Source organism: Streptomyces sichuanensis (assembly GCF_020328095.1).
GTDB classification, from domain to species: Bacteria; Actinomycetota; Actinomycetes; order Streptomycetales; family Streptomycetaceae; genus Streptomyces; species Streptomyces cinnamoneus.
The window spans coordinates 1-46136 of the sequence record NZ_JAIXMK010000088.1; the positions used below are offsets into that span (position 1 = coordinate 1).

Sequence of the window (46136 nt, forward strand, 5' to 3'; positions counted from 1 at the left end):
GGGGGCTACGCCCTGGGCAGCCTGCGGGCGCGCCGGGGCGGCGGCCGCTTCGCGGTGCCGGCGCCGGAGCCGACCGGGGCGGCGCCCCCCTGGCGGGGGGCCGGGGCATGAGCGCGGGCCCGGTGCCGATCCTGATGTACCACGCGGTGGCGCACTCGCCCGCCCGGGCGGCGTACGGCCTGTCGGTCTCGCCGGAGGCGTTCGCCGAACAGATGCGGCTGCTGGCCGACTTCGGCCACACGCCGGTGACGGCCGGCCGGCTGGCCGCCGCCTGGCGCGGGGGCGGGCGGCTGCCCCCCAAGCCGGTGCTGATCACGTTCGACGACGGGTACGAGGGCGTGCACCGCTACGCCCTGCCCGTCCTGGCCGGGCACGGCTTCGCGGCGACGCTGTTCGCGTCCACGGGCTGGCTGCGCGGCGCGCACGAGACCGGGGGCGCGCTCGACCTGATGCTCAGCTGGGACCAGCTCCGGGAGCTGGCCGCGGCGGGGGTGGAGATCGGCGGGCACAGCCACACGCACCCGCAGCTCGATCAGCTGACCGATGAGCGGCTGTCGTTCGAGGTGCGGCACTGCCGTGACCTTCTGACGGCCGAACTGGGTCACCCACCCGTGTCGTTCGCCTATCCCTACGGCTACTCCAGCCGCCGGGTGCGCGGTACGGTGCGCGCGGCCGGGTTCGGTGTCTCGCTCGCCGTGGGCAACGCGCTGGCCACGCGTCGCCAGGGCCCCTACGCCCTGGAGCGGGTGACCGTGCGCCGCACCACGGGGATCGCCGAGTTCGAACGGCTGGTGGAGGGCCGGGGCCTCGGTCGGCTCTTCGCCGGGGACCGGGTCCTGACCAAGGGGTACGCCGTCGTCCGCCGCAGCCGCAGCGCCATCAGGAAAGCGACCGAAGCCTGTGCCTGACACGTCCGCGCCGATCGAGGAACGCACCGAGGGCAGAGCCGAGGAGCCGGCGTCCCGCCGGCTGCGGCTGCCCGGGCGCGGCGTCGGCAGTCCGTTGTTCCGCAATGCCTTCGCGCTGATGCTCAACACGGGCATCAGTGCCGTCCTGGGGGTGGGGTTCTGGCTGGTCGCCGCCCGGTACTACACCGAGGAGTCGGTCGGTCAGGGCTCGGCGGCCATCGCCGCGATGAAGCTGCTGGCGGGGCTGACGGCGGTGACGCTGACGGGGGCGCTGGCCCGTTTCATCCCGGTGGCGGGGCGGACGACGGGCGCCCTGGTGCTGCGGACGTACGCGGGCAGTTCGGTGCTGGTCGCCATCGCGGCCGGGGCGTTCCTGGCCACGCTGGACCTCTGGGGGCCCTCCTACCGCTTCCTGCACGGATGGCTGCCGGGGCTCGGGTTCGTGGCGGCGGTGGTGGCCTGGTCGCTGCTGACCCTGCAGGACGGGGTGCTGACGGGGCTGCGCAGTGCGTTCTGGGTGCCGGTGGGCAACACGGTCTTCTCGGCGGTGAAGCTGGCGCTGCTGGTGGGGCTGGCGGTGGCGCTGCCGGTGTCCGGGGTGTTCGTGTCCTGGGTGGTCTCCATCGCGGTGTCGGTGGTGCCGTTGGGCTGGCTGGTGTTCCGGCGGCTGGTGCCCGCGCACGTACGGGCGACCGAGGACAGCGCGTGCCCGGCGTCGCCCCGGGAGATGGGGCGTTTCCTGGCCGGGGACTACACCGGGTCGCTGTTCTCCCTGGCGGTGGTCTATCTCGTCCCGGTGATCATCGCCGCCCAGGTCAGCTCCGCCGACAACGCCTACTTCTACATCACCTCCACCATCGCCGGCACGGTCAACCTGCTGGCGATCAACATGGGTGCCTCGCTGACGGTGGAGGGCTCGCACGACCCGGCGCGGCTGGCGGAGAACTGCCGGGCCGCGCTGCGCCGGATGGCCAGGATCATGGTGCCGGTCTGTGTGCTGCTGTTCCTCCTGGCCCCCTACGTCCTGCGGGTCTTCGGCCGGGGATACGCGGAGGCGGCGACGCCGCTGCTGCGGTGGTTCGCGGTGGGTGCGGCGCTGCGGGTGGTCATGGAGGTCTACTTCGCGGTGCTGCGGGCGCAGAGCCGGACGGCCGGGCTGGCCTATCTGCAGGGGCTGCTGTGTCTGCTGGTGCTGGGGCTGACGCTGGTGCTGCTGCCCCGGATGGGGCTGACGGGCGCGGGGGTCGCGGAGATCTGCAGCCTGACGGTGATCACGGGCATCGCGGCGGTGAAGCTGCGGGGAGTGCTCAGGGCAGCGGCTCCGGCGCCCTCCTCCGGCGCCGACGAGACGCCGCCCGACGGCGACCTGGCGGACCTGGCGGTGCACGGCGACCGGCGGGACGACGGCGCGAAGGAGCGTGAGACCCGCTCGCTCGGCACCCGCTGGGCGCTGCGCTCGGCGCTCGATCCGGACACCGTCCCGCTGGGCGTGCGGCTGGACATCGACCATCCGGAGCGCCGCCCGGACGTCCGGCCCGGCCCCGAGGGGCCGGAGAGAGGGGCGGAGCAGGCGGAGAAGAAGGCCGCCGGGAAGAAGGCGGAGGAGCCGCCGGTGTCCGCGGCGCTGCCGGTGGCCACGCCCGTGCGCCGTGTGCGCCGGTGGCGCACGCCGGAGACGGCGGCCCGGCTGGTGCAGGTGCTGCTGGCCGGTGCGCTGGCGCTGTACTGGCTGCCGCTGACGGCCGTGGGCGAGGTGGACCTGGACGGCATGGGCGGGTTCGGGCTGGTGTCCGTCCTGCCGGTGGCGACGCTGCTGGGCGCCGGGCTGCTCGTGGTGTGCTTCGCGGGCGCGCTGTCGCTGCCCCGCCCGCGCCCCTGGCTGCTGCTGACGGTGCTGCTGGTGACGGTGGTGTCGCTGCATGCGGTGCCCGCGCTCCTGGAGGACCGCCCGCGCTTCGCCACGGCCTGGCAGCACCTGGGCTTCCTGGACTTCATCGACCGCACGGGGGTGGCCGCGCCCGACCTCGACGCGCGCTGGAGCTGGCCCGGCTTCTTCGCCCTGGCCGCGTTCGCCGCCCGCGCCTGCGGCGTGGAGGACCTCACCGAGGTGCTGCGCTGGTGGCCGCTGGCCGTCCAGCTGCTCTGCCTGGCACCGCTGTGGCTGCTGATGCGCGCGGTCCGGGCAAGCTGGCGGGCGACGTGGACGGCGCTCTGGCTGTTCGCGCTGTCCGGCTGGGTGGGGCAGGACTATTTCTCCCCCCAGTCCCTCAACTACTTCTTCTACCTGCTGTTCGTGGCCGTCCTGCTGGTGTGGTTCCGCTGGCCGGGGCAGCTGCGCGGCCGGCTGCTGCCCGGCGAGCAGGAGGTCGTGCCGGCCGGCCGCGGCACGCGCGTGGCCCTGCTGGCGCTGGCGATCGTGCTGTTCACCGCCTCGGTCGCCAGCCATCAGCTGACGCCCTTCGTCATGCTGGGCGTCGTCACCGCCCTGGTGCTGGTGCGGCGGCTGTCGCCGACCGGGCTGCCCCTGCTGTGCGGGGTGCTGCTCGCGGTGTGGGTGGGGTTCCTGGCGGAGCCGTACTGGTCGGGCCACTTCGACGACCTCTTCGGCGGGCTGGGATCGCTGGGCGGCAATCTCTCCTCGTCCGTGTCGGGCCGCATCGAGGGCGGCAGCGCCACGCACAAGATGGTGCTCTACGTCCGCGTCGCCCTCGCCGGCGGCGTGCTGGCGTGCGCCGCACTGGGCTGGTGGCGGCGCCGCCGCGCCGGGCTCGGCGACGTCTGCCTGCCGGTCCTGGCCTGCGTTCCGTTCCTCGCCTTCGGCATGCAGTCCTACGGCGGCGAAGTGGCCCTGCGCGTCTTCCTCTTCGCCCTGCCCGGTGCCTGCGCCCTCGCCGCGCTCGCCTTCTTCCCGCGCCCCGGCGCCCGGCAGGCCCGCGTCTGGCGCGGGCCGCTGGCGGCGCTGCTCGCCGGCCTGGTGCTCGTGCTGGGCTTCCTGGTGGCCCGCTGGGGCAACGAGCCGTTCGAACGCGTCCGCCCCGGCGAGGTCGCGGCCATGGACTACGTCTACCGCCACGACCGGCCGACCGTCCGTCTGCTGTGGCTGAGCAGCAACACCGCCACCGACGTCACCCCCGCCATCCCGTGGGGAGCGCGCGACATGGAGCGCGTGCTGTACGAACCGGCCCTCGCCCCGCGCGACCCCGCCCAGGTGCCCGGCCTGGTGAGCGCCCTGCAGCAGGCCGGCCCCCACGCCTATCTCATGGTGGGCCGCGGGCAGTCGGTCTATCTGGAGCTCAGCGCGGGCTACGCCCCCGACTGGGAGCAGCGGCTGCGGCGCTCCCTCGACGGGCGGCCGGAGCTGCGCCGGGTGCTCAGCAACGAGGACGCGGTCCTCTACGAGCTCAAGGAAAAACCCGCCGGCAGCGCCCCCGCTCCGCGGCCGGGCCCCGCCGGGCCGCGGGTGACGTGGACGCCGGTGACGGTGGTCGGTGCGCTGGCGGCGGGGATGCTGCTGGTGCTGCTGACGGCGCGGGAGCTGGTGCGCGTGGGGGCGCGGCCGGGGGTGCGGCAGCTGCGGTGGCTGCAGGGGACGTTCTGGTTCGCGCTGCCGCTGCTGGCCGTGGTGCTGGGGGTACTGGCGTGGCGGCTGGCGACGATGTCGTAGGAGGGGCGGAAGCGCCTCAGAACAGCGGCCGGTAGCACAGGGCGGCGACGGCGCGCAGGCCCGGCGTCCGGCTCCCGGGCCGGTGGTGCGGCAGGACGTGGCCGTTCAGGGCGGTGACTCCGGTGTCCGGGTAGGTCAGGCGCGTTCCGCCGTGGCGGTCCCAGGCGGGGTCGCTCTCCAGGGCGCCGAGCCGCTCCATGGTGCTGCCGGTCAGGCCGGGGTGGACGTGGAGCGGGCCGACGTCGCCGAAGGCGGTGGTCAGCAGCGTCAGGCCGCACTGCTCGGTGTCGATGTGGAGGAAGACCTCGTCGTCGTTCTCGTAGTAACCGTACGCGGCGAAGGTGGGGACGAGCAGCCGGCCGGTGAGCGCCCGCGCCGCACCGGTCAGCGCCAGGTGGATCCGGGCCAGCAGCGGTCCGCCGGCGGCGGGGGTGTTCCGGGCGGGCAGGCGGCGGGCGGAGACGGGGGTGCGCGGTCCGCGCCGCGGGATCACGGCCGCGGCGTGCCGGGCCCGGCCCTCCGCGGCGATACGGCCGGCGAGCGCCCGGTCCCACAGTCCGGGGAGGCGGACGTGGCCGTGGGCGGCGAAGGCGTGCTGTTCGGCGCGGGTGACGGTGGTCCGGTGCAGCAGCACGTCGGGGGCGGCGGTCACGGTCAGGAGGTGGTGGCGACGGGCCAGGAGGGCTCGGCGGTGTAGTGGGCCAGTTCGCTGGCGGCGGGCAGCTGCAGCAGGCCGGCGAAGCTGTAGCCGCCGGCGAGCGGGATCCGCACGCTCTCCCGCAGGTGTGCCTCGATGGCGTCTCTGGCCTCGGGCGCGGCCTTCGCCGTCTCGACGGTCTCCCGGGGCAGGACGTAGTAGTTCTCCTCCGCGTCGACGATGACGAGGGCCTGACTCGCGTTCTCGGGCACAGCGGCTTCCCTTTCGTTCCCGGCGCGGTGGGCGCAGGGGGAAGTCTTTCCGCGGGCCGCGGTGATGACAACAGCCCGGACCCGCCCCGGACGGGTGATTCCCCGGCCGTGTGCACGCCTTCAGAGCCAGCGGACCTCGTAGGCCGCGAGCTCGACCGCACGGCCGTCGACCCGCGTCGCGACCGCTCTGTCCTGGGTGTTGACGACCAGGACGGAGCTGCCGGCGGCCAGCACCTGCACCCGCGCGCGGTCCTCCTCCGGCACGTCGGCGGTGCGGAAGTCCGTGCCCGGCGGAAAGGCTCCGGCGAACCGCGCGAGCAGGTCCATCATGGGCAACGCCCCTCCCCCGTCGCGCAGTTCGGTACTGCGCCACAGGCAGCCGGGGCAGTCGGCGCCCCGTTCCTCGGGGTTCCAGTAGAACGCGCCGGCCGCGCCCGCCCCCGCCAGCTGCATCATGGCGCTGGCCTGCACGGCGACGCGGTGGGGCTCGGTCCACGTCTTGCGGCCGTCGTGCTCGTCGGCGGGCTCGACGTACCACTCGGCCCACCACACCGGCAGGCCCGTGGTCCGGCCGAGCCACGTGGTGACGTCGGCGAACTTCCGGGTGGCCGCGAACTCGTCGGGGACGGGCCGGTTGCCCGTGCGGGTGTAGCTGGCGCCGTCGACGACGACGAAGTCGGCCCCTTCCTTGTGCTCGTCCCAGTACTCCAGGGCGTCGACGGCACGCTGGTCCACGGCCCCCCACGGGCCGCTCACCCGGGAGGCGTTGGCGTCGTCGCCGGGGGCCTCGCTGTCCATGACGACGTACGGACCGCCGACGAGGGCGTGCCTGTTCCGCTTCTTCAGCTCCTTGTAGACGAGGTTGTAGAGCTCGGTGTACCCCTCGTAGTCCCAGCGCTTCCTCGATTCGTCGTAGAAGCCCTTGAACTCGTTCCAGACGATGAAGTGGCGCACGTCCGGATAGCGCTGGGCGATGACACCCGCGAGCCGGGCGAAGTCCTTGTAGTGGGCGCGGTCGGGGGCGGTCTCCAGCGACTTCTGCGACCAGTCGGTGTGCTCGTCGCCGCCCTTCATCCAGTCGGGGGCGCAGCACAGCGTGAGGACGGGCGCGGTGCCGGTGCTGCGCATGAGCGCGACACGCCGGTCCAGGTCGGTGAAGTTGTAACGGCCGCGGCGCGGCTCGGGGTTGTCGGCGCCCCAGCCCATGATGTGCTGGTTCTGCGGCAGGGGTGCGCCGGAGAGGGTCTTGGCGGCGGTGCGGCGGGCGGCGTCCTGGCCGAGGTCGGCGCTGTACTGGGTGTGGGTGAAGCCCCAGCCTATGCGGGCGGCGGCGTCCGGGCGGCCCCGGTCGCCGCCCTGCTGCCGGGCCAGCAGGGCGGCGGTGACCAGCGCGGCGAGGGCGAGGGCCGTGGCCGTGAGCAGCGCCACGAGCCGCCACCGCGGCGGCCGCGACCGCCGCCACCACGTCGCCCGCAGCAACGCTGGACCTCCCCCATGACGTCCCATCACGGAAAGGGTATCCGTGGCGGAAAGCGTGTGCGGTGGCTTCTCGGCCAACGGGGGCGGAAACGGGGAAAACCCGGGTGCGCCGGGGCGATCCGTGCCGGATCATGGGCGGCATGTGTGCCGACAGGAGTGACGACCGCCCGCCGTCCCCGCTCGTCCGGCTGAACGTGGACGCCGATGCCCCGGCCGATGTCATCGACGCCCTCTTCCTCGGACCCTTCTCGCGCGGCGAACAGCCCTACGCCCGGGGCCACTCGATGGAGCGCGTCCGTTCCGGTGCCTCGCTGCTGCCGCCCGAGGCCCGGGTGGTGCGCTCGGCCCGGGACGACGACCGCAGGGCGATCCTCGCCGAGGGCGAGGGCTGGTCGCTGCTGGCGGCCCGCTGGAACCGCAGTGCGGACGTGACGGTGACGGCCGTCAGCGACGAGCTGGCCAAGGCGGTGCTGGAGCAGGCGGTGGACGGCGCGGAGGACGACCCCGAGCCGCGGCCCGAGCACGTCACCATGGGCTTCTGGTACCTCTCGCCGCGGCGCGGCCCGCACCGCACGACGCGGCAGATCTCCGCCGGCACGTGGGAGGAGGTCCGGGCCCACTACACGGCGCCGGTGGCCGATGCGATGGACCGGCTGATGAAGGTGACCCCGGACGACATCGCCGGCCGATTGCTGCTCCTGCACGGCCCGCCGGGCACCGGCAAGACGTCCGCGCTGCGGACGCTGGCGCGGTCGTGGCGGGACTGGTGCCAGGTGGACTGCGTGCTGGATCCGGAGCGGCTGCTGAACGACGTCGGCTATCTGATGGACATCGCGATCGGCGAGGACGACGGCTCGGCGAAGGGCGGCCGTTGGCGGCTGCTGCTCCTGGAGGACTGCGACGAGCTGATCCGCGGCGAGGCCCGGCACGCGGCGGGCCAAGCCCTCTCGCGGCTGCTGAATCTGACGGACGGTCTGCTGGGCCAGGGCCGCAACGTCCTGGTGGGCGTCACCACCAACGAGGACCTGGAGCGCCTGCACCCGGCCGTGGTGCGGCCGGGCCGCTGCCTGGCCCGCATCGAGGTGGGCCCGCTGACCCGGCGCGAGGCGGTGGCGTGGCTGGGCCGCGAGGAGGGGGTGGGCCGGCACGGAGCGACGCTGGCGGAGCTCTTCGCCCTACGGCGGGGGGCCGGCCCGACGTCGGTGCCGGGCCAGCAGGACGGGGCGGACGCCGGGTTGTACCTGTAGAGGTGCAGGGGCCGGGCGGGACGGGGGCGCTTTCAGTCCCCGTACGCCACCCGCAGCGCGTCCTGGACGGCTGCCAGAGCCGCCTGCCGGTCCAGGCCCAGGCGGTGGGCCCGCTGGGCGTACGTCGCCGCCGCGGCGGCCGCCTCGCGGGCGGCCGTGTCGCCCGGGGCGGCGATGAACGTTCCGTTGCGGCCGCGGGTCTCGATGACCCCGTCCGCCTCCAGTGCACGGTACGCCTTGGCCACCGTGTTCGCCGCCACCCCCAGGTCCTCCGCGAAGCCGCGCACGGTCGGCAGCTTGTAGCCGACGGGGAGCTCGCCGGAGCGGGCCCGGTCGGCGATGCGGGCGCGGATCTGCTCGTAGGGGGGTTCGGTGGCGTCCGGGTCGACGGTCATCTGCAAGGCCATGCCGACCATTGTGCGCTCTTTTCTCGCTACTCCGAGCGCTGGTAGGTGGTGCACCCGAGCGTCTGAGGACACATCCGCACCGTGTCCTGGTCGACGACCTGAAGGGTCACGTTGTACGCCAGGTAGCGGCACGTGCCGGCCGTCGTTCCCGGAACCACCTGGATGAACGTGCCCGCGTAGGTGGATCCGTCGCCCCTGATGACGGCGTCCGCGGGATCCACCTTCGGCTCGTTCCCCAACTCCTGCTCGCACGTCGCAGGGTCGGTGCCGTGGCTTCCGTCCTGCGTCCCGGTCGCCCGGTAGGCATCGGAACCGGCGGGCTCCAGGAGCAGGCGCACTTGCGTGCGACCCTCGCCTCGGGCGTAGGTACCGGCGACCGACGCAGGAGAAGGAGAGGACGTGTCCGTGTCTCCGGACGTACCACCGGACGAGCCGTCTCCGCCCGAGACGAGGGCACTGATGGCGATGCCGCCGACGAGGGCGACAGCGGCGCATGCCGCGGCAACGGCCCACCAGAGCTTACGGCGCGGTGGCCCGTGCCGTTGCCGAGGCGGGGACGGGGGCGAAGACGAGGGCGGGAAAGGGGACGGTGAAGAGGACGTGGACGCGGACGCGGGTTGGCCGACCACGGGACGGAGTTGTGCGAGGTTGTGCAGGGCGACTGCCGATCCGGCTCCGTCGCCCAGCCGTTCCCACAGGTCACGGGCCTTTTCGAAGCAGTCCCGCGCGGCGTCGAGTCGGTCCCCGCAGAAGTCGAGCAGTCCTTGCTGGTTGGTGAAGAGCGCTTCGGACGCCTGGTCGCCGGCCGCCCTGGCCGCCTCGATCCCCTCGGTGAGCACGTGATTCCAGGCTTCCCAGCGGCCCTTCAGCGCCAGAATCGGCTGGATTTCCCGCACCAGGCGGATCACGGCCTGCCACTCGCGGCGCTCGGCCACGAAGGCGATCACGGACACGGCCGCCGTGATCGCGTCCTCGGTCTCCTCGCCGTCCGGATCGCGGGCGCCCAGCCAGCTGCCGAGTTCGTGGACGGCATGGGACAGGTTGAGGTACGCGAACAGGGTGGGCCGGTAGCCGTCGGCCCGGCACACCGGCAATCCGAACCGGTCGTCGCGCTGCTCCGCCATACCGCGTCGGCGCAGCTTCCGCAGGGCCTCGACGGCACCGTCGACATCGCTCATGACCGTCAGGAGCTCACCGGGGAGCAGCGAGCCTGCCGCCAGGGCCAGAACGGCCAGCACGCGGCGTTCGCTTTCGGCGAGCGCGTCGAGGGCGAGCCGGTCGAGGGTCTGCGGGTCACGCCGGACGTACTCGGTGAGATCGTCGAACGTGCACTCGCCCTCGCGCACCAGGGCAACGCCCTGTCTGAGGCGCAGGGGCCGGCCTTCCGCTGCCTCCACGAACCGCGTCACGGCCCACTGTTCGGGCCCGGACAGCTCCGTCAAGGGCCTGTCCAGTTCGCGCGCCACCAGTTCCAGGGCCGCGGCGTCGGAGAGGCCGGGCAGGTTCCGCGACACCCCGTGGCGTCCGAGGACCGGAAGGGGCGTACCGAGCACGAAAACGCAGCCGGGAAGATCGTCGATCAGCGGCCCCACCTGTTCGAAGCCGCCTCTCACGTCGTCGAGCACCACCACGGCGTTCATCCCGGCGAGCGCTTCGGCACGCTGCTCGGGGGTGGGCACCATGGGCGGGTCGCAGGCGTAGAACGCGGCGAAAACGCGCTGCAGCAGTTCCCTCGCGTCGTCATCACCGGCCTGCAGGAACACAGCCGGCACACCGTGCCGGCCGGGATCGGCGGCTACGGCCTGCAGGAGGGTCGTGGTACCGAGTCCGCACGGCGCGTGGAACTCGATGGGGCGCCGGGACGCCATCGCACTGCGCACGTCCTGCAGCTGTTCCTCACGCCCCAGGAACAGGGACGGCGGAGGAGCCGTGAGGACCCTCCGCAGAACGATCTCCGGGGCAGGCGTTGCGGGCGGCACTCTCCTGATCCGGCCGCCGGTGTCGCCGGGCAGCTCGATCTCAAGATTCCCGTAGCGCACGGATTGCGCACTTCGCATGGGGACCCCCTGCCAGTGCCGGCCGGGTGAATCGCTGCGACCACGTCGCTCCCTTCCGACACTGGGTCCCCCGGGGTCCGGTGTCAAACGGGAGCTGAACGGGAGCCACCGGGCGGTGGTCTCTCCGCCCTCCGCCCCTATGCGGGGAAGCCGCCCGCAACGCCGAGGCGCCGGTAGCGTGCGCGTCGATCGGCGCGCCGTTCGTTCTGGTCACGCGCCCTGAGAGCCGCCATGTCCGCTCCGATCACACGGCCGAGGGCCGCGAGGAAGTCGCCCTGCGCGGCGTCCTCCTCCACGATGCGGTCCACGATCCCGTTCGCCAGGAGGTCGGCGGAGCGCACTCCCTGGCGCGCGGCCACCTCGTAGGCGCGGTCGGTCGTCCGGTGCAGGATCGCCGACGCCCCCTCGGGCGGCAGCGGCGACAGCCACGCGTGCCGTGCCGCCACGACGCGGTCCGCCGGGAGCAGTGCGAGGGCGGCGCCGCCGGCTCCCTGCCCCAGCAGCAGGCAGAGGGTCGGTGCGGGGAGGTTCACCAGGTCGGCCAGGCAGCGGGCGATCTCCCCCGCGAGCCCGCCCTCCTCGGCCTCGCGCGAGAGCGCGGCTCCGGCGGTGTCCACCACGGTGAGCAGCGGAAGGCCGAGCTCGGCCGCGATGCGCATGCCGCGGCGGGCCGCCCGCAGCCCGGCGGGGCCGAGGGCCTGGCCGGCGGCCGGGTCCGGGTGGCTGCCGCGGTCGTGGCCGAGGACCACACAGGGAGTGCCGCCGACCCGTGCGAGCGCGAGCAGGAGCCCCGGGTCGCGCTCCCCCGCTCCCGTGCCGCTGAGCAGCGTGATGTGGGTGGCGGCGGCGCGCAGGAATTCCCGTACGCCGGGCCGGTCGGGCCGGCGCGAGCGGCGAATCGATTCCTCGGCGGAGGGCACGTCGGGGCGGGCGCCGGGCGGATCGAGGGGAGCGGCAGCCACCCGGCCCGCCCCGTCCGCGGTCAGGACGGACAGTGCCCGGGCCGCCACCTCCGCCAGCCGCCCGGCCGGCAGCACGGCGTCCACCAGCCCGTTGGCCAGCAGGTTCTCGGCGACCTGGACGCCCGGCGGGAACTCCTCGCCGTAGAGCGCCTCGTGGACGCGCGGGCCCAGGAAGCCGATGAGGGCGGCCGGTTCGGCGGCGGTGAGGTGGCCCAGCGACCCCCATGAGGCGAGCACTCCGCCGGTCGTGGGGTGCCGGAGGTAGACGAGGTAGGGCAGCCCGGCCGCCTTGTGGTCGGTGATCGCACCGGTGACCTTCACCATCTGCAGGAAGGCGATGGTGCCCTCCTGCATCCGGGTGCCGCCCGACGCGGGAGCCGCCAGCAGCGGCAGCCGCTCGGCGGTGGCCCGCTCCACGGCCCGCACCAGCCGCTCCCCCGCGTCGACGCCGATGGACCCGGCGAGGAAACGGAACTCGCAGGCCACCAGGGCGACCCGGCGGCCGCGCACCCGCCCCTCACCGGTGATCACCGATTCGTCCAGGCCGGTCAGCTCCCGGGCGGCGAGCAGATCGGCGCGGTACTCGGGATCGTCCGTGGTCAGCGCGACGGGCTCGTCCCAGCACCGCCAGCTGCCGGGGTCCACGACGGCCAGGAGGAGATCGAGGGCGGAGGTGCGCTTGCCGGTGTCGGTCATACCGTCAGCCTGTCATGCCACGGCGAGCAGGGCCTCGAAGCCGCCCGACCGGGCCAGCCCCTCCAGCTCGTCCAGCGCCCGCCACGCCGCGTCCGCCGTCTCCGGCTCGCGCTCGGCCAGCCCGCTCTCGGCGAACTCGTCCTCGTCCAGGCGCAGTACGGTGCGTCCGTCGCCGGAGAGCCACAGGTCCAGGTCGAGGTCCTCGGCCTCGACGCCGTCCGCCGTGACGCGGGCGGGCCGCGCGACGTCGCAGTACCAGCCCTTGCGCGTCCCGTCGGCGGCCCACACCTCCTTGACGGAGTACCAGCGGTCGCGCCAGTAGTGCTCGGTGAAGACGTCCCCCGCCTCGAACCGCACGAACCCGAAGTCCTTGTCGCCCTCCCCGGCCCAGGGGGCCCTGACGACGACGTGCGCGCCGTCGTCGGCCAGGACCTCGGCCGGATAGCGGATCTTGGTGCGGCCCGCCTTGAGGAGGGAGACGGTCGTGGTGGTGCCGGACGTGAGGGTGAGTGCGTCGCTCATGATCGCAGGGTCTCCCGGGCCGGGCCGGGACACCAGCGATTTACCGCAGGGCGGCGGCGAAGGCCACCCGTGCGGCGGCGCCCCTAGCTGACCATCGACGCGCAGTTCGCCGGCGTGGCGTTCGCGGGGTCGAGGGCGTTGGCGGCCTCGTGGAAGGCGACGCGGTCGATCGTGCCGACGGTCAGGTGCATCGAGATGTCGACCGGGCAGAGGTCCTGGACCGTGACGTTGCGGACGTTCGGACCGGAGAGGAACTGCGTGCGCCAGGGCGTGACGACCTCGTCGTAGCGGGTCGCGATGACGGTGTAGCGGACGCCGGGGACGGTGTCGCCGCCCTCGTTGAGGCGGTTCATGAACTCGGAGCCGACGACTTGGTCGGTCAGGCCGGGGGCGGTGCCGTCGATCACCTCGCGTGCGCCGGGGACGACGTCCAGCAGCCTGGCGATACCGGAGAGGGTGGTGCCGTGGCTGTTGGGGGCGATGCCCACCAGGGCGCCCACCTTCTTCGCACCGCCGTTGAACTTCATGTACTGACGGGGGATCATCCCGCCCTGCGAGTGACCGACGATGTCGACCTTGTCGGCTCCGGTGGCTGCCAGCACCTTGTCGACGTCGCCGGCGAGTTGCTCGGCCGACTTCGCGACCGGTCCGAGGCCGTGGAACGCGGGGATGCCGGGCAGCTTGCCGTAGTCGAAGGAGAAGACGCAGTAGCCCCGGTTGACCAAGTAGGGGGCGAAGGCCCACCAGTTGCTGGTCGCGTTCTCCAGCGTGCCGTGCACGAGGACGACGGGCCGCGGGTGGGCGGCGGAGGGCTTGCAGGAGAAGTCGTTCCAGCCACTGCGGACGACGTCCGCACCGGCGGGGGCCGCCGCCGCGGTCCCCGGAATCGCCGACAGTGCAAAGGTCAGGGCAAGAGCGGCCCCGAGGGACGTGATCGGTCTCCGGAACACGCGGCGCAGCACCACAGGTGACTCCTCGCAGGTGGGGGGTGGGCACGCCTCGTCACGCCGGGAACACATGTTTCAGGCTTGGTAAAGGCGTGCTAAAAGGGCGTTAACTGACGTGCGAGTAGATTGATGGGTAACTTTTGCTTTCGTCAAGCAAGTTGCCAGAAATCGTAAAGGAGTGGTTTCAGGCCACGTGCAGCGTCGATGCCGGCCCCACGGCCGCCATGCCGAAGCGCGCCCGCGCCCGGTCGACGGCGGCCTCCACGCGCCGCGCCTTCTCGTCGGCGGAGTCGAAGGTGAGCTGGTGCGCGGCCCGTTGGGCGTCGCACAGCCCCTCCGCGCGCAGCGCCACGGCCCGGACCCTGGCCCGCTGCAGCGCGAGGGCGGCGTGCAGCGCATAGGCCGCGGCGGTCAGGTCGGGGGTGTGCGCGGTCGGTTCGGCGAAGGTCCGGCTGCGGGTGGTGCTGGAGCCGTCGGCGTAGCGGACGGTGAGCTTCAGGCCGCGGGCGGCCTGTCCGCCGCCCCGCAGCCGGGCACCCAGCCCGTCGGCGAGCGCGAGCAGCGCGCGGCGCCGGTGGTCCGGGTCCAGCTCGTCGCCGTCGAAGCGGTGTTCGGCGCCCAGGGAGCGGGCCCGGGTGTCCGGGGTGACGGGCGTGGGGTCGAGGCCGCGCGCCCGCTCGTGGACCCGCAGCCCGGCGGCCGGGCCGAGGATGCGCTGCAGCGCGGGGAGCGGCGCGGCGGCGATCCGGCCGATGCTGTCGAGGCCGTACGAGCACAGGGTGCGGGCCGTGGCGGGCCCCACGCCGTAGAGCGCCGCGGCGGGCTTGCGGGCCAGGAACGCGGCGACGTCGTCCGGGCCCGCGCCGAGGGTGCGGACCGCCCCGGGGGCGCCGTCCTGTGCGGCCATCCTGGCGAGCATGGGGTTGGCGGCGATGCCGACGGTGCAGTCGACGCCGTAGCGGGCGAGGGTGCGGACGCGGAGCAACTCCGCGAGTTCGGCCGGGTCGTGCCCGAAGTAGCGCACGGCGCCGCGGACGTCCATGAGCGCGGCGTCGGGGGGCAGCGCCTGCACGGCGGGGGTGATTTCGGCGAGCAGCGCGAGGAGACCGTCGTAGGTCTCCTCGTCGAGGTGGCCCGCGCCGGCGCCGGGGTGGAAGTGCACGTACAGGACGGTTGTTCCGAATGCCGCGTGCAGCGCGGTCCGGGGGGCCGGGGGCCTGTCCCCGGTCTCCGGAAGGGGCGGGACCGGGGAAAGCCTTCGCGCGTTCATCCCGCACTCCCCTGGCTCGCGTGCCACAGCTTGCGCCCCGTGGCCGTGCCCTCGCCCGCGGGCTGCAGGTCGGCCCACGGGTGCATGGCGTAGCCGGTGGGCAGCTGGATGCTCCGGCCCGGGGCGGTGCCGGCAGGAGCCGCGCCTGCCGCCAGGACCTCGGCCACCGCCGCCAGCCCGCCCTCCTCGCGGAGCCCGGCGAGCCGTGCCAGGTCCCAGGCCGCCGCGCCCACCACGCTCAGGCTGCGCGGGCCGCGGCGCTGGACCACGCCGCGGACGAGCAGCAGCCACGAGTGGAAGACCGTGTGCGCGCACGCGGGGTGGCTGTCGTCGAAGAAGGCGCAGTCGACCAGGCCCGTGCCGTCGTCGAGGGTGGTGAAGATGACCCGGCGGCCCGAGCGGACCGGCGGGGTCTGGGTGGCGGCCTTGGCGCCGGCGACGAGGACGGTCTCGCCGTGCCGGGCGTCGCGCAGCCGCCGGGCCGGGATCGCGCCCAGCTCGGTCAGGAACGCCCGGTGGTCGGACATCAGGTGGCGGGAGGTGTCCATGCCGAGGACCTCCAGCTCGGCGCCGAGCCGCTCCCGCGCGTCCAGGTCGGGCAGGCCGATCGGCCCGGCCGCGGCGCTGTCGATCAGCGTGGGCTGGACGACGCCGTCGGGGTCCCGGCGGCCGTGCAGTTCGGCGATGTGCAGCAGGAGGTCCCGGCGGTTGGCGCCGAAGGCGTCCAGCGCACCGACCCGCGCCAGCCGTTCGGCCACCGGCCTGCCGGGCCGGGCGCGCCGCCACAGGTCCTGGAGCGAGGTGTACGGGCCCTGGAGGCGGCCGGTCACGATGCGCTGCGCCTCGGCCCGGGAGATGCCGTGCACCTCGGAGAGGGCGAGGCGGAGGCCCCACACGTCATCGGACATCAGTTCGATCGAATAGGCCGTGCCCGACCGGTTCACGTCCAGCGGCAGGATCGGCACTCCCCGCCGCCGGGCGTCGGCGAGCAGCAGCCGCTTGGGGTACATCCCGGGGTCGTGGGTGAGCAGCCCGGCGTAGAAGGCCGCCGGGTGGTGGGCCTTGAGCCAGGCCGACTGGTACGTCGGGACGGCGAAGGCCACGGCGTGCGCCTTGCAGAAGCCGTAGCTGCCGAACGCCTCGACGATCTCCCAGGTGCGGCGGACGACCTCCGGTGCGTAGCCGTGCTCCTCGGCCTTCTCCGCGAACCAGGCCCGGACCCGGCCCACCTTGGCCGGGTCGGACAGGGCGCGGCGGGTCTCGTCCGCGAAGCCCCGGCCGCAGCCGGTCATGATCCGCAGGATCTCGATGATCTGCTCGTGGAAGACGACCACGCCGTAGGTCTCCGCCAGCGCCCCGGCGAGGTCGGGGTGCGGGTACCGCACGGGGGCGCGTCCGTGCCGGGCCTCGATGAAGGGCCGGACCATGTCGGCCGCGACCGGGCCCGGCCGGAACAGCGAGATGTCGACGACGAGGTCGTGGAAGGTGGCGGGCTGCAGCCTGCCGATCAGGTCCCGCTGACCGGGCGACTCGATCTGGAAGCAGCCCAGCGTCTCGGTGGAACGGATCAGCTCGTACGTCGCCCGGTCGCCCGGCGGCACCTGTGCGGGGTCGTCGAGGTCGATGCGGCGCCCGGTGGCCCGTTGGATCTCCCCCACCGCGTGCGCCATGGCGGACTGCATCCGCACGCCCAGCACGTCGAGCTTGAGCAGCCCGAGCTCCTCCACGTCGTCCTTGTCGAACTGCGACATGGCGAAGCCCTCGCCGCTGGTGGGCACGACGGGGGTGCGGGCGCGCAGCGAGGCGTCCGAGAGCAGCACCCCGCACGGATGCATGGCGATGCCGCGCGGCAGTGCGTCCAGCGCCTCGACCAGCCCCCACAGCCGGGTGTCGGCGAGGCCGTGGGGCCCGGCGGCGACGTCGCGCAGCTCGGGCAGTTCGACCAGGGCCGCACGGGCGTCGCGGGCGCGGATGTGCGGGAACGCCTTGGCGATCCGGTCCACTGCGGCGGGTTCCATGCCGAGGGCGGCGCCCACGTCCCGCACGGCGTGCCGGACGCGGTAGGTCTCGGGCATGGAGACGGTCGCGACCCGCTCCTCGCCGAAGCGGTCGAAGATCGCGCGGTAGACGTCCAGACGGCGTGCGGACTCCACGTCGATGTCGATGTCGGGCAGCACCTGCCGCTCCACCGACAGGAAGCGCTCCATCAGCAGGCCGTGCGCGACGGGGTCGGCGTGGGCGATGCCGAGCAGGTGGTTGACCAGCGAGCCGGCGCCGGAGCCCCGGGCGGTGACGCGGATGCCGAGGGCGCGGGCGTCGTCGACGACCTGGGCGACGGTGAGGAAGTACGAGGGGAAGCCGCGCCGTTCGATGGTGTCCAGCTCCGCGTCCAGCCGGTCCCAGTAGCGGCGGTCGCGGCCGTGGCCGCGCAGCACCATCGCCCCGGCGCAGCGGGAGCGCAGCACGCGGGCGGCGGTGCGGTGGCCGGCGCCGACCAGATGGGGCTCGGGGAAGTGGACGGAGCCCAGGCCCAGGTGGTCCGCGGGGTCGACGAGGCACTCGGCGGCGGTCTCCTCGGTCATGGCGAGCAGCCGGTGCGCGGCCGCGCGGCGCAGGCCGGCGGCCTCCGCGACCTCTTCGGCGACGGCGGCCATGGCGGCCGGGTCCTTGAGCCAGCGTTCGCCGTCGTCGAGGGACCCGGGCCGGCGGGGGTCGATGGGCACCAGCCGGCGGGCGGCGTCGAGGACGTCGGCGACGGGCCCCTGGCCGGGGTCGGCGTAGCGGACGGCGTTGGTCAGGACGGCCCGTACGCGCTGATCCGCGGCGAAGCCGGCGGTGCGGGCGGCGAGTCGCAGGGAGCCGGGGCCGGTGCCGGTGCGGCCGTGCCGGACGACCTCCAGGCGCAGGCCGTCGCCGAACATCTCGCGCCAGGGCTCCAGCAGGCGCGCGGCCCGGTCGGGGCGTCCGGCGGCGAGCGCGCGGCCGACCTCGGAGTCCGGGCCGAGCAGGACGGTCAGCGGGGCACGGAGGCCGGCGGCGGCCCGGGCCAGGTCGGGGCGGGTCAGCTCGGGGCGCTCGGCACCGGCCGCATGGGCGGCGGAGACCAGCCCGCACAGCGCGGCCCAGCCGGCCGCGCCGTCGCGGGCGAGGAAGACGGTGCGGGGTGCCGACTCGTCGACGAAGGCCCCGCCGCGCACCGGGGCGCGGTGGCGCGTCGTGGGCCCGGGCGCCGGCAGCGGCTCCCGTACGGCCAGGTCCACGCCGAACAGCGGCCGCACTCCGGCCCCGGCGGCGGCCCGGGCGAAGCGGACGGCGCCGGCGAGGCTGTCGCGGTCGGTGAGGGCGAGGGCGTCCATGCCGCGCTCGGCGGCCCGCTCGGCCAGGCGCTCGGGGTGCGTGGCCCCGTAGCGCATCGAGAAGCCCGAAGCGGTGTGCAGGTGTGTGAATGCCGGACGTCCCGCCATCGCACCTCCTGCCGCTCGCTCCCCCCTGGCCGAAAACCGCCCCTCCTTCTCCACCATAAACCACTTCTCGAACGTCCGTACGAATAGACGTGCGAATGAACCGCCCGCACGGCCGCCCGGCGATCACCCGGACGGCCCCCACCGCCTGCGCCACCCCGGCGGACCCCGCAGGCTGACGCACATGGCCCACTCCCCCCGCGACGGCACCGGCTTCCTCCAGGAGGTGCGGGACGCGGTGACGGGCCGGGCCGCCCTGCTGGTGACCGGCGTGCTGGTGCTGCAGCTCGCCTTCATCGCCTCCTACATCGGCGCCTTCCACAGCCCGAAGCCCCGGGACGTCCCGCTCGGCGTGGTGGCCCCGCGGCAGATCGCGGGGCAACTGACGTACGAGCTGGCCGCACTGCCCGGCCATCCCCTGGATCCGCGCACGGTCGGCGACGAGGCGGCGGCGCTGCGGCAGATCCACGAACGCGATCTCGACGCGGCCCTGATCGTCGACCCGCGGGGCACCACCGACACCCTGCTGGTCGCCGGCGGCTCCGGCAGCTCGCTCGCCCAGGCCACCGAGGCGGTCGTCGCCCGCGCCGAACGGGCACAGCAGCGCACCCTGAAGACCGTCGACGTGGTCCCGGCGGCCGCCGGCGACTCCCGTGGGCTCAGCTCGTTCTACCTGGTCGTGGGCTGGTGCGTGGGCGGCTACCTGTGCGCCGCGATCCTGGCGATCAGCGCGGGCGCCCGCCCCGCGAACGCCCACCGGGCCCTGGTCCGGCTCGCGGCACTCGCCCTGTACGCCCTCGGCTCGGGGCTGCTCGGCGCGGTCGTCGCGGGCCCCGTCCTGGGCGCACTGCCGGGCGGCATCGCCGGACTGTGGGGCCTGGGCGCCCTGGTGGTGTTCGCCGTCGGCGCCCTGACCCTGGCCCTCCAGGGGCTCGCGGGCGTCGTCGGCATCGGGCTCGCGATCGCGATCGTGGTGGTGCTGGGCAACCCCAGCGCGGGCGGCGCCTACCCCTACCCCCTGCTGCCGCCCTTCTGGGGCACCATCGGCCCGTTCCTGCCGCCGGGCGCGGGCACCTGGTCCGCCCGGTCCCTCGCCTACTTCCACGGCAACGCCCTCACCTGCCCCCTGCTGGTGCTGTCCGGCTGGGCGGTGGCGGGCACGGCGGTGACGCTCGCGAGCGCCTCGTTCAGGGGCCGGAAGGGGCAGACCGAACGGTCGGTCTGAGCACTCTTCGGCCAATGCTGCCGCGGCCCGCCCCGTACGCGGGCGCGGGCCGGACCCGGCCCGGACCGCTTTTCGGCCGGGGCGGAGGGGAACTCCACATCACCCCGACACCCCTTGGATTCAATGATCAACAGGCTATCGGATCAAACTTCTTCGGCCACGCCTGATGTTTCGTCAATGATTTCAAGGCATCATCGCTGGTCAACACTCCTGAAACATTAATTCCTCCCTTTCTCGTACAAGTCGGGCAACACTACGGGGCCTATGTTTCCCCGGAGTTCCCCGGAGGATCTCCCGCCCATCGAATCCGGCCAGAACCAAGCGCTACTGAGGGTTTTCATGCGACGACTGAAAGTGTTCGATCGGGGTGCGTTCATGCCCGAGTTGGGCCAGACTGCCGTCCGTTATCTGACCCGACGAACAAGGGAGTGTTCGGAATGCGGTACATCACTGGGGGGTTCGCGCTGGGGGCCGCGCTGGCACTGGGCGGCCTGGTAGCGGCCGGGACGTCGGCGACCGCCGCGCCCTCGCCCGCACCCGCGGCACAGACGCAGAGTCTGTACGCGCCCTCGGCCCTCGTGCTGACGATCGGTCAGGGCGACTCGGCGACGGCCGCGGGCGTCCAGCGCGCGGTGACGCTCACCTGCATGCCCAAGGCCGACGGCACCCACCCGAACACGCGGGGCGCCTGCGCCCAGCTGCGCCTGGCCGGCGGCGACTTCGAGAAGGTCACCAAGATCAAGGAGGGCACGGCCTGCACGCGCGAGTGGAACCCCTCCGTCGTCACCGCCGAGGGCGTGTGGGAAGGCCGCCGGGTGAGCTTCGAGCGCACCTTCGCCAACCCGTGTGAGCTCAAGGCGGGCAAGGGCACGGTCTTCGAGTTCTGACCGGTCCGCCCGGCACCGGGCACGAGGCGGCCCCCGGACACCGTGGAGGTGTGTCCGGGGGCCGCCGGTCCATGAGGGGGCGTCAGCCCAGGGCCGCCCCGTACGCCGCGAGGGCCTCGCCCACCGGCTGGTAGTAGGTTTCCCCGCCCCGCACACAATTACCACTGCCGCCCGATGTGATTCCCAGCGCCTTGTCACCGGCGAAGAGGGGGCCGCCGCTGTCCCCCGGCTCGGCGCAGACGTCCGTCTTGATCAGCCCGGTCACCTGGCCCTCCTGGTAGTTGACCGTGGCGTTCAGGCCGGTGACGTGGCCGCTGCGGACGCCGGTGGTGGAGCCGCTGCGCTGGACGCCCTCGCGCAGGACCGCGTCCCGGAACCCGGTGATGGCCTGCGCACCGCCGTTGCCCACGGTCACCGTGCCCGGGTGGGCGACCGGCGGGTCGGTGTACTCCGCGAGGGCGTAGTCGTTGCCCGGGAAGCCGGCCGCGACCGTGCGGGCGATCACCGGTCCGCCCTTGGTCCCGGACCAGTCGGTGACGGCCTTGCCGCAGTGCCCGGCCGTCAGGAAGGCGGGCCGGCCGGCCCTGACGACGTTGAACCCCAGCGAACAGCGTGCGGACGGACCCCAGACGGCGTCGCCGCCGGCGATGAGCCGGGTGAGCGGGGTGGAGATCCTGTGCACCTCCACCGCCTCGCCGAGGGCGGAGGTGACCTCCGTGAGCCGCGCCAGCCTGGCGCCGGTGACCGTGCTGTCGGCGGTGACGACGACCCGTCCGGCTCTGGGATCCGTCACCCATGCGGTGCCGGGAATCGCGGCGCGCTCGTTCAGCACCTGCTGGACGGCGTCGAGACGGACGGGTGAGGGGCGCAGGTGCCCGGGCAGCGCCTGGGCCTGCTGCGGGGCCAGGGTCACCGCGGTGAGTGCAGCGAGCGCCGCCCCGGCCAGGACGGCGCGAACGGACCTCCAACGGATCTTCAACTCGGCACCTCCAGTGGGGGGTGGGCCCGGCCACGCACCCGGGCCCGGAGGACGAACGACACAGCCGCACCCCCCGATGGAGGTCGCGTCCATGCCAAGTTGGTCCGTCGAGTGTGCCGATCCGGGGAGGGAGTGCACAAGGGCGACTTCCAGTCGCGCGCATGCCCATGCATGCGCCCCCTCGCGCGCGAAGCGCCGGCTTCTGCGCGAGGGGGCGGTCAGAGGGGAGGAACGGGCCTACGTGCGCCCGGTGTCAGCAGCGCCCGGTGCCTCGTCCGGGGGCGGTTCCTCCTTCGGCGGCAACGTCCCGTCCGGGGGCAGCTCACCGAGCGGGGGCAGCGCCCCGTCGAGGGGCAGCTGTCCGGCCGGGGGCAACGCCCCGTCCAGGGGCACCTCCTCGACCGGGGGAACCTCCTCGACCGGGGGGACATCGTCGCCCGGGGGGACATCGTCGCCCGGGGACGGCGCGGCCGCGCCGTCCGCGGCCCGGCCCGGCGTCTGCGGGCCCGGTGCCTGCGGGCCCTCCGGATGCCCGGCACGCTCCAGGAACCGCAGCAGCTCGACGGGGAAGGGCAGCACGAGCGTGGAGTTCTTCTCGGCGGCGACGGCGACAATCGTCTGCAGCAGCCGCAGTTGCAGCGCCGACGGTTGCTGGGACATCGTCTGCGCGGCTTCCGCCAGCTTCTTCGACGCCAGTAGTTCCGCGTCCGCGTTGATGACGCGCGCCCGCCGCTCCCGCTCGGCCTCCGCCTGCCGCGACATGGACCGCTTCATGGTCTCCGGCAGCGAGACGTCCTTGATCTCCACCCGGTCGATGTGCACGCCCCAGCCCACGGCCGGGCTGTCGAGCATCAGCTCCAGGCCCTGGTTGAGCTTCTCCCGGTTGGAGAGCAGATCGTCCAGATCGCTCTTGCCGATGATCGAGCGCAGCGAGGTCTGGGCCATCTGCGAGACCGCGAAGCGGTAGTCCTCGACCTGGATGACGGCCTCGGCCGGGTCGACGACCTTGAAGTAGACGACCGCGTCCACCCGCACGGTCACGTTGTCCCGGGTGATGCCCTCCTGGGCGGGCACGGGCATGGTGACGATCTGCATGTTCACCTTGCGCAGCCGGTCGACGCCCGGAACGATCAGCGTGAAACCCGGGTGTCGGATCTCGGAGCGCAGCCTGCCCAGCCGCAGCACCACTCCGCGCTCGTACTGCTTGACCACCCGGGCCGCCGCCGCCACGTACACCACGGCCGCCGATCCGGCCGCCACCGCCGCCACCACGAGATCCTCGACCATCACGGCCCCCTGCCGTCGCACGTCGGGCGATATGTCCACGGTATGCCCGGCCCGGAGCGTGGTCGAGCCCCCGGCCCGCGAGGGGCCGGGGGCCTCGTGCTGCTGGCCGCAGGCATGGGGAAGGGCGGAGCGCGCTCGCGGTCAGACGCCGGGTCCGGTCACGCAGGGGGTCAGAAGATGCTCACCCCGTAAGCGCTGAGCGCCGCGGTGACCGGCTGGAAGAAGGTCGTGCCGCCGGAGCGGCAGTTGCCGCTGCCGCCGGAGGTGAGGCCGAGGGCGGTGGAGCCGGCGAAGAGTGCGCCGCCGCTGTCGCCGGGCTCGGCGCAGACGTCGGTCTTGATCAGGCCGCGCACGATCTTGCCGCCGCCGTAGTTGACGGTGGCGTTCAGGCCGGTGACCTTGCCGCCGTGCACCTTGGTCGTGGAGCCGCTGCGCTGGACGCTCTGTCCGACGCTCGCGTTGCCGGCGCCGGTGATGCGCTGGGAGCGGCCGTTGTAGAGGTTGACCTCGCTGGGGTGGGCGATCGAGCCGTTGGTGTACTGCACGATGCCGTAGTCGTTGCCGGGGAAGCTGGTCCCGGTGGTGGGGCCGATGCTCGTGGTGTGCGCGGAGTTGGCGTAGTAGGCCGGCTTGCCCTCGGTGCAGTGCCCGGCGGTCAGGAAGTAATAGGTGTTGCCCTTGCGTACGTTGAACCCCAGCGAGCAGCGCCAGCTCGGCGCGTAGACGGCGTCGCCGCCGGCCAGGAGCGGACGGAAGGTGCCGGGGGTGCGCTCGACGCGTATGGCGTCGGCGACGGGTCCGGCCTCGCGTCTGATCCTCGCCAGGGCGTCGTCGGAGACGGTCGCGTCGGCGGTCACCACCACGGTGCCGGTGGCCCTGTCCACGGACCAGGCCGTGCCGGCGACGTCGGCCGACTCCACGGCCGCGCTCGCGGCGGACAGCTGCGCGGCGGAGGGGGCGGCCGCCGGGTCGGCGTGGGCGGTGGTGGCGGCGAGGGCGGAGACGGTGACGAGGCCGGAGACCACGGCGGTCACCGTGGCTCGCCGGGTGCCGGGGCGGGGGGTGGTGCGCTTGATCCTCACGTGGTTCCTCCCGAGTGGGGTCGGGGGCCCGCCGGGTGCGCGGACCCGTGAGGCGCAGCGAAAGGGGCACACCGGATTCCGTTTTCGTCGTGCCCCTGACAAGCGCTGTTCGGGAGTATTCGGGCCCGGCACCGCACGGCGCAAGGGCACCTTTCGGACGCGCCCCCGGCGCACGCCGAACGGCCCCGGCGGCTCGTCGGCCGCCGGGGCTTCCGCTGGGGGGACGCTCGCCGGTCCGCCGCTTCGACGCCTCAGCGCCGCAGGAGGTTCCGCTCCCCCGCCGGCACCTCGATCGGCAGCCGGTTGCCGGGCGGCGGGAAGGGGCAGATGAAGTGGTCGGCGAAGGCGCACGGCGGCAGCACCGCGCGGTTGAAGTCCACGGTCACCGAGCCGTCGGCCGCGGGCGGCGGGGGCTTGAGGAAGCGGAAGCGGTAGCTGGAGCGGCCGCTGGTGCCGTCGGCGAAGACGGCCCACATCGAGCCATCGGCCTCGGCCGAGACCTGCAGCGTGTGCTCGTCGCCACCGATGCCGAAGGCCAGTTCGCCGGCGAGGTCCAGGCCCCGCTCACGGCCGTCGGCGTTCTCCACCGCGATCGTGCGCTCGCGCTCGTAGGGGCGGAACAGCCCCGCCAGCACCCAGCGTTCGTCGTGGTCGAAGACGCCGATCCCGGCGAACGCCCGGCGCCCGGCCGCGTCCGGGTCGAAGACGCGCACGGCCCACTGTCCCTCGCGGCGCATGACCAGCAGCTTCCGCCCGCCGTGGGCGACCCGGGCGGCGGCCGGCCCGCCGTCGGGGCCGAGCAGCACCTCGCCCTCCCACGGGCGCCCGTCCATCGTCAGCCCGTCTCCCGGGCCGGCGCTCAGCCGCACACCCCCGGGCTCCTGCGTCCAGCGGCCGGGCACGGCGGGAGTGGCCGGAAGTGTTCCGCCCGGGCTGTCGGCGAGCCAGTACGTACCGGTCAGGGCGAGCGGCCCGTAGGGCGCCGAGACCGCCTCATGGCGCTGCTCGCGCCACGCCTTCCACCGCTGTTGCGCCTCACTTGTGCTCATGCCGGTCAACCCTTCCACACCGGCAGCGGCAGCCCCCGGGTGTTCGCGGAGCGTCGCCCCCGTGTACTCCGTGCGGAACGCGCCACGCTCCGGCCGGCGGCCCGGTGCGGTCATGCGGTCTCCTCGGCGGACGCACAGCGGTTGGCCGGGCGGACCAGGCACAGGTGCTCACGCAGGGTGCCGCCCGGGTAGAAGTTGCGCAGCAGCCCGCGGTGCTGCAGGACGGGCACGGTGCCGTCGACGAGCAGGGCCAGGTCGCGGTCGGGGGCGGCGGGCCGGAAGTGGAATCCGTCGGCCACGCCGTCCGCGTACCAGCCGGCGACGAGGTCGGCGAGGGCGACGGCGTCGGCGGCCGTGTACAGCGCGACGGGCACGGAGGCGAGGAGGACGAGCCGGCCGGCGCGGGAGGCGGGGTCGCGACCGTGGGCGAGGGCGCGGCGACGCAGGTCCGCGCGGGCGGCACGTAACGCCCGTACGGCACGCGGGTCGTGGACGGCCCCCGTACGCACGTAGGCGATGTCGGCGTGGCGGGCGGCGGTCTCCCGGGGCCGCCGGGCGGTGGCGTCGACGGCGATCACGGGACGGCCCTGCGGGGGCCGGGGCACGACGGCGGGGCCGCGCACGCCGGAGCCGGGCCCCTCGACATCGACGCGGTGCAGCTTGCCGCGGTCGGCGAAGCGGCCGGTGGCCACGTCGCGGATCCCGGCGTCGTCCTCCCGGCTGTCCCACAGCCGGGCGACGGCTTCGGCGACCGCCCCCGCCTCCCGCCACGCGGCGGCCGCCTCTGCCTCCCGCCGTGCGGCGGCCGCCTCGACGGTCCAGCCGGCGCGGCCCCGGCTCACCCGGTCGAGGGTGGCCAGGGCGGAGGAGAGGTGGAAGGGCTCGGTGCGGTGGGTGGTGACGGTGGGCACGAGGCCGATCCGAGCGGTGGCGGGCGCGACGCGGGCGAGGACGGCGAGCGCGTCGAATCCGCCGCCCCCGCCGCCGGGCGGGCCGGGGGCATCGCCGAGCGTGACGAAGTCGAGGCAGCCGCGTTCGGCGAGCCGGGCGGCCTCGACGTACGGCTCGGCCGCGTACGTGCCGGGCCGGTCGAGGGCGACGGCCAGGTGCAGGGGCCGGGTGGGGCCGGGGAGGGGAGGCGGATGCGCGGGCATGCGAAGGCTCCGTGGAGGCGGGGATCGGACACGGGACGTGCTGCCTTCGCCCGGCAGCGCCCCTCAGCGCGGCCGGAGTCCGAGGCTATGCCGGGGCCACGGCTCGCTGTCAACCCCGTACCCACGGGCGTCCACATGACGGGCGTTGCGCCCTACGGGAGTTGACGGGAGAAATGAACGGCTGTTCCACTTGTTCCATGTATCCCGGACAGCGGCTGGTCACCCGCGACCACATCGACTTCGGTCGGGTGTGGTCCGCCTCCTGTACGCGCTGACCCCACCCCGCCGGGCGCTCTCGCGCACCCGGCCCCGCTGCCTTCCTTCACGCGGCCCGTGCGGCCGCAACCCCCTCCCCTCGCACCGTGTTTTCCCTCAGCAACCGCAGTCACACCCGCAGTCGCACCCGTCACAACAGCCGCCACCGTCTTCTCCGCAACACTGGCAGCAGTCAGTGCAGTTGCTGCAGCCATCGCAGTTCCCGCAGTCGCAGTGGTCACAGCACTTCGCACACCACCCCTCGCGCGGCCGCCCGTCCCACGGGTCCCGGTAGGGGTCCTTGCAACACACCTGCCCGGTGCAGAACAAGCCGGTCCACACCAGGCAGCCGGTGATCAGACCGCGCCGCCGCGGCGGCTCCGGCGGCGCGGGCGGCGGCGGCATCTGCGGCGGCGCCCCGAACGCGCCCCGGTGCCCGGCCTGTCCGTGACCGGACGGCGCGTGCTCGGCCCGTCCATGCTCGGCCCGTCCGTGACCGGTGGCGCAGCCGCCGCCGGCGAACGCCCGTTCCACGGACCGCTCCAGCTCGTGCGCCAGCAGGAGGTGCGCGAGCCTGCCCTGCGCCTTGCTCGCGAACTCGACCTCCCGGAGCGCCAGCCGCACACCGTGCACCGCGTCGTCGCACAGCCGCCGCACCTCGGAGAGGTCGGTGCCGGTGGCGGCCACCGGGTTCCACGCCCCGGTGCGGGCGTCCTCGGCCAGGTCCTCGACGGCGTCCAGCAGATGGGCGAGCCGACCGAAGAGCCGCCCGGCCTCCTCCAGCGGCGGGCGGTTGGCCGGCTTTCCGGCCAGGACGGCGGTGTGGCCGAAGGCCGCCGCGGTGGCCGTCTCCGTGGGCTCGGTCACCTCCAGCAGCGGTGTGCCGGTGCGCACCAGCGCCTCGATGCCGGCCTGCCGTTCCACCGCGTCGACCAGAACGGCCGTGTCGAATCCGAGTTCCGAGCCCGTACGGGCGCCCGCGCGGTCCCAGGTGGCGGCGACCCGGCGGGCGACGGCCGCGACGGGGCGGCGCGCCAACACGCCGTCGCCGTCGGCGACATGGTCCCGCATCTTGGCGGAGGCGAGGACGAGCGAGACGGAGGCGGCCAGCCGCGCACCCTCGCCCTGCGCCACCGGCGCCGAGCGCATCCCGCGCAACGGGCAGGGTCCCGCGGTGCGCCGCCAGGTGCCGGCCTCCTCGCGTGAGGACTGCGCCTCCACGAGCACCGATATGACCAGGCCGTCATAGTTGGTTGCTATTCGAGCAAACTGCCCGTGATCGCCTTTCAGTGCCAGGCAGAGGCCGCAGAGATGGGCCATCCACTCGGTTCGCATGCCTTCGGACAGCCGGTGACGGCATGGCCTGATGATCCCGAACAAAACGTGCCCCCGTGTGTGGTGTCGATGTGCCCGGGCATCCTATTCACCGGGGACAATCGAGCTGGGCCGGAGCCCGCCCTCCTCGACCCATGCCGCATATGCCCAGGTCCAGCGCCTGCGGCCAGACATCAGGGGTTTCTGACGCACCGCCACCCGCTTTGCACCAGATGCGTCACGAAATCCCCGCATGGCCGCCATCCACTTGGCACATCATCCGCATCATGGACGACCATAGAGGAGCGGGCGGAACACACCGCGTGTGAGAGGAGGCGTCCATGGGATCGGTGCGCAAGGCGAGTGCCTGGCTTGGCCTCGTCGACGACAGCGATGACGAGCGCTACTACGGCGGCTACGAAGAGGACTCGGACGAAGGGCCCGAGACCGGCGACTCCTGGGTGACCAACCCCAAGGTCCGGGTGGCCGACGAGGTCGCCCAGGAACAGGGCACCCGCATCGCCACGGTCACCCCGGACGGCTTCCGGGACGCCCGTGGCATCGGCGAGCTCTTCCGGGCCGGCGTCCCGGTGATCGTCAACCTCACGAGCATGGAGCCCAGCGACGCCAAGCGGGTCGTGGACTTCGCCGCCGGCCTGACCTTCGGCCTGCGCGGCTCCATCGAGCGCGTGGCCAACCGCGTGTTCCTGCTGACCCCCGCCGACTACAAGGTCGTCAGCGGGGAGGGGAACCGCGCGCACGGCGGCTTCTTCAACCAGAGCTGAGCCCTGGGCAGGTGCTCACCGGAAGGCGTCGAGGCCGGTGAGCGCCTTGCCCAGGACCAGCTGGTGCATCTCCACGGTGCCCTCGTACGTCAGCACCGATTCCAGGTTGGTGGCGTGCCGCATGACGGGGTACTCCAGCGAGATCCCGTTGGCCCCCAGGATCGTGCGGGCCGTGCGGCAGATCTCGATCGCCTCCCGCACGTTGTTCAGCTTCCCGAAGCTCACCTGCTCCGGCCGCAGCGTCCCCGCGTCCATCCGCCGCCCCAGGTGGTGGGCCAGCAGCACGCCCTTGTGCAGTTCGACCGCCATGTCCGCCAGCTTGGCCTGCGTCAGCTGGAAGCCGCCGAGGGGCCTGCCGAACTGCTCGCGCGTGCGCGCGTAGTCGAGCGCCGTCTCGAAGCAGGTGCGGGCGGCGCCCATGGCGCCCCAGACGATGCCGTACCGCGCGTGGTTCAGACAGCCCAGCGGCCCGCGCAGCCCGGTGGCCTCCGGCAGCACGGCATCGGCGGGCAGCCGCACCTCGTCCATCACCAGCTCGCTGGTGACCGAGGCGCGCAGGGACCACTTGTGGTGGATGTCGGGGGCCGAGAAGCCGGGGCTGTCGGTGGGGACGACGAATCCCCTGATCCCCTCGTCGGTGCGGGCCCAGACGACGGCCACCCCGGCCACCGAGCCGTTGGTGATCCACATCTTGCGGCCGGTCAGCACCCAGTCGCCGCCCGCCCCGCGCTTGGCGTACGTGCGCATGCCGCCGGGGTCCGAGCCGTGGTCGGGCTCCGTCAGCCCGAAGCAGCCGATGGTCTCGCCGGCCGCCATGCCCGGCAGCCAGCGCTGCTTCTGCTCCTCGGAGCCGAAGCGGTGGATGGCGTACATCGCCAGGGAGCCCTGCACGGAGACCAGGGAGCGGATGCCGGAGTCGGCCGCCTCCACCTCCAGGCAGGCCAGTCCGTACTGGACGGCGGTCGCGCCCGCGCAGCCGTAGCCGGTGAGCTGCATGCCGAGGGCTCCCATGGCGCCCAGCTCGCGGGCGAGTTCGCGCACGGGGGCCTCGCCGCGCTCGTACCACTCGGCGACGTGGGGCTGCACGCGGTCGGCGGCCCACCGCCGCATGGTGTCCCGCACGGCCCGGTCCTCGTCGGTGAGGAGGTCGTCGATGCCCAGCGGATCAAGCGGGTCGAACACGGTGGCCTCCGGCGCGGCAGGGGGTGATCGTCGGTCACCCCCGACGCTACGACCGGGTAACCCCCGGCGTCCAGACCCGTTTTCCCCGGCCGGCGGAGCGGCTCAGGCCGCGGGCTCCCCGGAGTCCATCGTCCGCGGCAGGCGCAGCGCGGCCAGCCCGCCGAGCAGCAGCAGTCCGGCGCTGACCGCCAGCGTCACGTGCAGACCGTGGACGAAGGAGTCGCGGGCCGCGTTCCGCAGGGCGGCGCCCGCCGGGCCGCCCAGACGGTCCGCGATGTCGTACGCCTCGCCCAGGGAGTGCCGGGCGTCGCGGCCCGCGGCACTCGGGACGCCGGGAACCGCGGCCACCCGGGGCGCGTACGCGGCGTTCATGACGCTGCCGAGCAGCGCGATGCCGATGCCCGCGCCGAGCTGGTAGGAGGTCTCGCCGATCGCCGCGGCGCCGCCGGCGGAGCGGGCCGGGGCCTCGCTCAGCATGGACTCGTACGCCCCGAACAGGGTGGTCTCCAGGCCGAAGCCGAGCAGGACGAAGCCGACGACGAGGGCGACGGGCCGGTCCTCCCGGCCCATCACGGTCAGCGAGAGCACGGCCATGGCCGTCAGGACGAATCCCGTGGCGACCATGGCGCGCGGCCCGAAGCGGTGCAGCACCCGGGAGCCCGCCAGCCCCGCCGCCATCGCGGCGAGCGTGAGCGGCAGCAGCCGCAGGCCCGTCTCCAGCGGAGTGAGCCCCAGCACGAGCTGCAGGTACTGGGCGGCGACGAGCTCCAGACCGACCAGCGCCAGCATGGCCAGCACGATGCAGCCGACGGACGTGCCGAAGGCGGGCCGGGCGAACAGCGTCAGGTCGACCAGCGGATGCGTGCGCCGGCGCTGGCGGCGTACGAAGAGGACGAGGAGGGCGGTGCCGAGCCCCGCCGGGACGACCGTGCCGAGCGAGAGCGCCGCGTCGCCGACGTGCTTCACGCCGTAGACGACGCCGAACAGGCCGAACGCCGCCATCAGCGCGCCGAGCACGTCCCAGGGGCCGTCGCGCTCGCCGGTCGACTCCGGGAGCAGCCAGCGCCCGACCGGGAGGCTGACCGCCATGAGCGGGATGTTGATGAGGAAGACCGAGCCCCACCAGAAGTGCTCCAGCAGGAAGCCGCCGAGCAGCGGGCCGACGGCCGCGCCCACGGCGGCGACCGCGCTCCACACGCCGATGGCCACCGCGCGCTCCCCCCGGTCGGGGAAGACCTGCCGGAGGATGGAGAGCGTCGCCGGCATGATCATCGCACCGCCGACGCCGAGCAGCGCCCGGGCGCCGATGAGGACCTCGGGGGCCGTGGCGAGGGCGGCCGTCGCGGAGGCCACGCCGAAGAGGGCGTAGCCCAGCAGCAGCACGCGGCGGCGGCCGACACGGTCGCCGAGGGTGCCGAAGAGGATGAGGAGCGAGGCGCAGACGAGCGGGTAGACGTCGACGATCCACAGCAGCTGTATCGCACCGGGGCGCAGGTCCTCGGTGACGGCGGGGACGGCGACGTGCAGCACGGTGGCGTCGACGGCGACCAGGAGCAGGCTGACGCAGAGGACGACGAGCACGGTCCAGCGGTTCGCGCCCGCGCCACCGTGGCCGTTCGCGCGGCGCGGCCGGGGCCGCTGCCGGGGAACGCCGACCGGCCGTCGGGGGCCGGCGGTGGTCGTCCCGGACATCCACACCTCCGTGTCGTGCGCTCGCGGCCGCCGCGGGCCTTGGGTTCGTGAGGGGCCCCGGCGGAGTCGAGGGGCGAGTGAATCGACAGAGTACGCGAGTCCCACCGGATGCCACGTGGCCCGCCTCACGTAGCGGGGCTGGGACAATCGACCGGTGACACCTCTCGCTCCCTCTCCCGGCACGGCCCGCGACGCCGTCGCCCCGCCGCGCGCCGCCGCGGCCGGCGCCGCGCTGCGCCGGGCCGCACCCGCCCTGCTGCTGTACGCGGCGGTGCGGGCGCTGGGCGTCGTGGCGCTGGCCCTGTGGGGGCTCGCCGACGGCAAGGGGGCCCGGCACCTGCTCTCGGCGCGCTGGGACTCCCTCTGGTACGCCCGCATCGCCGAGCAGGGCTACGGCTACACGCTGCACCTTCCCGGCGGCAAGGTCCACTCCGACATGGCCTTCTTCCCCCTGCTCCCGTGGCTGGAGCGGGGGCTGTCCGCCCTCTTCCCGCTCTCGGCGGGCGACGCGGGGCTGGTGGTCGCGGCCGTCGCGTCGCCGGCCGCGGCCTGGGGGATCTTCGCGGTCGGCGACCACCTGTACGGGCGGCGCACGGGCGTGGCCCTGGTGGTGCTGTGGGCGGCGCTGCCGGTCGGCGTGGTGCAGTCGATGGCGTACTCGGAGTCCCTCTTCACGGCGCTGGCGGCGTGGAGCGTGTACGCCGTGCTGACCGGCCGGTGGGTGGGGGCGGGCGCGCTGGCGGCGCTGGCGGGGCTGACGCGGCCGGTGGGCGCGGCGGTGGTCGCGGCCGTGTGGATCACCGCGGCGGTGGCTCTGCTGCGGGCGCGCCGCCGGCCGGACGGGCCGTCGCTCCCCCTCGGCCGCATGGTGGCGGGCGTGGCGCTCGCTCCCCTGGGGTGGCTCGCGTACGTCGCCTGGGTGGGCGTGCGCACCGGGAGCGTCACCGGCTACCTCGACGTGCAGGGCGGCTGGGGCAACGGCTTCGACGGCGGGCTGGCCTTCGGCTCGTTCATCGGGGAGCGGCTGACGGGCCCCGCCTTCCCGGCCGGTCTGGCACTGCTGGCCGGCGTGGTGCTGGTGGGCCTGCTGTACCGGGCCGGGGTGCGGCAGGGGCAGCCGCTGCCGCTCCTCGTCTTCTCGGGCACGGTCCTGCTGCTCACGCTGACCGCCAAGGGCTACTTCGGCTCCAAGCCGCGCCTGATGATGCCCGCCTTCCCGCTGCTGCTCCCCCTGGCCGCGGCGCTGGTCCGGCTACGGACGGTGCGCGCGGTGACGGTGGTCACCGTCGTTGCGCTTGCGTCTGCCGTATACGGCGCGTTCTGGCTGCACGGCTCCGGACCGCCATGATCATATCTACGGCGCTTCCGGCGGGCCGGCGGCGAACGCGGAGAAACCGCTCGGACAATCGCCGATAAACGGCTTCGTACGGAATGGAATTCAAGCGCCCCGGACCTTTGACCCGGGGCGCTGACGATTGTTTAGCTGATTCTTATTCCGGGGTTTCAAACCTGGACCCGCGCCACGATTGAGACGCATTCCACATCACATCGTCATCACAAAGGGCCCCGATCGGCCTAAGCCTCCCGTCACGCAATGTAACGTCGATTGAGTGCATACCCATGACGAGCTCGCCCCGGCGGACGAGCACCCGACCAGCCCCGTGCGGCCGCGGATGACCCGGACCCGCCTGGGCATCTTTGCCGCGACGTGTGTGGTCTACGCGGCGATCGTGGTCGGCGTGGTCACCACGTCCTGGCCGGTGCGGTTCGACTGGCAGGTGATGCTCTTCCGGCCGTACAAGCAGTGGCCGGAGATCCACACCTTCCTCGACTACTTCATAGTCCTGGGCCAGCGCGGTCCGACGGCGGTGGCCGTGGCCGCCTGGCTGGGGTGGTGCACCTACCAGCACAAGACCCTGCGCCCCCTGCTGGTGCTGGGCACGTCGCTGCTGCTGCTCAACGCGACCGTGGGCGCCGCCAAGCTCGGCATGGGCCGGCTCGGGCCGCACTACGCGACGGCGGTGGGCTCGAACGAGATGTTCGCCGGCGGCGACATATTCCCCTCCGGTCACACCGCGAACGCCGTGGTGACCTGGGGCGTCCTCGCCTACCTGGCCACCACGCCGCGCGCCCGCCGGATCGCCTCGGTGGCCGCCGCGATGCTGGCACTGGGCGTGGGGATGACCACCGTCTACCTGGGCACGCACTGGATGAGCGATGTGACCCTGGGCTGGACCGCGGGCCTGCTGGTGCTGCTCGTCCTGCCCTGGTTCGAGCCGCTCATGGCCCGCGCCGAGGTCTGGCTGCTGGCCGTGGGCCGGCGCCTGTCCGGGCGCGGCGCCCCCGCCGTGGCCCCCGCCGCGTCGCCGGCACCGGTCCCGCTGGGCGCCCCGCGCGGCCCGGCCGACGACGAACTGCCCGTCCGCGAGCCGGTGGGCGCCGGCAGCCGCCCGGGCGGGACCGCGCTCCGCGTCCCCGACGGCAGGCCGCACCTGCCGCCCCGGCCGCACACCGCCCGCTCGGAGCGGACGCCGGTCACCCCCACCGGAAGCCGCCGCCCGCCGCACGCCGACCGGGCGCCGCGCACCTCGCCGCTGGGCCCGAACGCGGGCCGCGGCAGACCCACCGGGAACTGAGCCCCGGCACCGGCCGCACGGCCGACGGAGATGACAGAGGGCGGCCCCGGACTTCTCCGGGGCCGCCCTCTTCCTCGTCCCTCGCCGGTGGCCGCCGCGGCGGTCAGCCCTTCCAGCAGCGCAGCACGGAGCCGTGCTCGACCTCGAAGTTCAGCCGGCCGACCCGGTACTCCAGGGTGATGATCGTTCCGGGCGGCAGCGCCCGCACGTCCGTCCAGCCGCGGGCCCGGGCGCGGGCGGCGGCGGCTTCGGCGGGCAGGCCGACGTAGCCCTCCGGGTCGTCGTCGGGGTCTGCGGGCAGGTGCGGTAGAGGTGCCATGGCAGCCACCGTAGGCGGCCGCGTGCGGCCGGGGAAGCCGCCCCCGGCGGGGCCGCTGCATGCCGGGGTCCGCGTCCGGTCCGCCACTGGTCACACTTCTGTCACAGAAGTCCCGCCCGGGGTTTGCCCCGGAACGCATCACCCGTACGGGCCTTCCGCATTTTCTCCAGCCCGTCCGCAAAACCGGCGACCCGAATTCACCATTCCCTTCCGGAACGGCCCCGATAATCCTCGCGAGTTCACCTCGCATTCGATGGCGCGGGCCTTTAGGGCAGTGATCCGTCACGGTCCGGGGGAATGGCACGGCCGTGGGACCCGGTGCCTCGGAACTTACCCGGAATATAAAGTTCCGGCATCTCACGCCCACGCGGAGACGGCCTGATTGACGGGGCGTCGGCAGAGGCACTCTCGCGCGGCCCCGCCCCCGCGGAGCATCATGGCGGTGCCCGAGGAACCCGTGTGCACACGGAACCCCGTGTGAGCCGACAGCGAGGGGACACGGATGGGGACCGAGACCGCGGCGGCCACCGCAGCGGGTCCGGCCGGGGCCCGGCGGCCCGGCCGGATCATCGTGGACTGGCTGACGACCACCGACCACAAGAAGATCGGCCACCTCTACCTGATCACCTCGTTCGCCTTCTTCCTCGCCGCCGGCCTGCTCGCCATGCTGATGCGCGCCGAGCTGGCCCGCCCGGGCCTCCAGCTGATGACCAACGAACAGTTCAACGAGGCGTTCACCGCCCACGGCACGATCATGCTGCTGCTGTTCGCCACCCCCGCCTTCGCGGGCTTCGCCAACGCGATCATGCCGCTGCAGATCGGCTCGCCGGACGTGGCGTTCCCCCGGCTGAACATGTTCTCGTACTGGCTGTACCTCTTCGGCGGCCTCATCGTGGTGGCCAGCCTGCTGATGCCGCAGGGCGGCGCCACCTTCGGCTGGACCGGCTACGCGCCGCTCAGCGGCCTGTCCCGGTCCCCGGGGATCGGCGCCGACATGTGGATCATGGGGCTGGCGCTGTCCGGCTTCGGCACGATCCTGGGCGCGGTCAACTTCCTGACCACCGTCATCGGCATGCGCGCCCCCGGGATGACGATGTTCCGGATGCCGGTGTTCACCTGGAACGTGCTGTTCACCTCGATCCTGATCCTGCTGGCCTTCCCCGTGCTCGCGGCCGCGCTGCTCTGCCTGGAGGCCGACCGGCGCTTCGGGGCCCTGGTCTTCGAGCCCGAGTGGGGCGGCGCGCTGCTGTGGCAGCACCTCTTCTGGTTCTTCGGTCACCCCGAGGTCTACATCATCGCCCTGCCGTTCTTCGGCATCATCACCGAGATCATCCCGGTGTTCTCCCGGAAGCCGATCTTCGGCTACCTGACGCTGATCGGGGCGACCATGTCCATCACCGCCCTGTCGGTGGTGGTCTGGGCGCACCACATGTTCGCCACGGGCGCGGTGCTGCTGCCCTTCTTCTCCTTCATGTCGTTCCTGATCGCCGTGCCCACCGGGGTGAAGTTCTTCAACTGGATCGGCACGATGTGGAAGGGCTCGCTGTCCTTCGAGACGCCCATGCTGTGGGCGGTCGGCTTCCTGGTGAGCTTCCTGTTCGGCGGCCTGACCGGAGTGATCCTGGCGTCACCGCCGCTGGACTTCCACGTCACGGACACCTACTTCGTCGTCGCCCACTTCCACTACGTGGTCTTCGGCACGGTGGTGTTCGCGACGTTCGCCGGCTTCTACTTCTGGTGGCCGAAGTTCACGGGGAAGATGCTGGACGAGCGCCTGGGCAAGGTGCACTTCTGGACGCTGTTCGCCGGCTTCCACACCACGTTCCTGGTCCAGCACTGGCTGGGCGCCGAGGGCATGCCGCGCCGCTACGCCGACTACCTGGCGGCCGACGGCTTCACCGCGCTCAACACGCTCTCCACCATCGGCGCCTTCCTGCTGGGCCTGTCGAACCTGCCGTTCTTCTACAACATCTGGAAGACCGCGCGGTACGGCAAGCAGGTCCCGACGGACGACCCGTGGGGGTACGGGCGTTCCCTGGAGTGGGCGACCTCCTGCCCGCCGCCCCGCCACAACTTCGTCGCCCTGCCCCGGATCCGCTCGGAGTCCCCCGCCTTCGACCTGCACCACCCGGAGGTGGAGCGACGGGAACGGCCGCACCCCACGGCCGAACCCGCCGCGCAGTGACGATCGCGGGCCGCCCGGTCCTAGCGGGCGGCCACCGGCGGCCGTTCGTCGACCCGGAGGGAAAGGTCGTTGTCGACGGTGTAGTACGGGCTCACCCGGGCAGGGGCGTACGCGGCGGCGTAGGACTTCGCCGGGTAGGTGAAGATCTGCTTCTTGTCGGCGACGTCGTCGAGGATACGAGCGATACGGACCGACTCCGTCCGCTCGCTGCCGGGCCCGCGCAGCCACAGGTCCCACACGTCCAGCCCGCCCCGCCACTCCTCGCACAGCTCGGCGTAGGAGAAGGCGAAGGTGAAGTCCTGGCCGTCCGCGGTGACCTCCGCGGTGCGCACCAGGTCCGCATCGCGACGGCAACGGGCCTCGACGACGGCCCCGGCCAGCCAGGCGGCGGGGTCCTCGACGCGGTAGAGACTGCCGTGGCCGGTTATGCCGCTCTCCCCGACGAGCACGTCCCCCGCCTCGGCGTGCGGGGCGCGCAGCCAGCTGCGCAGCGAGAGGTTGCCGTGCTTGGTCGCGTACGGGATGCGGACGGCGAGCGGCGAGGTGCTGGGGCCGGGCTTGCGGTCGACGAGGGAGCGCAGGTCGGCGAGGCCGGGCAGCAGCCGCTGCGGGGTGGCCTCGCCGCAGGCCACGTGGACGTCCCAGCGGCCTTCGGGGAGGGCCACCGTGCTGGGCAGGACGGCCCGCACCCGGCCGGCGCCGCTGGGCGCGAGCGGCAGACGGACCTCGTCCTCGCTCCCGCCCGCCGCGCCGCCGCGGCGCCGCAGCACGAGCGCGGCGGACCAGTGCGCGGCCGCGTCGGCGCTGCCGGGGGCGTCGAGGTCGAAGGTCAGCCCGCCCGCGGAGTCCGCGATGCAGTCGGCGCTGGGGTTCTCCGCGCCGAAGGCCAGGGGAGGGGCAGACACGTCGGTGCACTCCTCGGAGGTCGTGGTCGAAGGGGTCGGCACGGTGGGCCGGGTCGGTCGCGTCACGCCGCACGCACCTTTCGCAGGGCGGAGCGACTGCGGTCCTTGGCCTGGAAGGCGCTGCTGAGCAGGGCACCGCGGGTGCGGTGCAGCGAGCCGCGCAGGGTGCCGCGGGAGAGCAGGTCGGTGAAGAGCGTCTCGTAGCGGCCGGCCACCCGGTCCGGGTCGAACCGCGCGGAGTTCTCCAGGGCCTGCCGGCCCATGCGGGCGCGCAGTTCGTCGTCGTTGATCAGCCGCAGCAGGCCGGCGGCGACGGCCTCCGGCTTGCCCACGGGGACGAGCAGCCCGTCGACGCCGTCGTCGATGATCTCGGAGGGGCCGTGCGGGCAGTCGGTGGAGACCACCGGCAGGCCGCAGCGCATGGCCTCGACGATGGTCATGCCGAAGGACTCCAGGCTGGAGGTGACCGCGCCGATGGAGCCCTTGGCCCACTCCGGCTCCAGCGGATGGGCGGGGCCCATGAGGTAGACGTGGTTGTAGAGGCCGAGCTTGTCGATGAGGGCCCGCAGCTTGGCACGCTCGGCCCCGGCACCGTAGATCCGCAGCCGCCAGTCGGGGCGCTGGGCGGCGACCGTCGCGAAGGCCCGGACCAGCACGTCGTAGCGCTTGGCGGGGGCGAGCCGCCCGGCGGCGATCACCCATTTGCCCGTGCCGTCGGCGGGGGCGAGGGCGGGGGCGGGCACGCTGTTGGGCACGGCTTCGACGCGCACGCCGGGCAGCCGCATCAGCTTGCGGTACGTCGCCGCGTCGGCCTCGGTCACGGTGGTGACCGCGTCGAGGCGCGGATAGTGCGTGCGCAGCGTCAGCTTCAGCCGCGGGGAGTGGGTGCTCAGCGTCAGGTGCTCCTGGCCGACGCGGACCGGGCCGCGGCGGGCCTGCTGGGCGATGTGCACGTTGAGGCCCGGGCGGGTGCCCACGACCACGTCGCAGTCCAGGCTCCGCAGGTGCTCGGCGATCCGCCGGTCGGTCAGCGCGCTGTACTGCTTGTAGCGGCCCTCGGTGGCGGGGAAGACCGTCGCCGGGCGCCCGTGGTCGGGGTCGTCGCCCTCGTAGCCGGGACCGTCCTTGCGCAGGTCGACCAGATGGCGCAGCCGCACCTTGGGGCTGGGCGTGAAGACCGGCTCCTGGCGGTGGCGGAAGACGGAGACGATCTCCACGTCGTGCTGCTCGGCGAGGGTGCTCGCGAGGTTGTACGTGGTGCGGATCGTGCCGCCGATTCCGTACGCGTTGTGAATCAGGAATGAGATGTGCATTCGTCCCCATGCAGCCGGTATGCCGCGGACAGTCCTGGTAGCCCGCCTCCACTGAGAGGTTAGACCGTGGGGCGGTCCCCGGGGTTGGCCTTGATCACCAAGTCGTTCTTCAACAGATGGCGAATCGGTAGCGGATCCGGGAACTTTTCCCGGGCGTGACCCAGGCCATGGATCATCCGTTGTCTCCTTACGAGCCGGGATACGCCCCGGCTCACCACGCACCAGGTTCGACACCACGTTCGAGGGAGACCCCGTGCCGCGCATGCTCGACGTCAGCGACGAGGTACGCGCCGAGATCGGCGCCGAAGAGGCGGAGCGACTGCTGGGCGGCGACAGCGCCCCGGGGCTCTACGACTGCACCTCCTGCCGCACCCCCGGCCACACGGAGAAGGAGCGCACCAGCACGGTGCTGTTCGTCGGCGACGAGACGGCGGTGCTGGCCTTCGCGCACGCCGCCTGCATCCCCTCCCAGGTGGTGCCGGTCTCCGAGGAGCAGCTGCAGGGGGCTGTGCGCTCCATCACCGGCGGGGGCGAGAGCGAGGTGCCGCTGCAGGCCGAGCTCGGGGTGACGAGCGGACTCGTCCTCGTCGGCGGGGACGTGCACCCGGCGCTGGTCGTCGAGCCGCTGGGGCCGATCGCCCGGCCCGGCACGACCGGGCCCGTGGACGTGTTCCTCGACCTGCTCACCGAGCAGGGCTTCGCGCCCGTCACCGACCTCGACCAGGCGCCGCCGGCGCTCCCGGGCTGGTCGGTGCTGGTGGCCGTGGGCAAGCTGCACGCCGTGCTGCAGCCGCCGGTCGGCGGGGCCGCGCCCCAGGCGTGGTGGCAGGCCCACCAGGCGATGCAGGTGGCCGACGAGTGGCGGGCCGCCGTCAACAAGACCCGGCAGGTGCTGGTCTACTGTGCCCCGGTCGGCACGATCGGGGCACAGCCGCGCGAGGACCTGATGCGCGAGGCGCTGGACCGGGCGGCCGCCGGCGGCCGGCTCGTAGGCGCGGCCATGCCGTTGGCGGGCACATGAGCGGCGAGCTGCGCCCCGTCGCGCACCCCACCGGCATGGTCCCGGCGAGCCATTCGTACCCGGGACCGCATCCGACGGGGCGCGAGGTCGTTGGCAGGGATGTGTACTCATACGAACCCGCCGCACGGACCTCGTACCCGAACCACATCCCCGGCATGCGGCCACCCCGCGATGCCTCCGCGGAGGGCCACGCCGACTCGGTCACCCCGATCTACGACGCCCTCTGCTCCGAATACCGCCGGTCCTTCCGGGCCCTGCCCGGTGACCGGTCGGGCGAGGAGGACCTGAGGTTCAAGGGCTTCGGCCCGCAGCACGGCGGGTACGGCCCCGCCGGGCAGCTCACGGGGCAGCCGGGGTACCCGGGGCCGTCGGGGTACAACGCGGTCTGGGAGTCGTACTACGGCAGCCGGCGGAGCAGTCAGCTGCCCGCACTGCCACCCGCCCCGCGCGACGGCCGCGGACGCGGCTTCTGACGTTACGACCGGCCGGACCTCCCCCGGCCCCGCTTCCACGACGAAGCCCCGGACCCCGGCGGGATCCGGGGCTGCCCGGCGTTCGCGTCGACTACTTCTTGCGCCCGCGCTTCTCACGCACCCGCACCGACAGGTGGATCGGAGTGCCCTCGAAACCGAACTCCTCACGCAGCCGGCGCTCGACGAAGCGGCGGTAGCCGGCCTCCAGACTGTGCCTACCCGGGGGACCACCCCCGGACCCCCGGCCGGCCCGGCGAACCGCCCTACTTCTTGCGCCCGCGCTTCTCACGCACCCGCACCGACAGGTGGATCGGAGTGCCCTCGAAACCGAACTCCTCACGCAGCCGGCGCTCGACGAAGCGGCGGTAGCCGGCCTCCAGACTGTGCCTACCCGGGGGACCACCCCCGGACCCCCGGCCGGCCCGGCGAACCGCCCTACTTCTTGCGCCCGCGCTTCTCACGCACCCGCACCGACAGGTGGATCGGAGTGCCCTCGAAACCGAACTCCTCACGCAGCCGGCGCTCGACGAAGCGGCGGTAGCCGGCCTCCAGGAAGCCGGAGGCGAAGAGCACGAAGCGCGGCGGGCGGGTGCCCGCCTGGGTGCCGAAGAGGATGCGGGGCTGCTTGCCGCCGCGGATCGGGTGAGGGTGCGCGGCCACCAGCTCGCCGAGGAACGCGTTCAGGCGGCCGGTGGGGACGCGCGTCTCCCAGCCCGCCAGCGCCGTCTCGATCGCCGGGACGAGCTTCTCCATGTGCCGGCCCGTCATCGCCGAGACGTTGACCCGCGGGGCCCAGGCGACCTGCTGGAGCTCGGTCTCGATCTCCCGCTCCAGGTAGTAGCGGCGCTCCTCGTCGAGGGTGTCCCACTTGTTGTAGGCGATGACCATCGCACGGCCGGCCTCGACGGCCATCGTGATGATCCGCTGGTCCTGGACGGAGATGGTCTCGCTCGCGTCGATCAGGATGACCGCGACCTCGGCCTTCTCGACCGCCGCGGCGGTACGGAGCGAGGCGTAGTAGTCCGCGCCCTCCTGGAGGTGGACGCGCTTGCGGATGCCGGCGGTGTCCACGAACTTCCAGGTGGTGCCGCCCAGCTCGATGAGCTCGTCGACCGGGTCACGGGTGGTGCCGGCCAGCTCGTTGACGACGACCCGCTCCTCGCCCGCGACCTTGTTCAGCAGCGAGGACTTGCCGACGTTCGGCCGGCCGATCAGCGCGATGCGACGGGGGCCGCCGACGACGTTGCCGAAGGTCTGGGCGGGAGCCTCGGGCAGCGCCTTGAGCACCTCGTCGAGCATGTCGCCGGTGCCGCGGCCGTGCAGCGCGGAGACCGGCATCGGCTCGCCCAGGCCCAGCGACCACAGCATGGCGGCGTCGGCCTCGGAGGAGGGACCGTCGACCTTGTTGGCGCACAGCACGACGGGCTTGCCCGCGCGGCGCAGCAGCTTGACGACGGCCTCGTCGGTGTCGGTGGCGCCGACGGTGGCGTCCACGACGAAGACCACCGCGTCGGCGGCCTCGATCGCGTACTCCGCCTGGGCGGCGACGGACGCGTCGATGCCGAGCACGTCCTGCTCCCAGCCGCCGGTGTCGACGACCTTGAAGCGGCGCCCGGCCCATTCGGCCTCGTAGGTGACGCGGTCGCGGGTCACGCCGGGGCGGTCCTCGACGACGGCCTCGCGGCGGCCGATGATGCGGTTCACCAGCGTCGACTTGCCGACGTTGGGGCGGCCGACGACGGCGAGGACGGGAAGCGGGCCGTGCCCGGCCTCGCCGATCGCGCCCTCGACCTCCTCGGCGTCGAAGCCCTCCTGCGCCGCGAGCTCCATGAACTCCGCGTACTCGGCGTCGCCAAGCTCACCGTGCTCGTCGCCGGAGTGGATCTGGTCGTTCATGAAGTCAATTCCTCGTTCTTCGTCATCGGCGGACCGCCTCTGCGGGCCGCTACTCAAGTCTCGTTCAGCGGCCGGTCAGCCGCTTGGCGTCCGCCAGGTGCGCGCCCAGGTGCTCCTGGATGCGCACGGTCGCCTCGTCCAGCGCCTTGCGGGTCCTCCTGCCGCTGCCGTCGCCGGCCTCGAAGGGGTCCCCGAAGACCACGTCCACCCCGCTGCGCAGCGGCGGCAGCCCCTTCAGGACGCGTCCTCGCCGGTCGCCGCTGCCCAGGACGGCCACCGGCACGACCGGGGCCCCGGACCGCAGGGCGAAGTAGGCCAGGCCCGCGCGGAGCGAGGCGAAGTCGCCCTCGCCGCGGGTGCCCTCGGGGAAGATCCCGAGCACGTCGCCCCGCTGCAGGACCTCCAGCGCGCCCGTGACGGCGTTGCGGTCGGCGCCCGTGCGGTCCACCTCCAGCTGGCCGATGGAGCGCAGGAAGGGCCCGAGCGGGCCCACGAACGCCTCCTTCTTGACCAGGAAGTGCACGGGCCGCGGCGCGGTGCCCATCAGCATCGGGCCGTCGATGTTGTGGGTGTGGTTGACGGCCAGGATGCAGGGCCCCGTGGCGGGCACCCGCCAGGCGCCCAGCACACGCGGCTTCCACAGCCCGTACATCAGGCCGATGCCGATCCGCCGCCCGACGGCGGCACCGGAGGAGGTCACGCCGACCGCTTCTCCTCTACGAGCGTGACCACGCACTCGATGACCTGGTCCAGCGTGAGCTCGGTGGTGTCCACCTCGATCGCGTCGGCGGCCTTGGCCAGCGGGGAGGTCTTGCGGCCGGAGTCGGCGGCGTCCCGCTTGACCAGCGCGGCCTGGGTGGCGGCCAGGTCGGCGGCCTCCTTGCCCTTGAGCTCGCCGCTGCGGCGGGCGGCGCGCGCCTCGGGCGAAGCCGTCAGGTAGATCTTGAGGTCGGCGTCCGGCAGGACGGTGGTGCCGATGTCCCGGCCCTCGACGACGATGCCGTGCGGGGCCTCGGCGGCGATGGCCCGCTGCAGCTCGGTCAGCCGGGTGCGCACCTCCGGCACCGCGCTGACGGCGCTGACCGCGGCGGTGACCTCCTGGGTGCGGATGGGCGCCGCGGCGTCGGCACCGTCGACCGCGATGGTCGGCGCGGACGGGTCGGTGCCGGAGACGATCTCCGGCTTGGCGGCGGCGTCGGCCACGGCCGCGGCGTCGTCGACGTCGATGCCGTTGCTCAGCATCCACCAGGTGATCGCCCGGTACTGGGCGCCGGTGTCCAGGTAGCGCAGGCCGAGCTTGGCGGCCACGGCCTTGGAAGTGCTGGACTTGCCCGTGCCGGAAGGGCCGTCGATGCCGACGATGACAGCTGCCGGGGCGGTCCGGGCGGCGGTTTCCACGGTGTCTGAGACCTTCCTTGTGCACGGGGCGGGGGCGTACGGGCCCTATCAGGCCCACCCAAGGTTACTGGCTCACCGGACCGCCCCGCGCAGCCGTGCGGTTCCGGCGGCTACTGGCGCACCGCCCAGCCCTGGTCGCGCAGGGTCGCGGTCAGCCCGGCGACGGCCGAGGGCTCGACCATCAGCTGGATCAGACCGGCCTGCTGGCCGGTGGCGTGCTCGATGCGGACGTCCTCGACGTTGACGCCGGCCCGGCCGGCGTCGGCGAAGATCCGGGCCAGCTCGCCGGGCTGGTCGCCGATGAGGACGGTCACGCTCTCGTAGGCCGCCGGGGCCGCGCCGTGCTTGCCGGGGACCCGGGAGCGGCCTGCGTTGCCGCGCCGCAGCACGTCCTCGATGCCCGCCGCGCCGCCGATGCGCTGGTCCTCGTCCGAGGAGTCCAGGGCGCGCAGGGCCCGCACGGTCTCGTCGAGGTCGGCCGCGACGGCCGCCAGGACGTCGGCGACGGGCCCGGGGTTGGCGGAGAGGATGTCGATCCACATGCGCGGGTCGGAGGCCGCGATGCGGGTCACGTCGCGGATGCCCTGGCCGCACAGGCGCACGGCCGTCTCGTCGGCCTCCTTCAGGCGGGCGGCGACCATGCTGGAGAGCAGCTGGGGGGTGTGCGAGACGAGCGCGACGGCCCGGTCGTGGGCGTCGGCGTCCATGACGACGGGGACCGCACGGCACAGGGCGACGAGTTCGAGAGCGATGTTGAGGACCTCGGTGTCGGTCGCCGGGGTGGGGGTGAGCACCCAGGGCCGGCCCTCGAAGAGGTCGGCTGTGGCGGCCAGGGGGCCGGAGCGCTCCCGGCCGGCCATCGGGTGGGTGCCGAGGTACCCGCTGAGGTCGCAGCCGAGCTCCTCCAGCTCGCGGCGCGGGCCGCCCTTGACGCTGGCGACGTCCAGATAGGCGCGGGCGAAGCCGGCCCCGATCGCCTTCGCCAGGGTGCCGGCGACGTGCGCGGGCGGTACGGCGACGACGGCGAGGTCCACGGGCCCCTCGGGGGCCTGGTCCGTGCCGGCGCCGCGGGCGGCGGCCGTACGGGCCTGGGCGGGGTCGTGGTCCATCAGGTGCACCTGGATGCCGCGGCCGGCCAGGGCGAGGGCGACGGACGTGCCGATCAGTCCGGTTCCGATGACAAGGGCGGTTCTCACGGCCCCAGCCTAGTCAGCCCGCCGCCCGGGACGGGCGGGGCCCTCGTCGGGTAGAACCGTGCTCATGATCTTTCATGTGGTGCCCCTGGACGACTGGCTGGCCGTGCCGGACCGCCCCTACTCCCCCGCGTCCCTCGCCGAGGAGGGCTTCGTCCACTGCTCCCCCGACGAGGCGACCACGCTCGCGGTGGCGACGGCGTTCTACCGGGACGTGCCGGGCCCGCTGATGGCCCTGCTGATCGACGAGCACAAGCTGGACGTGATGGTCCGCTGGGAGGCCGCCGCGCCGGCCCCGCCGCCCGGGGTCGCCCCGGACGTCCTCTTCCCTCACGTGTTCGGGCGCATCACCCGCGACGCGGTCGACGGGATGATGGAGATCCAGCGCGACGAGGAGGGCCGGGCCACGGGCCTGGCCGTCTGGTCGTAGGCCGTCGGACGGGCTGCGGCGCGCAGCCCGTCCGGCGGAGGGTCCCACGAGCAGACGGGTCCTACAGGTCGACCTCGCGCATGAGCATGCCGACCTCGGTGTTGGTCAGGCGGCGCAGCCAGCCGGACTTCTGGTCGCCCAGGGAGATCGGGCCGAAGGCCGTGCGGACGAGCTTCTCGACCGGGAAGCCGGCCTCGGCCAGCATGCGGCGGACGATGTGCTTGCGGCCCTCGTGGAGGGTGACCTCGACCAGGTAGTTCTTGCCGGTCTGCTGGATGACGCGGAAGTTGTCCGCGCGGGCCCAGCCGTCCTCCAACTCGATGCCGCTCTTGAGCTGCTTGCCGATGTCGCGCGGCAGCGGCCCGGTGATGGCGGCCAGGTACGTCTTCTGCACGCCGTACCGCGGGTGCGTCAGGCGGTGGGCCAGCTCACCGTGGTTGGTGAGCAGGATGATGCCCTCGGTCTCCGTGTCGAGCCGGCCGACGTGGAACAGGCGCGTCTCGCGGTTGGTGACGTAGTCGCCGAGGCACTGGCGGCCGTCCGGGTCCTCCATGGTGGAGACGACGCCGGCGGGCTTGTTGAGCGCGAAGAAGAGGTAGGACTGGGTGGCGACGGTCAGGCCGTCGACCTTGATCTCGTCCTTCTCGGGGTCGACGCGCAGGCCCTGCTCGGTGACGATCCGGCCGTTGACCTCGACGCGGGCCATCTCGATCAGCTCTTCGCACGCGCGGCGCGAGCCCATGCCGGCCCGGGCGAGCACCTTCTGCAGGCGCTCACCCTCCTGCTCGGCGCCCGGGAAGGTCTTGGGCGTCTTGATCTGCGGCTTGTTGTGCCGCTCCCGGTTGCGCTCCTCGATCTTGGCGTCGAGCTCGCGCGGGCGGGCGGGGGCGGACCGCTGGCCGCGCCCGGGCGCGGCGCCGCGGCCGCCGGCCGTGGTGCTCCGCCGG

At 73.6% G+C, this 46136-nt stretch carries 40 protein-coding genes; 12 read left to right on the forward strand and 28 right to left on the reverse strand.

Annotation, left to right across the window (positions count from 1 at the left end; genetic code table 11):
• The first annotated feature begins 107 nt into the window (after positions 1-107).
• On the forward strand, positions 108-908 hold the full coding sequence (locus LE181_RS23165) for a polysaccharide deacetylase family protein (protein WP_225663420.1): 801 nt from the start codon (positions 108-110) through the stop codon (positions 906-908).
• Positions 901-4572 carry a lipopolysaccharide biosynthesis protein gene (locus LE181_RS23170; protein WP_372458467.1) on the forward strand — a complete coding sequence of 1224 codons (3672 nt, stop codon included), beginning with the start codon at positions 901-903 and terminating at the stop codon, positions 4570-4572. Before LE181_RS23165 ends, LE181_RS23170 begins: the two co-directional genes overlap by 8 nt.
• 16 nt (positions 4573-4588) lie before the next feature.
• Here the strand turns inward: LE181_RS23170 and LE181_RS23175 are convergent, their stop codons facing one another.
• From LE181_RS23175 to LE181_RS23185, 3 genes are all read right to left on the reverse strand, one after another.
• Positions 4589-5224 carry a hypothetical protein gene (locus LE181_RS23175; RefSeq protein ID WP_225663421.1) on the reverse strand — a complete coding sequence of 212 codons (636 nt, stop codon included), beginning with the start codon at positions 5222-5224 and terminating at the stop codon, positions 4589-4591.
• Positions 5225-5226: 2 nt separating this feature from the next.
• Positions 5227-5481: a hypothetical protein gene (locus LE181_RS23180; protein ID WP_225663422.1), complete on the reverse strand. Its 255-nt coding sequence runs from the start codon at positions 5479-5481 to the stop codon at positions 5227-5229.
• 120 nt (positions 5482-5601) lie between these two features.
• Positions 5602-6987, reverse strand: coding sequence for a glycoside hydrolase family protein (locus tag LE181_RS23185; protein WP_372458468.1), 1386 nt, complete (start codon positions 6985-6987; stop codon positions 5602-5604).
• A 113-nt stretch (positions 6988-7100) separates the two neighbouring features.
• Here LE181_RS23185 and LE181_RS23190 point away from each other — a divergent pair, with 113 nt between their 5' ends.
• Complete coding sequence (locus LE181_RS23190; protein WP_225663424.1) at positions 7101-8207, forward strand: DUF5925 domain-containing protein; 1107 nt, start codon at positions 7101-7103, stop codon at positions 8205-8207.
• A gap of 32 nt (positions 8208-8239) precedes the next feature.
• Here LE181_RS23190 and LE181_RS23195 read toward each other — a convergent pair whose 3' ends face one another.
• The 7 genes from LE181_RS23195 to LE181_RS23225 form a co-directional block, all read right to left on the reverse strand.
• Positions 8240-8614 (reverse strand): GntR family transcriptional regulator, encoded by a 375-nt coding sequence (locus LE181_RS23195; RefSeq protein ID WP_225663425.1) that lies wholly within the window; start codon positions 8612-8614, stop codon positions 8240-8242.
• Between the two features lie 26 nt (positions 8615-8640).
• Entirely contained in the window at positions 8641-10671 is a 2031-nt protein-coding gene (locus LE181_RS23200; RefSeq protein WP_225663426.1) for a hypothetical protein, read from the reverse strand.
• 137 nt (positions 10672-10808) lie between these two features.
• Complete coding sequence (locus LE181_RS23205) at positions 10809-12329, reverse strand: carboxyl transferase domain-containing protein (protein WP_225663427.1); 1521 nt, start codon at positions 12327-12329, stop codon at positions 10809-10811.
• A 12-nt stretch (positions 12330-12341) separates the two neighbouring features.
• Entirely contained in the window at positions 12342-12851 is a 510-nt protein-coding gene (locus tag LE181_RS23210) for a ribonuclease FAU-1 family protein (RefSeq protein WP_225663428.1), read from the reverse strand.
• An 83-nt stretch (positions 12852-12934) separates the two neighbouring features.
• On the reverse strand, positions 12935-13816 hold the full coding sequence (locus LE181_RS23215) for an esterase/lipase family protein (RefSeq protein ID WP_225663429.1): 882 nt from the start codon (positions 13814-13816) through the stop codon (positions 12935-12937).
• Between the two features lie 166 nt (positions 13817-13982).
• Entirely contained in the window at positions 13983-15068 is a 1086-nt protein-coding gene (locus tag LE181_RS23220; RefSeq protein ID WP_372458469.1) for a DNA polymerase Y family protein, read from the reverse strand.
• A complete protein-coding gene (locus tag LE181_RS23225; RefSeq protein ID WP_225663431.1) occupies positions 15065-18532 on the reverse strand; it encodes a DNA polymerase III subunit alpha in 3468 nt (1155 codons plus the stop codon). The genes LE181_RS23220 and LE181_RS23225 overlap by 4 nt, the downstream gene beginning before the upstream one ends.
• A 181-nt stretch (positions 18533-18713) precedes the next feature.
• On the opposite strand from LE181_RS23225, the gene LE181_RS23230 reads away from it, so the two are divergent.
• Positions 18714-19754: a DUF3533 domain-containing protein gene (locus LE181_RS23230; RefSeq protein WP_225663432.1), complete on the forward strand. Its 1041-nt coding sequence runs from the start codon at positions 18714-18716 to the stop codon at positions 19752-19754.
• 437 nt (positions 19755-20191) lie between these two features.
• The gene (locus tag LE181_RS23235; RefSeq protein WP_225663433.1) at positions 20192-20641 is read left to right on the forward strand and encodes a subtilase-type protease inhibitor; all 450 of its coding nucleotides are present in this window, start codon (positions 20192-20194) and stop codon (positions 20639-20641) included.
• An 82-nt stretch (positions 20642-20723) separates the two neighbouring features.
• On the opposite strand, the gene LE181_RS23240 is transcribed toward LE181_RS23235, so the two are convergent.
• The 6 genes from LE181_RS23240 to LE181_RS23265 all read right to left on the reverse strand — a co-directional run bounded on the left by LE181_RS23240 (position 20724) and on the right by LE181_RS23265 (position 27827).
• On the reverse strand, positions 20724-21620 hold the full coding sequence (locus tag LE181_RS23240; protein WP_225663434.1) for a S1 family peptidase: 897 nt from the start codon (positions 21618-21620) through the stop codon (positions 20724-20726).
• Positions 21621-21857: 237 nt separating this feature from the next.
• Positions 21858-22907, reverse strand: coding sequence for a slipin family protein (locus LE181_RS23245; protein WP_225663435.1), 1050 nt, complete (start codon positions 22905-22907; stop codon positions 21858-21860).
• A 170-nt stretch (positions 22908-23077) separates the two neighbouring features.
• Positions 23078-23989, reverse strand: coding sequence for a S1 family peptidase (locus tag LE181_RS23250; RefSeq protein WP_225663436.1), 912 nt, complete (start codon positions 23987-23989; stop codon positions 23078-23080).
• Between the two features lie 251 nt (positions 23990-24240).
• Positions 24241-25038: a DUF1684 domain-containing protein gene (locus LE181_RS23255; RefSeq protein ID WP_225663437.1), complete on the reverse strand. Its 798-nt coding sequence runs from the start codon at positions 25036-25038 to the stop codon at positions 24241-24243.
• Between the two features lie 110 nt (positions 25039-25148).
• Entirely contained in the window at positions 25149-26192 is a 1044-nt protein-coding gene (locus LE181_RS23260; protein WP_225663438.1) for an LLM class flavin-dependent oxidoreductase, read from the reverse strand.
• Positions 26193-26564: 372 nt separating this feature from the next.
• Complete coding sequence (locus tag LE181_RS23265; protein ID WP_225663439.1) at positions 26565-27827, reverse strand: DUF5685 family protein; 1263 nt, start codon at positions 27825-27827, stop codon at positions 26565-26567.
• Positions 27828-28102: 275 nt separating this feature from the next.
• Between LE181_RS23265 and LE181_RS23270 the strand changes: the two genes are divergently transcribed.
• The gene (locus tag LE181_RS23270; RefSeq protein ID WP_190108815.1) at positions 28103-28546 is read left to right on the forward strand and encodes a cell division protein SepF; all 444 of its coding nucleotides are present in this window, start codon (positions 28103-28105) and stop codon (positions 28544-28546) included.
• Between the two features lie 15 nt (positions 28547-28561).
• Here LE181_RS23270 and LE181_RS23275 read toward each other — a convergent pair whose 3' ends face one another.
• Complete coding sequence (locus LE181_RS23275; RefSeq protein ID WP_225663440.1) at positions 28562-29728, reverse strand: acyl-CoA dehydrogenase family protein; 1167 nt, start codon at positions 29726-29728, stop codon at positions 28562-28564.
• A gap of 102 nt (positions 29729-29830) precedes the next feature.
• Positions 29831-31420: an MFS transporter gene (locus tag LE181_RS23280; RefSeq protein WP_225663441.1), complete on the reverse strand. Its 1590-nt coding sequence runs from the start codon at positions 31418-31420 to the stop codon at positions 29831-29833.
• Positions 31421-31574: 154 nt separating this feature from the next.
• Here LE181_RS23280 and LE181_RS23285 point away from each other — a divergent pair, with 154 nt between their 5' ends.
• Positions 31575-32768, forward strand: coding sequence for a glycosyltransferase family 39 protein (locus LE181_RS23285; RefSeq protein ID WP_372458471.1), 1194 nt, complete (start codon positions 31575-31577; stop codon positions 32766-32768).
• Between the two features lie 262 nt (positions 32769-33030).
• Positions 33031-34056: a phosphatase PAP2 family protein gene (locus tag LE181_RS23290; protein WP_225663442.1), complete on the forward strand. Its 1026-nt coding sequence runs from the start codon at positions 33031-33033 to the stop codon at positions 34054-34056.
• Between the two features lie 103 nt (positions 34057-34159).
• On the opposite strand, the gene LE181_RS23295 is transcribed toward LE181_RS23290, so the two are convergent.
• On the reverse strand, positions 34160-34375 hold the full coding sequence (locus LE181_RS23295; protein WP_225663443.1) for an I78 family peptidase inhibitor: 216 nt from the start codon (positions 34373-34375) through the stop codon (positions 34160-34162).
• Positions 34376-34877: 502 nt separating this feature from the next.
• On the opposite strand from LE181_RS23295, the gene ctaD reads away from it, so the two are divergent.
• Positions 34878-36560, forward strand: coding sequence for an aa3-type cytochrome oxidase subunit I (gene ctaD, locus LE181_RS23300; RefSeq protein WP_225663444.1), 1683 nt, complete (start codon positions 34878-34880; stop codon positions 36558-36560).
• Between the two features lie 20 nt (positions 36561-36580).
• Here the strand turns inward: ctaD and LE181_RS23305 are convergent, their stop codons facing one another.
• Entirely contained in the window at positions 36581-37465 is an 885-nt protein-coding gene (locus LE181_RS23305; RefSeq protein WP_225663445.1) for a hypothetical protein, read from the reverse strand.
• Between the two features lie 62 nt (positions 37466-37527).
• Positions 37528-38778: a glycosyltransferase family 4 protein gene (locus LE181_RS23310; protein ID WP_225663446.1), complete on the reverse strand. Its 1251-nt coding sequence runs from the start codon at positions 38776-38778 to the stop codon at positions 37528-37530.
• 253 nt (positions 38779-39031) lie between these two features.
• On the opposite strand from LE181_RS23310, the gene LE181_RS23315 reads away from it, so the two are divergent.
• Both LE181_RS23315 and LE181_RS23320 read left to right on the forward strand, forming a co-directional pair.
• Complete coding sequence (locus LE181_RS23315) at positions 39032-39799, forward strand: DUF8842 C-terminal domain-containing protein (protein WP_225663447.1); 768 nt, start codon at positions 39032-39034, stop codon at positions 39797-39799.
• 155 nt (positions 39800-39954) lie between these two features.
• Positions 39955-40272: a hypothetical protein gene (locus LE181_RS23320; RefSeq protein WP_225663448.1), complete on the forward strand. Its 318-nt coding sequence runs from the start codon at positions 39955-39957 to the stop codon at positions 40270-40272.
• Between the two features lie 91 nt (positions 40273-40363).
• Here the strand turns inward: LE181_RS23320 and LE181_RS32695 are convergent, their stop codons facing one another.
• From LE181_RS32695 to LE181_RS23350, 6 genes are all read right to left on the reverse strand, one after another.
• Positions 40364-40612 carry a hypothetical protein gene (locus tag LE181_RS32695; RefSeq protein ID WP_372458473.1) on the reverse strand — a complete coding sequence of 83 codons (249 nt, stop codon included), beginning with the start codon at positions 40610-40612 and terminating at the stop codon, positions 40364-40366.
• Positions 40536-40784 (reverse strand): hypothetical protein, encoded by a 249-nt coding sequence (locus LE181_RS32700; protein WP_372458473.1) that lies wholly within the window; start codon positions 40782-40784, stop codon positions 40536-40538. The genes LE181_RS32695 and LE181_RS32700 overlap by 77 nt, the downstream gene beginning before the upstream one ends.
• Positions 40708-42168 carry a ribosome biogenesis GTPase Der gene (gene der, locus LE181_RS23335; RefSeq protein WP_225663450.1) on the reverse strand — a complete coding sequence of 487 codons (1461 nt, stop codon included), beginning with the start codon at positions 42166-42168 and terminating at the stop codon, positions 40708-40710. Before der ends, LE181_RS32700 begins: the two co-directional genes overlap by 77 nt.
• A 64-nt stretch (positions 42169-42232) precedes the next feature.
• Entirely contained in the window at positions 42233-42820 is a 588-nt protein-coding gene (locus LE181_RS23340) for a lysophospholipid acyltransferase family protein (protein ID WP_225663457.1), read from the reverse strand.
• A 44-nt stretch (positions 42821-42864) separates the two neighbouring features.
• Complete coding sequence (gene cmk / locus LE181_RS23345; protein WP_225663451.1) at positions 42865-43566, reverse strand: (d)CMP kinase; 702 nt, start codon at positions 43564-43566, stop codon at positions 42865-42867.
• A gap of 110 nt (positions 43567-43676) precedes the next feature.
• On the reverse strand, positions 43677-44762 hold the full coding sequence (locus LE181_RS23350) for a prephenate dehydrogenase (protein WP_225663452.1): 1086 nt from the start codon (positions 44760-44762) through the stop codon (positions 43677-43679).
• A gap of 64 nt (positions 44763-44826) precedes the next feature.
• Here LE181_RS23350 and LE181_RS23355 point away from each other — a divergent pair, with 64 nt between their 5' ends.
• Entirely contained in the window at positions 44827-45189 is a 363-nt protein-coding gene (locus LE181_RS23355) for a DUF952 domain-containing protein (RefSeq protein ID WP_225663453.1), read from the forward strand.
• Positions 45190-45250: 61 nt separating this feature from the next.
• Here LE181_RS23355 and LE181_RS23360 read toward each other — a convergent pair.
• The coding region (locus tag LE181_RS23360) for a pseudouridine synthase (RefSeq protein ID WP_225663454.1) at positions 45251-46136 on the reverse strand (886 nt) is incomplete at its 5' end.

Excerpts from the sequence above, each read along its gene's own strand:
- LE181_RS23165 (WP_225663420.1), top strand. The coding sequence starts at position 108 with ATGAGCGCGGGCCCGGTGCCGATCCTGATGTACCACGCGGTGGCGCAC.
- LE181_RS23185 (WP_372458468.1), bottom strand. The coding sequence starts at position 6,987 with ATGGGACGTCATGGGGGAGGTCCAGCGTTGCTGCGGGCGACGTGGTGG.
- LE181_RS23190 (WP_225663424.1), top strand. The coding sequence starts at position 7,101 with ATGTGTGCCGACAGGAGTGACGACCGCCCGCCGTCCCCGCTCGTCCGG.
- LE181_RS23195 (WP_225663425.1), bottom strand. The coding sequence starts at position 8,614 with ATGGCCTTGCAGATGACCGTCGACCCGGACGCCACCGAACCCCCCTAC.
- LE181_RS23200 (WP_225663426.1), bottom strand. The coding sequence starts at position 10,671 with ATGCGAAGTGCGCAATCCGTGCGCTACGGGAATCTTGAGATCGAGCTG.
- LE181_RS23205 (WP_225663427.1), bottom strand. The coding sequence starts at position 12,329 with ATGACCGACACCGGCAAGCGCACCTCCGCCCTCGATCTCCTCCTGGCC.
- LE181_RS23210 (WP_225663428.1), bottom strand. The coding sequence starts at position 12,851 with ATGAGCGACGCACTCACCCTCACGTCCGGCACCACCACGACCGTCTCC.
- LE181_RS23220 (WP_372458469.1), bottom strand. The coding sequence starts at position 15,068 with ATGAACGCGCGAAGGCTTTCCCCGGTCCCGCCCCTTCCGGAGACCGGG.
- LE181_RS23225 (WP_225663431.1), bottom strand. The coding sequence starts at position 18,532 with ATGGCGGGACGTCCGGCATTCACACACCTGCACACCGCTTCGGGCTTC.
- LE181_RS23230 (WP_225663432.1), top strand. The coding sequence starts at position 18,714 with ATGGCCCACTCCCCCCGCGACGGCACCGGCTTCCTCCAGGAGGTGCGG.
- LE181_RS23235 (WP_225663433.1), top strand. The coding sequence starts at position 20,192 with ATGCGGTACATCACTGGGGGGTTCGCGCTGGGGGCCGCGCTGGCACTG.
- LE181_RS23245 (WP_225663435.1), bottom strand. The coding sequence starts at position 22,907 with ATGGTCGAGGATCTCGTGGTGGCGGCGGTGGCGGCCGGATCGGCGGCC.
- LE181_RS23255 (WP_225663437.1), bottom strand. The coding sequence starts at position 25,038 with ATGAGCACAAGTGAGGCGCAACAGCGGTGGAAGGCGTGGCGCGAGCAG.
- LE181_RS23260 (WP_225663438.1), bottom strand. The coding sequence starts at position 26,192 with ATGCCCGCGCATCCGCCTCCCCTCCCCGGCCCCACCCGGCCCCTGCAC.
- LE181_RS23270 (WP_190108815.1), top strand. The coding sequence starts at position 28,103 with ATGGGATCGGTGCGCAAGGCGAGTGCCTGGCTTGGCCTCGTCGACGAC.
- LE181_RS23280 (WP_225663441.1), bottom strand. The coding sequence starts at position 31,420 with ATGTCCGGGACGACCACCGCCGGCCCCCGACGGCCGGTCGGCGTTCCC.
- LE181_RS23295 (WP_225663443.1), bottom strand. The coding sequence starts at position 34,375 with ATGGCACCTCTACCGCACCTGCCCGCAGACCCCGACGACGACCCGGAG.
- ctaD (WP_225663444.1), top strand. The coding sequence starts at position 34,878 with ATGGGGACCGAGACCGCGGCGGCCACCGCAGCGGGTCCGGCCGGGGCC.
- LE181_RS23310 (WP_225663446.1), bottom strand. The coding sequence starts at position 38,778 with ATGCACATCTCATTCCTGATTCACAACGCGTACGGAATCGGCGGCACG.
- LE181_RS23320 (WP_225663448.1), top strand. The coding sequence starts at position 39,955 with ATGCGGCCACCCCGCGATGCCTCCGCGGAGGGCCACGCCGACTCGGTC.
- der (WP_225663450.1), bottom strand. The coding sequence starts at position 42,168 with ATGAACGACCAGATCCACTCCGGCGACGAGCACGGTGAGCTTGGCGAC.
- LE181_RS23340 (WP_225663457.1), bottom strand. The coding sequence starts at position 42,820 with ATGTACGGGCTGTGGAAGCCGCGTGTGCTGGGCGCCTGGCGGGTGCCC.
- LE181_RS23355 (WP_225663453.1), top strand. The coding sequence starts at position 44,827 with ATGATCTTTCATGTGGTGCCCCTGGACGACTGGCTGGCCGTGCCGGAC.